Annotated in this window: 54 protein-coding genes and 1 rRNA gene (1 of these 55 only partly in view); 23 read left to right on the top strand and 32 right to left on the bottom strand. The window is 67.6% G+C overall.

The window, feature by feature from the left end:
* From J4O73_RS17940 to J4O73_RS17920, 5 genes are all read right to left on the bottom strand, one after another.
* Positions 1-1,459 carry the 5' portion of an efflux RND transporter permease subunit gene (locus tag J4O73_RS17940; RefSeq protein ID WP_426219520.1) on the bottom strand. 1,736 nt of this gene lie to the left of the window's left edge, so only the first 1,459 of its 3,195 coding nucleotides appear in the window; its start codon is at positions 1,457-1,459; the stop codon falls past the left edge of the window.
* Positions 1,456-2,922, bottom strand: coding sequence for an efflux RND transporter periplasmic adaptor subunit (locus J4O73_RS17935; RefSeq protein ID WP_426219518.1), 1,467 nt, complete (start codon positions 2,920-2,922; stop codon positions 1,456-1,458). The genes J4O73_RS17940 and J4O73_RS17935 overlap by 4 nt, the downstream gene beginning before the upstream one ends.
* Positions 2,919-3,329 carry a FixH family protein gene (locus tag J4O73_RS17930; protein WP_426219516.1) on the bottom strand — a complete coding sequence of 137 codons (411 nt, stop codon included), beginning with the start codon at positions 3,327-3,329 and terminating at the stop codon, positions 2,919-2,921. The genes J4O73_RS17935 and J4O73_RS17930 overlap by 4 nt, the downstream gene beginning before the upstream one ends.
* Before the next feature lie 81 nt (positions 3,330-3,410).
* Positions 3,411-3,905 carry a hypothetical protein gene (locus J4O73_RS17925; protein ID WP_426219514.1) on the bottom strand — a complete coding sequence of 165 codons (495 nt, stop codon included), beginning with the start codon at positions 3,903-3,905 and terminating at the stop codon, positions 3,411-3,413.
* Positions 3,906-3,964: 59 nt separating this feature from the next.
* Entirely contained in the window at positions 3,965-4,615 is a 651-nt protein-coding gene (locus tag J4O73_RS17920) for an NAD(P)-dependent oxidoreductase (protein ID WP_426219512.1), read from the bottom strand.
* A gap of 211 nt (positions 4,616-4,826) precedes the next feature.
* On the opposite strand from J4O73_RS17920, the gene J4O73_RS17915 reads away from it, so the two are divergent.
* A complete protein-coding gene (locus tag J4O73_RS17915) occupies positions 4,827-5,036 on the top strand; it encodes a hypothetical protein (RefSeq protein WP_426219511.1) in 210 nt (69 codons plus the stop codon).
* Between the two features lie 44 nt (positions 5,037-5,080).
* On the opposite strand, the gene J4O73_RS17910 is transcribed toward J4O73_RS17915, so the two are convergent.
* Complete coding sequence (locus J4O73_RS17910; RefSeq protein WP_426219509.1) at positions 5,081-5,344, bottom strand: hypothetical protein; 264 nt, start codon at positions 5,342-5,344, stop codon at positions 5,081-5,083.
* 1,194 nt (positions 5,345-6,538) lie between these two features.
* Here J4O73_RS17910 and oxlT point away from each other — a divergent pair.
* The 4 genes from oxlT to J4O73_RS17890 all read left to right on the top strand — a co-directional run bounded on the left by oxlT (position 6,539) and on the right by J4O73_RS17890 (position 9,661).
* Entirely contained in the window at positions 6,539-7,855 is a 1,317-nt protein-coding gene (oxlT, locus tag J4O73_RS17905) for an oxalate/formate MFS antiporter (RefSeq protein WP_426219507.1), read from the top strand.
* A 101-nt stretch (positions 7,856-7,956) separates the two neighbouring features.
* Positions 7,957-8,139, top strand: coding sequence for a hypothetical protein (locus J4O73_RS17900; RefSeq protein ID WP_426219506.1), 183 nt, complete (start codon positions 7,957-7,959; stop codon positions 8,137-8,139).
* A 197-nt stretch (positions 8,140-8,336) separates the two neighbouring features.
* Positions 8,337-9,128 (top strand): RibD family protein, encoded by a 792-nt coding sequence (locus tag J4O73_RS17895; RefSeq protein ID WP_426219504.1) that lies wholly within the window; start codon positions 8,337-8,339, stop codon positions 9,126-9,128.
* On the top strand, positions 9,125-9,661 hold the full coding sequence (locus tag J4O73_RS17890; protein WP_426219502.1) for a cytochrome b: 537 nt from the start codon (positions 9,125-9,127) through the stop codon (positions 9,659-9,661). The genes J4O73_RS17895 and J4O73_RS17890 overlap by 4 nt, the downstream gene beginning before the upstream one ends.
* Here J4O73_RS17890 and J4O73_RS17885 read toward each other — a convergent pair.
* Genes J4O73_RS17885 through J4O73_RS17870 form a run of 4 tightly spaced genes read right to left on the bottom strand, consistent with a single transcriptional unit; the run spans position 9,635 to position 13,005 of the window.
* On the bottom strand, positions 9,635-10,513 hold the full coding sequence (locus J4O73_RS17885; RefSeq protein WP_426219501.1) for a class I SAM-dependent methyltransferase: 879 nt from the start codon (positions 10,511-10,513) through the stop codon (positions 9,635-9,637). The genes J4O73_RS17890 and J4O73_RS17885 overlap by 27 nt on opposite strands.
* On the bottom strand, positions 10,510-11,562 hold the full coding sequence (locus J4O73_RS17880; protein WP_426219499.1) for a glycosyltransferase family 4 protein: 1,053 nt from the start codon (positions 11,560-11,562) through the stop codon (positions 10,510-10,512). The genes J4O73_RS17885 and J4O73_RS17880 overlap by 4 nt, the downstream gene beginning before the upstream one ends.
* Complete coding sequence (locus tag J4O73_RS17875; protein WP_426219497.1) at positions 11,559-11,963, bottom strand: 6-pyruvoyl trahydropterin synthase family protein; 405 nt, start codon at positions 11,961-11,963, stop codon at positions 11,559-11,561. The genes J4O73_RS17880 and J4O73_RS17875 overlap by 4 nt, the downstream gene beginning before the upstream one ends.
* 28 nt (positions 11,964-11,991) lie before the next feature.
* Complete coding sequence (locus tag J4O73_RS17870) at positions 11,992-13,005, bottom strand: zinc-dependent alcohol dehydrogenase (RefSeq protein ID WP_426219495.1); 1,014 nt, start codon at positions 13,003-13,005, stop codon at positions 11,992-11,994.
* Here J4O73_RS17870 and mdoH point away from each other — a divergent pair.
* Entirely contained in the window at positions 12,997-14,781 is a 1,785-nt protein-coding gene (gene mdoH / locus J4O73_RS17865) for a glucans biosynthesis glucosyltransferase MdoH (RefSeq protein WP_426219493.1), read from the top strand. The genes J4O73_RS17870 and mdoH overlap by 9 nt on opposite strands.
* Positions 14,782-14,787: 6 nt before the next feature.
* Here mdoH and J4O73_RS17860 read toward each other — a convergent pair whose 3' ends face one another.
* Positions 14,788-15,684 (bottom strand): LysR family transcriptional regulator, encoded by an 897-nt coding sequence (locus J4O73_RS17860; RefSeq protein WP_426219491.1) that lies wholly within the window; start codon positions 15,682-15,684, stop codon positions 14,788-14,790.
* Between the two features lie 105 nt (positions 15,685-15,789).
* Between J4O73_RS17860 and J4O73_RS17855 the strand changes: the two genes are divergently transcribed.
* Positions 15,790-16,575, top strand: a complete 786-nt coding sequence (locus J4O73_RS17855) for an SDR family NAD(P)-dependent oxidoreductase (RefSeq protein WP_426219489.1) — start codon at positions 15,790-15,792, stop codon at positions 16,573-16,575.
* A 38-nt stretch (positions 16,576-16,613) separates the two neighbouring features.
* On the opposite strand, the gene J4O73_RS17850 is transcribed toward J4O73_RS17855, so the two are convergent.
* Together J4O73_RS17850 and J4O73_RS17845 are read right to left on the bottom strand one after the other, a co-directional pair.
* Positions 16,614-16,919, bottom strand: a complete 306-nt coding sequence (locus J4O73_RS17850) for a hypothetical protein (protein ID WP_426219487.1) — start codon at positions 16,917-16,919, stop codon at positions 16,614-16,616.
* 10 nt (positions 16,920-16,929) lie between these two features.
* Positions 16,930-18,420 carry a methyl-accepting chemotaxis protein gene (locus J4O73_RS17845; RefSeq protein WP_426219485.1) on the bottom strand — a complete coding sequence of 497 codons (1,491 nt, stop codon included), beginning with the start codon at positions 18,418-18,420 and terminating at the stop codon, positions 16,930-16,932.
* Positions 18,421-18,632: 212 nt separating this feature from the next.
* Between J4O73_RS17845 and J4O73_RS17840 the strand changes: the two genes are divergently transcribed.
* From J4O73_RS17840 to J4O73_RS17830, 3 genes are all read left to right on the top strand, one after another.
* Positions 18,633-19,103 carry a PAS domain-containing protein gene (locus J4O73_RS17840; RefSeq protein WP_426219483.1) on the top strand — a complete coding sequence of 157 codons (471 nt, stop codon included), beginning with the start codon at positions 18,633-18,635 and terminating at the stop codon, positions 19,101-19,103.
* A 228-nt stretch (positions 19,104-19,331) separates the two neighbouring features.
* A complete protein-coding gene (locus J4O73_RS17835) occupies positions 19,332-20,750 on the top strand; it encodes a TadE/TadG family type IV pilus assembly protein (protein ID WP_426219481.1) in 1,419 nt (472 codons plus the stop codon).
* A 225-nt stretch (positions 20,751-20,975) separates the two neighbouring features.
* The gene (locus J4O73_RS17830; protein ID WP_426219479.1) at positions 20,976-21,314 is read left to right on the top strand and encodes a hypothetical protein; all 339 of its coding nucleotides are present in this window, start codon (positions 20,976-20,978) and stop codon (positions 21,312-21,314) included.
* Between the two features lie 30 nt (positions 21,315-21,344).
* Here J4O73_RS17830 and J4O73_RS17825 read toward each other — a convergent pair whose 3' ends face one another.
* The 5 genes from J4O73_RS17825 to J4O73_RS17805 form a co-directional block, all read right to left on the bottom strand.
* On the bottom strand, positions 21,345-21,563 hold the full coding sequence (locus tag J4O73_RS17825; RefSeq protein ID WP_426219477.1) for a hypothetical protein: 219 nt from the start codon (positions 21,561-21,563) through the stop codon (positions 21,345-21,347).
* 140 nt (positions 21,564-21,703) lie between these two features.
* The gene (locus tag J4O73_RS17820) at positions 21,704-22,291 is read right to left on the bottom strand and encodes a PilZ domain-containing protein (protein WP_426219475.1); all 588 of its coding nucleotides are present in this window, start codon (positions 22,289-22,291) and stop codon (positions 21,704-21,706) included.
* Positions 22,288-25,293: a sensor domain-containing protein gene (locus tag J4O73_RS17815; protein ID WP_426219473.1), complete on the bottom strand. Its 3,006-nt coding sequence runs from the start codon at positions 25,291-25,293 to the stop codon at positions 22,288-22,290. Before J4O73_RS17815 ends, J4O73_RS17820 begins: the two co-directional genes overlap by 4 nt.
* A gap of 585 nt (positions 25,294-25,878) precedes the next feature.
* Positions 25,879-26,322 (bottom strand): hypothetical protein, encoded by a 444-nt coding sequence (locus J4O73_RS17810; protein WP_426219471.1) that lies wholly within the window; start codon positions 26,320-26,322, stop codon positions 25,879-25,881.
* Positions 26,323-26,473: 151 nt separating this feature from the next.
* Complete coding sequence (locus J4O73_RS17805) at positions 26,474-27,373, bottom strand: LysR family transcriptional regulator (RefSeq protein WP_426219469.1); 900 nt, start codon at positions 27,371-27,373, stop codon at positions 26,474-26,476.
* Between the two features lie 89 nt (positions 27,374-27,462).
* Between J4O73_RS17805 and J4O73_RS17800 the strand changes: the two genes are divergently transcribed.
* Positions 27,463-27,906 (top strand): PACE efflux transporter, encoded by a 444-nt coding sequence (locus tag J4O73_RS17800; RefSeq protein WP_426219467.1) that lies wholly within the window; start codon positions 27,463-27,465, stop codon positions 27,904-27,906.
* 27 nt (positions 27,907-27,933) lie between these two features.
* Positions 27,934-28,842 carry a DNA-3-methyladenine glycosylase family protein gene (locus J4O73_RS17795; protein ID WP_426219465.1) on the top strand — a complete coding sequence of 303 codons (909 nt, stop codon included), beginning with the start codon at positions 27,934-27,936 and terminating at the stop codon, positions 28,840-28,842.
* 4 nt (positions 28,843-28,846) lie between these two features.
* Here J4O73_RS17795 and J4O73_RS17790 read toward each other — a convergent pair whose 3' ends face one another.
* Positions 28,847-29,098 carry a hypothetical protein gene (locus J4O73_RS17790; RefSeq protein ID WP_426219464.1) on the bottom strand — a complete coding sequence of 84 codons (252 nt, stop codon included), beginning with the start codon at positions 29,096-29,098 and terminating at the stop codon, positions 28,847-28,849.
* 212 nt (positions 29,099-29,310) lie between these two features.
* Between J4O73_RS17790 and J4O73_RS17785 the strand changes: the two genes are divergently transcribed.
* Both J4O73_RS17785 and J4O73_RS17780 read left to right on the top strand, forming a co-directional pair.
* Positions 29,311-29,889, top strand: coding sequence for a phospholipase A2 family protein (locus J4O73_RS17785; RefSeq protein ID WP_426219462.1), 579 nt, complete (start codon positions 29,311-29,313; stop codon positions 29,887-29,889).
* Positions 29,890-29,991: 102 nt separating this feature from the next.
* Positions 29,992-31,164, top strand: coding sequence for a GNAT family N-acetyltransferase (locus J4O73_RS17780; RefSeq protein ID WP_426219461.1), 1,173 nt, complete (start codon positions 29,992-29,994; stop codon positions 31,162-31,164).
* On the opposite strand, the gene uraH is transcribed toward J4O73_RS17780, so the two are convergent.
* Positions 31,149-31,502, bottom strand: coding sequence for a hydroxyisourate hydrolase (uraH, locus tag J4O73_RS17775; RefSeq protein ID WP_426219459.1), 354 nt, complete (start codon positions 31,500-31,502; stop codon positions 31,149-31,151). The two genes, J4O73_RS17780 and uraH, sit on opposite strands and share 16 nt — an antisense overlap.
* Positions 31,503-31,781: 279 nt before the next feature.
* Between uraH and J4O73_RS17770 the strand changes: the two genes are divergently transcribed.
* Genes J4O73_RS17770 through uraD form a run of 3 tightly spaced genes read left to right on the top strand, consistent with a single transcriptional unit; the run spans position 31,782 to position 34,517 of the window.
* Positions 31,782-33,029, top strand: a complete 1,248-nt coding sequence (locus J4O73_RS17770) for a urate hydroxylase PuuD (protein WP_426219457.1) — start codon at positions 31,782-31,784, stop codon at positions 33,027-33,029.
* Between the two features lie 43 nt (positions 33,030-33,072).
* Positions 33,073-33,993, top strand: a complete 921-nt coding sequence (puuE, locus tag J4O73_RS17765) for an allantoinase PuuE (protein ID WP_426219455.1) — start codon at positions 33,073-33,075, stop codon at positions 33,991-33,993.
* Positions 33,994-34,007: 14 nt separating this feature from the next.
* Complete coding sequence (gene uraD / locus J4O73_RS17760) at positions 34,008-34,517, top strand: 2-oxo-4-hydroxy-4-carboxy-5-ureidoimidazoline decarboxylase (protein ID WP_426219453.1); 510 nt, start codon at positions 34,008-34,010, stop codon at positions 34,515-34,517.
* Positions 34,518-34,525: 8 nt separating this feature from the next.
* Here uraD and J4O73_RS17755 read toward each other — a convergent pair whose 3' ends face one another.
* Positions 34,526-35,455 carry a LysR family transcriptional regulator gene (locus tag J4O73_RS17755; RefSeq protein ID WP_426219451.1) on the bottom strand — a complete coding sequence of 310 codons (930 nt, stop codon included), beginning with the start codon at positions 35,453-35,455 and terminating at the stop codon, positions 34,526-34,528.
* Between the two features lie 142 nt (positions 35,456-35,597).
* On the opposite strand from J4O73_RS17755, the gene J4O73_RS17750 reads away from it, so the two are divergent.
* Positions 35,598-36,437, top strand: a complete 840-nt coding sequence (locus J4O73_RS17750) for a bifunctional allantoicase/(S)-ureidoglycine aminohydrolase (protein ID WP_426219449.1) — start codon at positions 35,598-35,600, stop codon at positions 36,435-36,437.
* Complete coding sequence (locus J4O73_RS17745; RefSeq protein WP_426219447.1) at positions 36,434-36,934, top strand: ureidoglycolate lyase; 501 nt, start codon at positions 36,434-36,436, stop codon at positions 36,932-36,934. Before J4O73_RS17750 ends, J4O73_RS17745 begins: the two co-directional genes overlap by 4 nt.
* 149 nt (positions 36,935-37,083) lie before the next feature.
* On the opposite strand, the gene J4O73_RS17740 is transcribed toward J4O73_RS17745, so the two are convergent.
* The 5 genes from J4O73_RS17740 to J4O73_RS17720 form a co-directional block, all read right to left on the bottom strand.
* Positions 37,084-38,049, bottom strand: a complete 966-nt coding sequence (locus tag J4O73_RS17740) for a hypothetical protein (RefSeq protein WP_426219812.1) — start codon at positions 38,047-38,049, stop codon at positions 37,084-37,086.
* 71 nt (positions 38,050-38,120) lie between these two features.
* A complete protein-coding gene (locus tag J4O73_RS17735; protein WP_426219445.1) occupies positions 38,121-39,440 on the bottom strand; it encodes a c-type cytochrome in 1,320 nt (439 codons plus the stop codon).
* Between the two features lie 8 nt (positions 39,441-39,448).
* Positions 39,449-39,994, bottom strand: coding sequence for a (2Fe-2S)-binding protein (locus J4O73_RS17730; protein ID WP_426219443.1), 546 nt, complete (start codon positions 39,992-39,994; stop codon positions 39,449-39,451).
* Entirely contained in the window at positions 39,991-42,828 is a 2,838-nt protein-coding gene (locus tag J4O73_RS17725; protein ID WP_426219441.1) for a xanthine dehydrogenase family protein molybdopterin-binding subunit, read from the bottom strand. Before J4O73_RS17725 ends, J4O73_RS17730 begins: the two co-directional genes overlap by 4 nt.
* 11 nt (positions 42,829-42,839) lie before the next feature.
* Entirely contained in the window at positions 42,840-44,231 is a 1,392-nt protein-coding gene (locus J4O73_RS17720) for a nucleobase:cation symporter-2 family protein (protein ID WP_426219439.1), read from the bottom strand.
* A gap of 448 nt (positions 44,232-44,679) precedes the next feature.
* Here J4O73_RS17720 and J4O73_RS17715 point away from each other — a divergent pair, with 448 nt between their 5' ends.
* On the top strand, positions 44,680-46,041 hold the full coding sequence (locus tag J4O73_RS17715; protein WP_426219437.1) for an 8-oxoguanine deaminase: 1,362 nt from the start codon (positions 44,680-44,682) through the stop codon (positions 46,039-46,041).
* A gap of 70 nt (positions 46,042-46,111) precedes the next feature.
* On the opposite strand, the gene bhcD is transcribed toward J4O73_RS17715, so the two are convergent.
* Genes bhcD through bhcA form a run of 4 tightly spaced genes read right to left on the bottom strand, consistent with a single transcriptional unit; the run spans position 46,112 to position 50,412 of the window.
* Positions 46,112-47,077, bottom strand: coding sequence for an iminosuccinate reductase BhcD (bhcD, locus tag J4O73_RS17710; RefSeq protein WP_426219435.1), 966 nt, complete (start codon positions 47,075-47,077; stop codon positions 46,112-46,114).
* Positions 47,078-47,084: 7 nt separating this feature from the next.
* Positions 47,085-48,248: a 3-hydroxy-D-aspartate aldolase BhcC gene (gene bhcC, locus J4O73_RS17705; RefSeq protein WP_426219433.1), complete on the bottom strand. Its 1,164-nt coding sequence runs from the start codon at positions 48,246-48,248 to the stop codon at positions 47,085-47,087.
* Between the two features lie 13 nt (positions 48,249-48,261).
* Positions 48,262-49,209, bottom strand: coding sequence for a beta-hydroxyaspartate dehydratase BhcB (gene bhcB, locus J4O73_RS17700; RefSeq protein WP_426219431.1), 948 nt, complete (start codon positions 49,207-49,209; stop codon positions 48,262-48,264).
* A 12-nt stretch (positions 49,210-49,221) separates the two neighbouring features.
* Positions 49,222-50,412 (bottom strand): L-aspartate--glyoxylate aminotransferase BhcA, encoded by a 1,191-nt coding sequence (bhcA, locus tag J4O73_RS17695; protein WP_426219429.1) that lies wholly within the window; start codon positions 50,410-50,412, stop codon positions 49,222-49,224.
* Positions 50,413-50,605: 193 nt separating this feature from the next.
* Between bhcA and bhcR the strand changes: the two genes are divergently transcribed.
* Entirely contained in the window at positions 50,606-51,421 is an 816-nt protein-coding gene (bhcR, locus tag J4O73_RS17690; protein ID WP_426219427.1) for an HTH-type transcriptional regulator BhcR, read from the top strand.
* Between the two features lie 19 nt (positions 51,422-51,440).
* Complete coding sequence (locus J4O73_RS17685) at positions 51,441-52,106, top strand: TenA family protein (protein ID WP_426219426.1); 666 nt, start codon at positions 51,441-51,443, stop codon at positions 52,104-52,106.
* A gap of 4 nt (positions 52,107-52,110) precedes the next feature.
* Here J4O73_RS17685 and J4O73_RS17680 read toward each other — a convergent pair whose 3' ends face one another.
* Positions 52,111-54,822 (bottom strand): DUF2339 domain-containing protein, encoded by a 2,712-nt coding sequence (locus J4O73_RS17680; RefSeq protein ID WP_426219425.1) that lies wholly within the window; start codon positions 54,820-54,822, stop codon positions 52,111-52,113.
* 95 nt (positions 54,823-54,917) lie between these two features.
* Between J4O73_RS17680 and J4O73_RS17675 the strand changes: the two genes are divergently transcribed.
* Positions 54,918-55,550: a TetR/AcrR family transcriptional regulator gene (locus J4O73_RS17675; protein ID WP_426219423.1), complete on the top strand. Its 633-nt coding sequence runs from the start codon at positions 54,918-54,920 to the stop codon at positions 55,548-55,550.
* A gap of 92 nt (positions 55,551-55,642) precedes the next feature.
* Here J4O73_RS17675 and rrf read toward each other — a convergent pair.
* Positions 55,643-55,755 (bottom strand): 5S ribosomal RNA (gene rrf / locus J4O73_RS17670); the annotation flags it as partial.

The raw sequence follows: 55,755 nt of genomic DNA, 5'->3' as shown, positions 1-55,755 counted from the left end.
GAACCAGCGTCACCGACAGCAACGCCGCCGCCGCCATGGCGAAGGTCTTGGTGTAAGCGAGCGGCCCGAACAGCCGTCCCTCCTGGCTCTCCAGGGTAAAGATCGGCAGGAAGCTGACCGTGATGACGAGGAGCGAGAAGAACAGCGACGGCCCGACCTCGCTTGCGGCCTCGATCAGGATCTCGATGCGTGGCTTGCCCTCGGGCGCGCGCTCCAGATGCTTGTGGGCGTTCTCGATCATGACGATAGCGGCGTCGATCATCGCGCCGACCGCGATGGCGATGCCCCCCAGGCTCATGATGTTGGCGCCGATGCCGAGCGCCTTCATGCCGCCGAGCGCCATCAGGATGCCGACCGGCAGCATCAGGATGGCGACGAGCGCGCTCCGGACGTGAAGCAGGAAGACGACGCAGACGAGGGAGACGACGACGCATTCCTCGACCAGCGTGTTCCGTAGGGTGTCGATGGCGGCATCGATCAGTTGCGAGCGGTCGTAGACCGGCAGGATCTCGGTGCCGGCCGGCAGGCTTCTGGCGACCTCGGCGAGCTTCGCCTTGACCCCCTCGATGACGCTCAGGGCGTTCGCGCCGAAGCGCTGCAGGACGATGCCGCCGGCGACCTCGCCGTCACCGTTCATCTCTGTGAGGCCGCGCCGCTCGTCCGGCCCCAGTTCGACGCGGGCGACATCCCGGACCCGCAAGGGGGTGCCGCCGGCGGTCTTCAGCACGATGTTCTCGATGTCGGCGACGCTTCTGAGGTAGCCCCTCCCCCGCACCATGAACTCGAACTCGGAGAGTTCGACGGTGCGGCCGCCGACATCGGCGTTGCTCGCGCGGATCGCGTCCCGCAGCCTGTTGAGCGAGATGCCCTGGGCCCGCAGGCGGTTCGGATCGACCACCACGTTGTACTGCTTCACGAAGCCGCCGACGCTGGCGATCTCGGCCACACCCTCGGCCCGCGAGGCACCGAAGCGGATCACCCAATCCTGGATCGAGCGCAGCTCGGCGAGCGTCCGTTCCCTGCCCACGACGACGTATTGGTAGACCCAGCCGACACCGGTGGCATCGGGGCCGAGCGTCGGTGTCACCCCGGTCGGCAGGCGACTCGCCGCCGCGTTGAGATATTCGAGCACCCGCGACCGGCCCCAATACGGATCGGTGCCGTCTTCGAAGATCACATAGACGAACGAGACACCGAAGAACGAGAAGCCGCGGACCACCTTGGCCTTCGGCACCGTGAGCATGGCGGTGGTGAGGGGATAGGTGACTTGGTCCTCGACGACCTGGGGGGCCTGCCCCGGATACTCGGTGTAGACGATGGCCTGGACGTCCGAGAGGTCGGGGATCGCGTCGAGGGGAAGCGTCCTCAATGCGAGGACGCCTGCCGCGACGGCGAAGACGGTCCCGACCAGCACGAGGACGAGGTTGCGGGCCGACCAGCCGATGAGGCGCGCGATCACGGCATGCCTCCCGCCTTTGCAGCCTGCCGGTCGTCCCTGGCCGAGGCGAGGGACTGGAGCGCCGCCTTGAGATTGCTCTCCGCGTCGATCAGGAAGTTCGCTGCCGTCACCACTCTGTCGCCGACGGCAACGCCGTCGCGGATTTCCGTGTAGTCCGTGCCGCGAACGCCGATCGTCACCGCCCGTGGCTCGAAGCGGCCCTCCCCACGATCGATCAGCACGACCTGTCGCTCGCCCGTGTCGATCACCGCATCGCTCGGCACCGCCACGACCGGTCTTCCATCGCCGGTGGCGATGTCGACGTCGGCATACATGTCCGGCAGCAGAGTTCCATCGGGATTCGGCAACTCGATCCGCACCCGCGTGGTCCGGGTTTCGGGGCTCACCTGCGGGTAGATCACCGCGACCTTGCCCGAGAGGTTGCGGCCCGGCGCCGACCGCACACGCACCGTGGCGGTCTGGCCCACCTTGATTCCGGAAAGATCACGCTCGGGGACGTCCGCCAGCACCCAGAGGGTCGAGATGTCGCCGATCCGGAACAGGATATCACCGGCAGCTGCCTTCATGCCCTCGACGGCGTTCCGCTGCAGGACGAGGCCGTCCCGGGGCGAGGCCCAGGTGATGGCCATCGGCACCTTCCGGGCCCGCTCGATCTCGTCGATCACGGATTCCGAGACGTTCAGATTCTGCAGGCGCCGCCGGGCCCCGTCGAAGCCCGGGTTGGCGATGAGCTGAGCCGCTGCCGCGTTGATGTCGGGGGAGTAGACGTGGACCAGCGCCTGCCCCTTGCGGACGCGGTCACCTGTCGTGATGTTCTCGACGTGATCGACATAGGCGTCCGAGCGGGTCGCCACGACGGTCACGCGCCGCTCGTCGAGCGCCACGGTGCCGGGGACGTGCACCGGCTGCGCCACCACCCGCCGGTCCACGGTCTCGGTCCGGACGCCGGTGCGCTGGACCCGCCCGGGCGAGACGGTCACGATGTCGCCGCCTTCGTCGTCGCCCGCATAGACGGGGATGTAGTCCATCCCCATCGAATCCTTCTTCGGGCTCGGCGAGGTATCCGGCAGGCCCATCGGATTGCGGTAGTAGAGAATGCGACGGGAGGCCCCGGCGCCCTTGCCTGCCTCTCCCTGCGCCATGCCCTGGGCGGCCCTCTCCGTCGGCGAGGGCTCCGCCTCCTCCGCGTCCTCGAAGCTGACGTCTTCGCTGGCATGCACGGCGCGGAACAGGCGCCCATCCTCGGTCGCCATCTGCGACGCCGAATAGACCGGCCTCCCATCCGGATCCTGATAGTAGATCACCGGCCCGCTCGCCTTGGCGGGGGGAGGCGCGGCCACGCCCCGGGAATGGACCCATGCCGCGAAGGCCGGCACGGGGTTTCCCCCATGCCCGGCGACGTAGCCGAGGCCCCCCGCCGCGAACGCGGCGAGGATCCCGGCAAGCCATGCCGCTCGGCTCATTTGACGGCCTGGAAGACCAGCTTGTCCTCGACCGTGCCGGTCTCGCCCTGGACCTTGGCGCCGAGCGAGAGACGCCAGCCGCCCGCCATCGAGAGCTTGGCCTTGAAGCGATAGATCCCCGGTTCCGTCGAGGGCAGCTGCTCGAGACGGGTGACCATCTCCTCCATGCTGTCGGGGGCCATGTCGAGGCGCTTGGCGAAGATCACGGCGTCCGGCACCGGCTTGCCGGTCCGCTTGTCGATGAGGCGCACGGCGACGACGGTCTCGCCGACCTTCGCCTCCTGCTGCACGAGCTGGAACTGGTAGTCCTTGATGTCCGCGTGGGCGGGCAGGATCGTCGCCGACGCCGAGAAAGCGGCGCCGAGCAGCGCCGCCAACAGGGCGCGCGCGAAGGGGTTCTTGGGCACGGATCTTGTCTCCTGAACGCGATGGAGGGCGACGCGCGGGCGCGCGTCACCGAGCCGGCACGGGCGCCGGCGGCATCGGGTTCAGGCTCGGGGAGGCTCCGGGTACGGTGTCCCGTGCACGCTGGCGAAGCGCCCCGGCTCCGGCCAAGCTCGCTTGGCGCGGGTCGCGACGGGAACAGGCACCGGCACGGTCGTGGGCAGCAGGGACGCCGCTCCCGCCAGGCACAGGGCCATCAGCGGGCACCCTTTCGCGCAATTCGGCTTGGAGGAGCCAGGCTCTGAGGAGCCGGACTCAGAGGACCCCGACTTGGGGGCATCGGCTTTGGGACAGCATGGCATGTCGTCCATGCTCATGCCGTCCGCCATGTCCATTCCGGCTGACGCGGCCTCGTGGTGAGCCACGGCGGAAGGATCCATCTCCGCCATGCCATGGTCGCTAATGGTCACCGTGCGGTGTCCATGCGCGATCGAGGCATGCATGCCTGCGGTGGCCGCAGGAGCGGCCACCGGCGTCAGGGCGAGGCTGAGAACCGCCAGGAGCGGCAACAGTCGCCGAAGGGCGAGCCAGAGGGTCACGGCGCTAGGATGCCAAATTCCGGGCCGGTGCGGAAGTCCACCCGGCATAGCGGTCGATCTCACACAGGGAGTGCGTGGTGGATCAGCACGACGGCCTTACCGATCCGGCTCCTGTCTTCGATCTGTCTGACGATGAAATCCGCGACGTCGGCCCGCGCGATCAGCCCGTTGCGCCAGGATGAGGGGGTGTCGAGGACACGGTAGCGGCCTGTGGCCCGTCCGCCGGTCAGCACGCCCGGCCGCACGAGCGTCCACTCCAACCCGCTCCGGCGGATGCGCATCTCCTGGGCGTCCTTGTCGTCGTAGGCGCGTCCGAAGACCAGCCGGAACGGCAGGCGCTGCAAGAGGCTGATGGCTTGGCGGCTGTCACCGGAGCCGAATCCCGTCACGGCCACCAACCGGCGGACGCCGGCCTTCTCCATTGCGGGGACGAGGACCCCGGTCGCCTCCGAGAAAAGGCGAACCGGCCCGAGCAACTCCCGCGCGGGTACGCCGAGTGCCTGGACCACCACATCGACGTCCGTGAGTGCCGCCGCGATGTCGCTCCCCTTCAGGGCGTCCCCCTGACGAAGCTCGAGATTCGGGTCGGACAGGGCGATCCTCTCCGCCGAACGGGCAAAGGCCCGCACCTGATGTCCTGCGGCCAGGGCCGCTTTCACGGTTTCGAAGCCGATACCCTGGCTGGCACCGATGACGAGAACGTGGGCCATTGCGATGCCTGATGTGCTGGAAGGATGACAGGATTCGGGAAGATTGGGCTCCCGCGCAGTACCGCCATGTGGCCCCTTGCCCCTGCGCCCCGCCCGCGACCGGCGCGGGAGGCCGAAATGAGACGGCGCCCCCGTCATGGCATTCGGAACCGCCGCTGAGAACCGAGGCTTGCCTTAGGTACCGATCCAGGCCCGAGTGGAGCAGGAAGCCATGTCCACGGATACCGAGACGCATCGCGACCTGTTGGCGGCCTTGAGGAGCGCTCAGGGCAAGGGCGACGGGAGTTTCGAGGCGGCCGTCACGGCCGCCTTCGAACATGTCTTCGAGCACCTGGCACGCCTGAACGACCACGTCTCACCAAGCGGTCCCGATGGCGGAGATCGCCATCTCAAGCCGGGCGAATCACCGACCCTCCGCTGAGACGCCGCGCTGTCTCGGCATCGACCTGTCAGGTAGGCTCGTCCCTAACGGCACTGCCGGTCGAGCATCTTCGCGATGTCCAGGCCTCCGAATGACATTCCGGGCTTGAACGGCGGACCGGGTGTGATGCGGACACGACCGGTCTCGCTGAAGAGTTCGATCGGCTGATTGACGCTCCACGATCCATCCGGGTTGTGCGTGAACTGCGAGCAGTTCACCTCCATCTGACCCGTCGGCTGCTGCGCATGGACTGAACCGGCGCCGAGCACCAAGGCGGATAGGCCCAAGAGGGTGGATCGTGACAGCATGGGAAGTTCCTGAGGCCGAGCGCCTTGGACCTAGAGCGCGTTCTGACGAAGTGGATACCGGTTCGTCGCAAGAATGCGCGTCAAGACAGTGAGCTAGCGCCGTATCCGACCGAGTTGAGCCGCCCCCGTCGATGGATTCCCGGCCATCATTGCGAGCGCAGCGAAGCAATCCAGGGAGGCGAACCGTTCTGACGCGTCCCGCTACCCTTGATTGCTTCGCTGCGCTCGCAAAGACGGAGGCCTGTGAGCCAATTTGGTCGAAGGAGGCTTTAGAACGCTTTCCGACGAAGTGATCGCCGGTTTGTCGCAAGAATGCGCGTCAAGACAGAGCGCTAGAGCCGCATCCGACCGAGTTCAGCCCCCCCGTCGATGGCTTCCTGGCCGTCATTGCGAGCGCAGCGAAGCAATCCAGGGAGGCGAACCGTTCTGACGCGTCCCGCTGCCCTGGATGGCTTCGCTGACGCTCGCAAAGACGGAGGCATGTGAGCCGAGTTGGTCGAAGGCGCGCTCGGTATTCACTGTGCAAAAGCCAGGGATGCCGGTGTTCGCCGCCGTGCCGGAGCGTCTTGGCCGCATAGCCGTCCCCGCCGATCCTCCGTGATCGCACGCCTGCTCACCCAGTGCAGTTCCGGTACCGATGTCAATTTTGTCGATCACCCTCGTCACGGCGAAATCGAATCAGGCGCCTGGCAGCAAATAAACCCGTGGATGAAGAACTTGCGACCCAAGAGGTCGCGGAAGCCCACTACGAAAAGCCCTGACTGCCGGAGAGTCTTGGCCCTCTCCCCGGATTCGGCCAATGCCATCCGATGGCCTGCGCTCTTGGGACGAGCGCGCCTCAAATCAGCTTTTGCGAGATGTTGGTCTTGCCGCGGCAGTCTTTTGCAGCGCAAAAACGAATTGTTGCGGCATTCGCTTGACGCAGACCTGTCATGCGGTATCGTTGGTATACCACATACAAGGTTCGAGGGGTGGCTTCGTCGCCGTATGGGGATACTGGTCCGGCGCGCTCCGGACGGGGGAAAGTCTTGTGCAATCGTTCGATGCTGCCTCAGGTCGGCAGTATTGTTACGTGTTTATGCTCGAAATACGCACTCCTAGCATCGCGCACGCACGCAAGCGTCGGTAAGATTATCAAAATTCAAAATAGCCGCTGCGGACTGCTTTCCAGTCACTCAGCAGGGAGGATTTGCAATGCCAAAACCAACTGAGGCAGACCCGCAACGTGTCAGCGACGGTTATCGCTGGATGCAGCTGGTGCTCGGCGTCGTCTGCATGGTCATGATCGCCAACCTGCAATACGGCTGGACGTTCTTCGTCCCCGAGATCCAGAAGAAATTTGGTTTCGACCGCGCCGCGATCCAATGGGCCTTCACCCTGTTCGTGCTGTTCGAGACCTGGCTGGTGCCGGTCGAGGGCTGGTTCGTGGACAAGTACGGCCCCAAGGTCGTCGTCCTGTTCGGCGGAGTCCTGTGCGGCATCGGCTGGGTCATCAATGCCTACGCCGATACGCTCGGGATGTTCTACCTCGGCCAGATCATTGCCGGCATTGGCGCCGGTGGGGTCTACGGCACCTGCGTCGGTAACGCGCTGAAGTGGTTCCCGGATAAGCGCGGGCTGGCCTCGGGCATCACCGCCGCGGGCTTCGGCGCGGGCTCCGCCCTCACCGTCGCGCCGATCCAGTGGATGATCGCCGACCAGGGCTTCCAGTCCGCGTTCCTGTATTTCGGACTCGGCCAGGGCCTGATCGTCGCCGCGCTCGCCTTCTTCCTGGCGTCCCCGAAGAGCGGTCAGATCCCGGAGGTGACGAGCAACGCCAACGTCATCCAGACGCGCCGCAACTACACGCCGGCCCAAGTGGTGCGTCAGCCGATCTTCTGGCTCATGTATGTCATGTTCGTCATGGTCGGTGCCGGTGGCCTCATGATCACGGCCAACCTGAAGCCGATCGCGGCCGACATCCACGTCGACAAGGTTCCGGTGACGCTGTTCGGCGTGACGATGGTGGCGATCACCTTCGCCGCCACGATCGACCGGGTGCTCAACGGCCTGACGCGTCCGTTCTTCGGCTGGGTCTCGGACCGGATCGGGCGCGAGAACACCATGTTCATCGCCTTCGCCATGGAAGGTTTCGGCATCTACATGCTCTACCTGTGGGGCAGTGATCCGGTGTGGTTCGTGCTGCTGTCGGGCTTCGTGTTCTTTGCCTGGGGCGAGATCTACTCGCTGTTCCCGTCGACCTGCACGGATACGTTCGGCGCGAAGTTCGCGGCGACGAATGCGGGCCTGCTCTACACGGCCAAGGGAACGGCGGCGCTGCTCGTGCCCTTCGCCAACTACCTGCAGCAGAGCTCCGGCAACTGGGACGGCGTGTTCCTGGCCGCAGCAGGGGCCAACATCCTGGCCTCGATCCTGGCGATCGCGGTGCTGAAGCCCTGGCGCAAGCGCGTCGTGGCCGAAGCGCAGCTTCCCGCCACGGTCGCTCCGATCAGCCGGGTCGCGACGGCCTGAGCCGGGAGGCAGCCTCGCAATAAGCGTAGAGGGCCCGGATCATCGTCCGGGCCCTTTGCGTATGATGAAGGAGCTCATCGACACCAGCGGAGGACAGACCGATGCAGCCGTTCGTTCAGAGCACCGACCTGCTCGGGCTCAGCTTTCTTCTCATCGCGCTCGCCGGGGCTGGCATCGCGGGTGCGAGCAAGGGCAAGCGCCCGGTAGAGGATCCGCGAGATTACCTCGCGGGTGGCTCGCTTCTGGTCGCCATCCTGGGGCTCGTCTTCGTGCTCGCCGAATAGCGGTGGAGTGTGTTTAGACAGCGAGGGCGGACGTCCAGCCTCTCGCGTTGCGAGGGAGACCAGCACGCCATTCTGCAACCGCGCGTGCAATAGCCGCCTATTCCCGGTCCTTGCGCTGGTCTAGATATCTCCAAAGCGTAGCCATCGGCTTTCTCGGACGGCGCCTTGCGTGTTTCGCGTGCGATGGGGCTCAGCGAATGACCGTCGTGACGGGGTCGGGACGTCCCTGCCAAGCCGATCCGCCCGCTCCGGCCACGCTCGATCCATGGCGCGCTCCCGGTATCGACAGAGATGCGGCGGCGTGCGCGATCTTCTCACCGTTTGAAGTCGGCACGAAGCGGCGGCCCTTCGTCGTCGCGCAACTCGGCCAATCGCTGGACGGCCGGATCGCCACCCCGTCGGGGGATTCGAAATACATCAACCTGTGTCCGGCGCTGGATCACCTGCACCGAATCCGCGCCCGGGTCGATGCCGTCATCGTCGGCATCGGCACGGTGCTGGCGGACGATCCGCTGCTGACGGTGCGCCGGGTGGAGGGCGCGAACCCGGCCCGCATCGTCATCGATCCCTCGGGCCGGATCCCGCCCACGGCCCGCTGCCTCGCGGAGGACGGGATGCGCAGGATCGTCGTCTGCCGGACGGATGCCGTGGTGCCGGATTCCATGGAAGCCGTTCGGATGGGCGAGGACGAGATCTTCTGCCCGCGGGCGATCATCGTCCGGCTCGGTTCCCTGGGCTTCGCCCGCCTTCTGGTCGAGGGCGGCGCCCGCACCGTTTCGGCCTTCATCGATGCCGGGGCCATCGACCGGCTCCATCTGATGGTCGCGCCGCTTATCCTCGGCTCGGGGCGATCCGGTCTCGACCTTCGGCCGATCTCCGCCCTCAGCGAGGCCATGCGGCCCGTGACGACGACCTACCCGCTCGGCGCGGGCGAGGTTCTTTTCGATTGCGACCTGCGTCGCACCGTCGGGGAGGGACATCCGTCATGACGCAACCGGCTTCATACTCGGCTCCGCAGAAGTGGCTCCACTGGGCCGTCGCCCTGATCATCGTGGAGCAGGTGATCGTGGCCCTGGCGATGACGAATGTCGGCCAGGGACCGCTGCAGAACCAACTCTACGAATGGCATAAGTCCTTCGGCCTCGTCGTGCTGGCCCTGGTCCTGGCGCGGCTGCTGGTGCGGCTGTCGCGTGGGGCTCCGGCGCCGGAGGTCGGCCTCCCGGCTTGGCAGCGACGGGCCGCACGCGTTTCCCACGCGGCACTCTATCTGCTGATCCTGATCGTCCCCATCCTGGGCTGGGCGGGAACCTCCGCCTGCTGCGCGCCGGTCAACCTGTTCTGGGGGCCATCGCTCACCCTACCGATCTCCGGCGGCATGCCGGTTGGGGAGGCGATCCTGAAGGCCCATGGCGCCGGGGCCTTCGCCCTCGTCGCCCTCGTCGCCCTGCACGTGGCGGCGGCTTTGCACCACCACGTGGTCCGGCGCGACGGAACCCTACGGCGGATGCTCGCCAGGCACTGATCCCGGCACGGCCAGACAATCCCTGTGGCCGATGAGGGCCGTGGTGCCGGGCTCGCCCCGTGCGATGGCCCAGGCCGCCACGACATGATCCGACACGAGGCCCGTTTCGGCGACGGCCCCCGCCTTGCCGTCCTTGAGCTGTGCGATCAGATCGCTCTCGTCAGGCCCCAGCCGCCACGGGCTCGAGGCCGTTCGCACTCCGTAACCTCGCTGGCGGAAGGCCGCTTCCAGAGCCGCCGTGGCACCCGGGCCGAGGGCTGCACCGAACCCCTTGTCGCCTGCCTGATGCGCAAGGAACGCGTCCTGCATCGCCGCGTCGGCGGGGTGTGGGGGCTGCCACGTCTCCAACCCATCATAGCTCAGGGCCGTATAGAAGAGCGCGCCTAAGGCCGCCGTCGCTTCGGCGAAGCGATCGATCCACCCGGCCGAAACGAGGTCGAACAGGGCGGCTGCGGTCACGAGGTCCGGCGCGGGACCGAGGATTCCGGCGGGGTCGGCGTTGAGATCGGCCGTCGCGAAGGCCACGCGGATGTGCCGTCCGCCCACCTCCATGACGAGATTCGCGCCGTCCTCCTCCGACCGGTCGGCCCAGGCCGCCAGTACCGTGCGGGCCGCCGCAAGGAGGGCGGGATCGTTGTCGATCAGGGTCCATGACTGATGCGGCCCGAGGGACGGCGCGAGGGCGCGTAGGTTCGATCCGGTGCCGCTGCCGAGATCGAGGATGGTCTGCACTCGGTTCCCCGGTAAGCGCGCCGCCAGGGCTGAGGCCAGCGCATCGATCAGGCCGGCGTCGCGCGCCCGGTGGTCGGCGGGCTCCCGCAGGGCGAGCCATTCGCTGCTGAACCCGGTCATGGCTGCACCTGCCGCAGGGCTTTCGCCACGCAGCGCGCCGTGTCGGACCAGCGCGGGAGCCGTTGCCCGGCCTCCCAGGCCGCCTGTCCCGTCATGGCCCGGCGGGTGGAATCGGTGATCAGGACGCGCAGGGCCTCGGCGAGGGCAAGGCCATCGCCCGGCGGCACCTTCAACCCGGCGGCATCCGGGACCGTATCGGCCGCCGCGCCGCCCGTGGTCGAGACGACCGGTAGGCCCCGCGCCAGGGCCTCCGCCAGCGCCATCCCGTAACCCTCGAACAGGGAGGGCGAGACCACGACGTCGGCCCCGTCGTAGAGGGCGTCGAGCCGGATCGCCGAGACGGCGCCTGCCAGGGCGATCCGCGCCTCAAGCCCCGCCTCAACGATTCGCCCGCGCAAGGCTGCGACGTGGCCGGGCGCCCGGTCCTGCGCGCCCACGATGGTCAGCTTCCAGGGAAGGTCCGGGAGACGTTCCAAAGCGCCGACGAGGATCTCGAAACCCTTGCGCGGCGTCAGCGCCCCGACCGCCAGGAGATGGACGGGATCGCCGTTCCCGCCTTTCGCCCGCCGCGCCGGTTCGGTCCCCGGTTCCGCCACCGTGATTCGGTTCGCCGGGACGGCGAACTCGGCCATGAGGAGATCACGGGTGAAGCGGCTCGTCGTCACCACGTGGGCTGCCAGCGCCAGCGCCGCCCGCTCCGTGCCGAGCAGGTGGTTCGCTTCGTCCCGGCTCAGCCCCGCTTCGAGGCCGAGCGGATGATGGACCAGGGCCACGATCGGCCGCCTCCCGGCGGCGGCGATCACGGGCGTGGGCAGGGCTCCGTAGGCGAGCCCGTCGATGAGCAGCACCGCCCCCTCCGGAGACGAGGTGAGCTTCGCCGCGGTGTCCACGAGGTCGGCGGTGCCCGGATGCGGGAAGGCCGCCGACAGCGCCACCGGTAAGACCTTTACCCCCGCCTCCGGCAGGCGAGCGAGGAGGTGCCGGGCGTAGGCGTAGCCCCCGGTCGGTGTATCGAGGTCCCCCGGAACGCAGAGACAGGCCTCGATCACGCCTCGACCGGCCCTTCGAACCACGCCCGCGCAATGTGCGACTCGTGCAGCATCACCCGGATTCGCGCGATGCCCTCCCCGCCTGGTCCGAGGCCGCCCGCCCGGGCCACGGCGGCCATCTCCCGGTGGATGTAGCCGCACAGATACTCGGTGGTGGTGTTGATGCCTTGGAATTGCGGCAGGGCGTCGAGGTTCTGATAGGTGAGCGGCGCCAGGATACGCTTCAGCGCCTCTCCGGCCCGGCCGATATCGACCACGACCCCGTCCTCCGTGAGCGTCGGCCGGTAGAAGGCGACATCGACCACGAAGGTGGCGCCGTGCAGCGCCTGGGCCGGGCCGAACAGCTCGCCCCGGAAGCTATGGGCGATCATGACGTGATCGCGGACCTCAATGGCGTACATGGTGCGACTCCGGTGACGGGGCTGTCTGTCAGGATCGGTAGCGGACGGCGGTGCAGAGACCGGCGGCATCCGGTGCGAGCAGCCGGGGCAGAGCCTCAGGCAGATCGGTGAAGGCGACGTCTTCGGTGATCAGCGCGTCGAGGCGCGGATCGGTCAGGAGGTCGAGCGCCTTGCCCATCCGGCGCGCGTAGGTCCAGCGCGGGCGGCGGGAGGCCGAGACCTGCCCTACTTGGCTCGAGATGAGGCTCAGGCGGCGCACGTGGAAGTCTTCTCCCAGCGGCACCGTCACGGCGCGCGTCCCGTACCAACTCAGTTCCACCACGCGGCCTTCGTCACCCGTGAGCGACAGGGCTTCAGCCAGGCCCTCCTGGCTTGCGCTCGCATGGAACACGATGTCGGCCGCCCCCCTCGGGGCGGCGCCGGGTTCTGCGAAGGTGGCGCCGAGATGCCGGGCGAGCGCGGCCCGCTCGGCCAGCCGGTCGATCACCGTAACCTCGCAGCCGACGATCCCGCCCGCGAGATAGGCCACGAGCAGGCCGACGACGCCCGCGCCGACGACCGCGATGCGGTCCCCCGGCCCGGCGCCCGAATCCCAGATCGCGTTGAGCGCCGTCTCCATGTTCGCCGCCAACACGGCCCGCCGCGGTGGGACGTCGCTCGGGATCGGATGAAGGTCGTCGGAGGCGGCAACGAAACGCTCCTGATGCGGCCTCAGCGCGAACACGTAGCGCGAGCCCCCCTCCCCTCGAGCCTCGATCCGGCCGACCGCGCAGTAGCCGTACTTGACCGGAAAGGAGAAACGGCCTTCCTGCGCCGGAGCGCGCATGCGCTCGTGGAGTGTGTTCGGGACGAGCCCGTGGAAAACGAGCCGTTCCGTTCCCCGGCTGAGGGCGGTCCACAGCGTGTCGACGACGACCTCGCCCGGGCCTGCGGGCGGCAGGGCTTCGTGCCGCAACTCGGCGCAGCCGGCGGCCCTGTACCAGAGCGCCCTCGCCCGGCCCCTCTCCTCGACATCTGTGCCGGACCCTTCAGAATGATGCACGTCGCCCGCCCGCCGCACAGGGTTCCGGAATTCGAGGAAAGCCTCCTTTCCACGACACCGGCGGGCCTTCAATCGGCGACGGTCCTTCGTCGGCGCCGCAGGGTCTTCTTCCTCCTGAATTTTCTGAGTTTCGCGGGCTTCCTCGGCCTCGTGGGCGCCGTGCTGGGCTCAGGTGGCTGGAGCCCGGTCGATCTCACCCTGTTCGTCTGCTGTGCCCTCATCCTGCCCTGGACGATCATGGGGGTCTGGAACGGGCTGATCGGCCTGTGGCTGATCGCACGGGGCCCCGCCGGTCTCGCCGCCGCCGCGCCGTTCGCGGCGCCGACGGACGACCCGATCCGAATCGATACGGCCATCGTCATGCCCCTGCGCAACGAGGATCCTGGCCGGGCATTGGCCGGTCTCAAGCGGGTGAAGGCGAGCCTCGACGCGACCGGATGGGGCAGCCGCTTCGCCTTTCACGTGCTCAGCGACAGCGACGATCCGGCGATCATCGCCGCCGAGGAGCGGGTGATGGCGGATTGGACCGCACGGGATCCTGAGTCCGGGGATCGGATCGCCTACCGGCGGCGGGCGAACAATGCGGGCTTCAAGGCCGGGAACCTTCAGGAATTCTGCCGGGAGACCGGGGAACGGTACGAGTTGATGCTGCCGCTCGACGCGGACAGTGCCATGGACGGGACGCGCATCCTCGACCTCGTGCGGATCATGCAGGCCCATCCGAGGATCGGCATCCTTCAGAGCCTCGTCGTCGGCACCGCGTCGGCCAGCCCCTTCGCCCGGATCTTCCAGTTCGGCATGCGCCAGGGCATGCGCCCCTACACGATGGGAGCCGCGTGGTGGTCGGGCGATTGCGGGCCGTTCTGGGGGCACAACGCCCTCGTCCGCATTGCCCCCTTCGCCGCCTCCTGCCCGTTGCCGGTGCTCTCGCCTGGGCTGTTCGGCGGGCCGATCCTGTCCCACGACCAGATCGAGGCGGTGCTGATGCGTCGCGCGGGCTACGAGGTCCGGGTCCTGCCGACGGAGGGCGGAAGCTTCGAGGAGAACCCCCCGACGCTGCTCGACCATGTCGAGCGTGAGGCGCGCTGGTGCCTCGGAAACCTGCAATATGTCCGGCTGCTCGGCCTGCCCGGCATCGCGCCGACGAGCCGCTTCCAACTCGTGGCGGCGGTGATGATGTTCATGACTGCCCCCGCGCTCACGCTCGCGCTGCTCTTGTCTCCGCTGGCGGCGATGCAGGCGGACGCGTCGTTTCCGGCGGGGCTTGCGGGCGCCCTCTACCTCGCGTGGCTCGCGGGTTCGATGGCCCCGAAGCTCGCGGGCTATGCCGAGATCCTCGCCTCGGGATCGGCCGCGCGCCGTTACGGCGGTCGCGCGCGCTTCGCCCTCGGTGCCGTGGTGGAGCTTGTCTTCTCCTTCCTGCTCTTCCCCGTGCTCTGCGTCTGGCTGTCGATCGCCATGATTCGTGCCCTGACGGGCCGCCGGTCTGTCTGGAACCGGCAGGATCGCGACGGGGGGCGTGTCACTCTCGCCCTGGCGTGGCGCCGTCTCTGGCCCTGTTTCGGGATCGGGATGGTGTCCGCTCTCCTGACGCTCGGGCTCGGTCCGGCGGCGTTCCTGTGGAGTCTGCCGCTCCTGGCGGGCCTGCTCCTGTGCGTCCCTTTCGCGGTCGCGACCAGCCTGCCATCACTCGGCCATGCGATGAAGCGCAACGCCCTCTGCGCGACGCCGGAGGAACGCGTGTCCGAGACCCGCGACGCCCGCGCGGGCCGATAGCGGCGCTCAGCCTTCGACCGTCGCGTGGGTGGCGAGATAGTCGACGAAGGCGCGGATGCGCAGGGCGAGCCGGGCATGCCCGACATAGAGGGCGTGGATCTCCTCCGTATCGCCGGGATTGAACGGTTGCAGCACCGGCACGAGGCGCCCTGCGGCAAGGTCGGCGGATACGTGAAACCGGCCGAACCGCGCAAGACCGGCGCCGCCCAACGCCATCAGGCGCACCACCTCGCCGGAATTTCCGAAGAAATTGCCCTGGATCGGCCGCTGGCTCACCCCGGCGCCCACGCGGAATGGCCAGGTGTCGATGGAGCGCCGGAAACTGAAGTTCAGGCAATTGTGCTGTGTGAGGTCGTCGGGATGCGTCGGCACGCCGTGCGCAGCAAGGTAGGCGGGCGAGGCGACCACGACCATCCCGCTGGCTCCGAGGCGGCGTGCCCGCAATCGAGAATCGCGCAGCGGGCCGACGCGAATGGCGATATCGGCCGGGGTGACGGCGAGGTCGATCACCTCGTCGGTCAGTGCGAGGTCGACGCTCATCCGGGGATGCTGTGCGAGGAATTGCGGCAGAACCGGCAGGATCACATGGGTGCCGAACGGGACCGAAGCGTTGACCCGGATCCGGCCGCTCGGCTCGGACGCGTCGTCCGTGAGCCCGCGCTCGACCGCTTCGAGATCCTCCAAGAGTTGCGCGGCCCGGTCGCGATACGTCTCCCCCTCCGGCGTCAGGGTCAGCGCGCGGGTCGTCCGCCGGAGAAGAGCGACGCCCAATCGGGCTTCCAGACGGGCGACCGATCGGCTCAGCGCCGAGGGTGTCTGGCGCAGCGCCTTGGCCGCCGCTGCGAAGCTGCCGCACCGGACGACCTGAAGGAAGGCCTCCATCTCACCGAGCCGGTTGTCCATCGGCCATCCCATTCGTGAAACTGATGCACGAGTAACGTGATCTCCTGCGATCTATTCACGAAACGCGAGTGGATCCATCTCCTCACGAGCAACGTGGAGGTCATCATGGATCTGCAACTTACAGGACGGCGCGCTCTGGTGACGGGGTCGACCGCCGGAATCGGGCTGTCCATCGCCAAGCGTCTGGCCGCCGAGGGAGCCGAGGTGCTGATCACGGGGCGCCAGCAGGCCAAGATCGACGCGGCCGTCGCCGCGATCCGCGAAGCCGGGCCGGTGCGCGGGATCCTCGCTGACGCCGCGACGGCCGAAGGCGCAGCGACGCTCGCCAGCCACGTCCCCGAAGTCGACATCCTCGTCAACAATCTCGGGATCTACGAAGCGAAGGATTTCACGGAGATCACGGACGAGGATTGGCACCGGCTGTTCGAGGTGAACGTCGTGTCCGGAGCGCGCTTGGCGAAGACCTATTTCCCCGGAATGCGCGAACGGGGCTGGGGCCGGATCGTCTTCGTCTCCAGCGAATCGGGCCTCGTGCCACCGCCCGACATGATCCACTATGCGGTGACGAAATCGGCTCAGCTGACCATCGCGCGTGGCTTGGCGCAACTCACGAAGGGCAGCGCCGTGACCGTGAATACGGTGATGCCCGGCCCGACCCGTTCGGAGGGCATCGTCGATTTTCTGAAGAGCGTCGCCTCACGGCCGGATCTGACGGCCGAGGAACTGGAAGCCGAATTCTTCCGCGTGCATCGGCCTCTTTCGCTGATTCAGCGCATGATTGAGCCGGACGAGATCGCGGCCCTGGTCGCCTATCTCGCGAGTCCGCTGGCCGGTGCCACGAACGGCGCGGCGCTCCGGGTCGAGGGCGGCATCGTGCCGACCATCGCCTGACGGCGGACCAGGGCGGGTGTGTCCCCTATCGACGAGGGTCAGTGTTCGCTCTCGCGGCCGGGTTCGACCATTGCGACCAGCACCTCGACGTCGCTCATGAATCGGAGCACGGCGTCCTCGACCGTGCTCCGTGTCGGGTCGTCGGCGGGCAAATCCGACAGCATCGCGGCGAGCGCATCCGAGAGTGCCCGTAAGGCCTCGGTGATCGACCGTCGCAAGACCTCGATCTGATGTCGCCGCGATCCAGGGGCTCCCCCCGCGCCCAGGAGGGCGGCGAGTTCGCCGCCCAAACGTCGACCGGCCTCGCCCTGGAGCACAACCGGCAGTCGGTGAACGCAACCCATGGCGTCGCCCTCACCGTGCCAGGACGCGCGCCGCGCCCTTGGTCGTCTCGACGGCCTGGGACACGCTGCCGACCGCCTGGACGATAGCCCCGATATTCTGCGCGATCGCTCCGACAGCCCCGGCGGCGTCCTGCATGTTCGCGGACATGTCCCGAGTGACCACGCTCTGCTGCTCGACGGCGGCCGCCGTGCTCACCACGAGGTCCCGCATCGTCTCGACCGAGCCGAGGATCGTCTCCAGCGATCCGACGACCTGGGTCGAGACCGCCTGGATGTTGCCGATCTCGCCTGCGATCTGCTCGGTCGCGCGTGAGGCTTGGTTGGCGAGGTTCTTCACCTCCTGTGCCACGACGGCGAAGCCCCGGCCCGCCTCCCCGGCGCGCGCGGATTCGATCGTCGCGTTCAAGGCCAAAAGGTTGATCTGGCTGGCGATATTCTGGATCAGGCTGACGATGCCGCTCATGGCCGTCGCCGTCGCGCTCAGCCTCTGCGTCAGCTCGCCCGCCGCCTGGGTCTGCACCTGGGCTTCGTCACTGCTCGCCCGCGCCTTACTCATGCTGGCAGCGATCTCATCGACGGAGTGGGCAAGCTCCTCGGCGGCTGCTGCCACGGACTGGACGTTCTCGGACGTCTTTCCGGCCGCGAGCCGAGCCTCCTCTGATTCGTTGTTCGACAGGCCGACCGCCCGGTCGACCTCCGCGAAGTTTTTGTCGATGAGCACCTTCAACTCGGTCAACCGTTTCACGTCGTCGGTGACGTCGCTGGCGAACTTCACGATCTTGGCCACCTTGCCGTGGCGGTCGAGGATCGGATTGTACGAGCCCTCGATCCAGACCGGTCGCCCGTCACGGGCGATCCGCTTGAATTGGGCAGCCTGATACTCGCCGCTGCGCAGCCGATCCCAGAAAGCATTGTAGTCGTGGCTCGCGCGAGCCTCCGGTTCCACGAAGATGCTGTGGTGCCGACCCTTCACCTCGTTGAGCCCGTAGCCCATGAGATCGAGGAAATTCTTGTTGGCGGTGACGATCGTACCATCTGGCTGGAACTCGATGACCGCCTGGGAGCGGCTGATGGCGGCGATCTGCGACGAGTAGTCGAGGTTCAGGAGCCGCTCCTGCGCGTCCGCCCATTCCACGACGAAGCCGATGCTCCGGCCGCCTTCGGAAAGGGGCGTCACTAGCAGATCGAACACCCGTTTGCCGACCCGGATGGTGGCCTCGTGCGGCTTGTCGAGGGCGGCGAGCATGCGGCGCTGGTGCGAGGGGTCCTTGTGGAAGATGTCGATGTTGCTGCCGATGAGCGTGGCGGCGTCGAAGCGCGGCAATTCCGCTTTCAGGTCGGCCTCGGCCTCCTGCATGAAGTTCTTCAGCGCTGGATTCATGTACGTGATGTTCATGGCCGCGTCGGCGATCATGACGTTGGTGCGTAGCGCAGCGAGCGCGGCGATTTCACTCGAGTTCCCTGCCGACTTGTTCTTCCAGCTCCACGTCATTGCACGCATCTCTGCCTCGAACGCTGCACCAAAGAGGGGGCTGCCGATGGATCAAGAGATTTCATCGGAAGCTGTCCTTGCTCATGACTAGCGAGCAAACCTATAACGATTTCTGAATTTCGCGTATTTTCTAGGAAAAAAGGTGATCGGTTTCGTGTCTTGCCCCTTAAGCGACCCTTAACAAGTTCTGAATATAACTTGGGCTTCCACGGAGCGGAGCCATGCATCTCATCGATCTCGTTCGTCATCTCGCCGATCCGCTGGAGGTTGGCGTGTTGGTGACCGACGCCGAACTCGGTCGGCCAGGACCGACCATCCTGTACGCAAATGACGCCTTCGCGCGGATGAGCGGGTACGAGGTGCGCGATGTCCTGGGCCGGACGCCCCGTATGCTTCAGGGCGCGGGGACGAGTCGGGAGGGCGTGCGGCAGGTCCAGCGAGCACTGCGGACGGAAGGCCGCTTCGTCGGGCGCCTGCAAAACTATCGGATGACCGGCGAGCCCTACCTTTGCGAACTCGACATCCGGCCGATCCAGGGATTGGACGGGCATACGGAAGCGTACATCGCTTTCGAGCGAGAGGTGGTGCGCAGGCGGGGGCGGCCGACCGAGGGCGGAGCTGGACGCTATAAAGCCGTCGGCCTGCAGGAGGCTGGCCCCTTCCCGTTCCTCAAGACCCCCATGTTCGGATGACGGCAGCAGGATGAGTGGCTTTGGCGCCAGACCCTCATCCCAGAGGAAATAATCGTATTTCTCTCATTGGTTTGCCCTGAAGGGCTCGCAACATATGATTGTCTTATCGATCTTTGAACTATGGCTCATTTAAAGGCCGAGTGTGCATCAACCGCCAACCGAACTTAACCGGTGGCATACTTTCTTTCGTTAGGTGTGCATCAAATTCACCTTTCGAACTTGTACGAGATGGTAAGCAGGGGCAGCACTACGGTTCGTCGCGGGCAGCGTGCTCTCCGCTGGGGGACCGAACTCGCCTCGTCCTTCATCAGGCGCCGCCGGGGCGGCGTCGCTCTGACCTTTGCGCTCTCGTCGCCGGTTCTGTTCGGCTTGGTGGGGGGAGGCATCGATTATGCGCGCCTCGTCGCCCGGCGCTCGCAATTGCAGAACGCCGTCGATGTCGGAGTTCTGGCCGGAGGCAACGCCCTGAAGCTCGCCTCGTCCAACGCGGCCTCGGTCAAGGGCGTGGTCGAGCAGATGATCGTCACCAATGCTCCGACGCCGAGCGGCGGACAGGTCACGATCACCGTCGAGGTCGCGAGCGACAAGACCAGCGTGTTCGCCAAGGCCGTCGATACAGTCTCGCTCACCTTTGGCCGCTTTATCGGCATGAGCAGCCAGACCGTCTCTGCGCAGGCCAAGGTCAGCATCGTGGGCAAGATGCGCCTGTGCATGCTCACGCTCGATCCGGCGGCACCCGGCGCCTTCAATCTTCAGAAAAATGCGCAGGTCACCGCCTTAGGCTGTGCGCTCTATTCGGACTCGGCGAACGTGGCCGGAATGGTGGGCGGCGCCAATGCCATGGCCCGGGCGGAGACGATCTGCTCGGTGGGAGGCTATTCCGGGGTCCGCGCGAACTTCTCGCCATCGCCCCAGACGGGATGTCCTGTGATCAAGGATCCCCTGCAGGGTAGGCCCGCGCCGCCGGTCGGCGCGTGCCTCACTCTGCCCTACCCCTTCAACCTGTTGCCGCTCGGCCAAGCGCCCGTGATCGACAAGGACGTGACGCTCGAGCCCGGCACCTATTGTGCGGGTCTCACGATCAAGAAGAACGCCGTGGCGACGATGAAGCCCGGCATCTACGTCTTCAAGGATGGGCCCCTCGTCGTAAAGGACAATGCGACGCTGACGGGAGTCGATGTCGGGCTCTACTTCGCGGGCGACAAGGCCGGACTGCTCTTCGACAAGAAAACGACGATCAGCCTCTCGGCGCCGACGACCGGCGTGATGGCTGGGATGCTGATATCCGAGCAGACTTTCGTATGGGCTCCGCTGGATCCGGCGATCGGGGTCTCGGACGACTTGACCGGTGCGCCGGTGCCTCCGACGCCTGCCCCGCTGGGGCAGACCAGTCCGATGCGAGTTTATCGGATCATCAGCAACAATGCCCGGACGATGCTCGGCACGATCTACCTCCCGGCGGGTCGCCTCGTCATCGACGCCGACAAGCCGGTGGCGGATCAATCGGCCTACACGGTCGTGGTCGCGCGGCAGGTCAACCTCTACGAGGGGCCGAACCTCTACCTCAACGCCAATTACGAAGGCACGAGCGTGCCGGTGCCGAAGGGCGTCGGCCCCCTCGGCGGCAGAGTCGTCCTCTCGGAATGACGGCTATGAGGCCTTAGAGTTCGGGCTGGCGCCGGATGTCGCGCCGACGGACAATGCTGACTTTCTGTGCTTTAGGCTCTGCTTGCAACCGGTGAACCACAATTCCCACGAATAGCCTCGGTGATCTGAGATTATTCCGGTCACATCGATCGCGCGGGATGCTTCGGTGATAATCGTATCTTAGCGCGACCAGACCAGAGTGAGACCCCTATCCCGGATCACTCGATGATGACCAAGATCACCTCACGTCCCGCTCACGAGCCGACCACGCAGCAGCAGCCCACCTGGGGCGGGACGTCGCGATCCGACCGCGAGGGATTCCTCTCCAACCGCAATCTCGGTGTGAAGATCTCCGTCGATCGTCGCGCTCATCGGTGGGACCTCGTTGTAAACGTGCTGATCGGTCTGGTGCTCTTCTCGGCCGTCGTGATCGGCTGTGCGGTGGTCTGGCCATCCTACCTGCATTGCCATCGCATGCAGCAGACGACGGGCCTCATCGGCGGCCAGTCGATGACGACCTGCACCGTCCAGACATCACTCTCGTGGCGCACTCCTGCGTTTTAGGAACGCTTCCGCCGACGTGCCTGGCTCGGGTCAAGCTCTCGACAGGGACGCCCCGTCCTGCCGCATCAAAGCCTCCGCGTGGGCGCGCCACGCGTCGCGCTCGACCTGCACGGCTTCGATCAGCGCGTGCAGGTTTCCGGCATCGATGGCCGTTTCCACGAGCATGTCCTGAGCGGCGGCGAGCTGGTCGCGCAGCTCCGCGTTCTCGGTGGCCAAAGCCAGCAGCAGAGCAACCACGTCGTCGCCCATCTCTGCCCCGTTCGCCCAAGGAAGCGGCGCGTGTAGACGGGCCGGGGCCGCGTGGCAACACGGCGTCGCCGCGGGGCTTCGGAACCGGCAGCGAGCGCTTGGGTGCCCAAGGCCTAACGTGGCCTCTGCTCAGCGCCCTGCTACAGAATCACGCTGGGGTTGAAGGTCTCGTCGCTGAACGGCAGGTGGAAGCGAACCGCGATCCGGCCCGGCTCCGTCCGCACGATGACGGAGAAACGCTTGCCGACCGAGACCGGCAGGCCCTGCATCCAGAGGCGGTGGCTTGCGGGTGGGGACAGGAGGCGGATCCTGGCCCCGGACTTCGAAAGATCGTCGATCTCGCCTTCGGCGATCATGTCGTGAGCCGCGCGGATCACGACCGTTCGGTGCAACGGCACGATGCGCGGCGCGGCCCGTTGATCGATGCCGTTCCGCAGCCACATCAGCCGCGCCGCCACGCGATCCCGGCGGGCGTCGCACAGATCGGGAATCAGGGTGAAGCCCGTTCCTGTCGGGGATGCGATGTGGCCCGCGATCAGGCCGATCCCATCGAGTCGGCACAGGACGGCCTCGCCGGCGCGACCCAGCTCCGCCGCCGTGATCACCACGCGGTCCGGCGAGGTGATCACAGCCTTACAGGGGTGATCGACTTCGCCGCCGAGCGACAGCCGTCCGGCCACCCTCACCGGCTTCGGTGGTGCGGACTCCGCAGGATCGATCACGTTCATGCCGCATCCTGCTCGCAGCGCCGCGACCTCAGGAAAGCCCGCGCCTCTTCCGCCGGAAGCGGCTTGCTGAACAGGAAGCCCTGAACCTCGGTGCAGCCTTCGCGGCGGACGAGGGCGAGCTGCTCCTCGGTCTCGACCCCTTCCGCGACGATGACCATCCCCAGCCGCTCGCCGAGCCCGGCCACGGCCCGGACGATCGCCGCCGCGTCGGGATCCGCGATGTCGCGGATGAAGGTGCGGTCGATCTTGAGCTTGTCGAACGGGAAGCGGCGCAGGTAGCTGAGCGACGAATATCCCGTGCCGAAATCGTCGAGGGCGATCCGCACGCCAAGGGCGCGCAGCCGGTGGAGACAGGCCAGCGCGTCGTCCGCATCGCGCATCAGCACGCTCTCCGTGACTTCCAGCTTCAGCCGCTGAGCCGGCAGGGCCGCATTGATCAGCGCCGTCTTCACGTGCTCCTCCAGGCCGCCGCGAAACTGGACCGGGGAGACATTCACGCCGACCCGCACCTGCTCTGGCCAGGTCAACGCCTCGCGGCAGGCCTCCTGCAGCGCCCAGGCTCCGAGGGGGACGATCATCCCGGTTTCCTCGGCCACCGGGATGAAGTCCGCCGGCGAGATCAGTCCGTGGACCGGATGCCGCCAGCGCATCAGCGCCTCGAAACTGGTGACGGCGCCGCTCGCGACTTCGATGACCGGCTGATAGACGAGGAAGAAATCGCCCCGGCGGATCGCCTCCCTCATGTCCAGGGCCAGCAGATTGCGTGTGGCGGTGCGCGCATGCGCTGTCGCCTCGAACAAGCTGTAGGTGTTCCGGCCCAGGGCCTTGGCCTGATACAGCGCCGTATCCGCTCGCGTCAGGACATCCTTGGCCGAGACCTCCGCGCCGGAGACTAGCACGACGCCGATGCTGATCGTGAGGTCGATCGAGAGGTCATCGACCTGGATCGGTTCATCGATGGCCGCGATGATCCGCTGGCAGACGGCGCTGGCCATGGCCTCGCCGTCGATGTTGCCGAGAATGATCGAGAACTCGTCGCCCCCCTGGCGGGAGACCGTGTCGTTCGCCCGAACCATCGCGCAGAGACGGCTGGCGACGATCCGCAGGACCGCATCGCCCACGAGGTGGCCGAGCGTATCGTTGATGGTCTTGAACCCGTCGAGGTCGCAGGCGAGCACGGCGAAGTGGTCGCGTGTGTGTTCCACCTGCGCCAGCATCCGGTCGAGGTTCTGCCGGAAGAGGGTGCGATTGGGCAGGTCCGTCAGGGCATCGTGATGGGCCAGATGGGCGATGTGCATCTCGGCCTCCTTGCGGCGCGAGATATCGATCAAGGTGCCGACGAGGCGCAGGGCGCGGCCCGCCGCGTCCCTTGCCGCGACGCGCGCCCGGTTGAGCACCCAGACGAAACCGCCGTCCGCCCGCAGGTACCGGTATTCGGTCTCGACGGTGGGGATCAGACCCTTCAGATGCGCAACGAGCTGAGCTCTTACGGCCTGCCGATCGTCGGGGTGGACGGTCGACAGGAAGAAGCAGCCGGCTTCGGTGGATCCATCGCTGTCGTAGCCGAGCTTCGACAGCCAGCCCCCGGACGTCCAGAACGCATCGGTCGACAGGTTCCAGTCGAACAGGCCATCCCCGCCGCTGTTCAGAGCGAGCGCCAGACGCTCCTCACTGATGCGCAGATGCTCGCGACTCGCGCGCAACGCCTCCTCGGCGCGATGCCGGTCGGTCACGTCGAGATGCAGCCCGACGAAGCGAAGGGGCCTGTCGTCGCTGCCCTCGGCGATCGCGCGCCCATGGGATTCGATCCAGCGGTGCCCCCCGGGACCATCGCTGACCCGTGTCCGATACTCGATGATGTTCGTCGCCTGTCCCGCCTCGGCGCGCTTCATCGCCCGCCGGACCCGGGGAAGATCTGCGGCGAGAATGCTGGTCTTGAGTTGCGCCATCGAGACGATCACGGGCGCATCCTGTGCATCGTCGGGGACCGGCAGGCCGTGCAGCCGCGCGCTCACCGGCGACAGGCTGACGAGGCCGGTGCGCATGTCCCAGACGAACTCACCCGCGCCCGCAGCGACATGTGTTAGCTGTAGACGCTCCGTCGTTTGCTCGAGGTTACGCCGCGCCTTCACGCTTTCGTCGGTATCGACGGCGGTGCCCATCACCGAGACGATGCTGCCCTTGAGAAGGATCGGCACCGCCACGACCTTGTGCCAGCGGTAGGTTCCATCCCAGCGGCGCAGACGGACCTCGATCTCGGATCGAACCCCCTTAGCCCGGGCTTCACCCCAGACCTGGTTCAGGCCCATGCGGTCATCGGGATGGACGAGCGTAAACCGGGCCTCGCGGGAGGGGCCGATCGGGCCGTGATAGTCCTCGAAGTTCCGATTGACGTAGGTCGTCTCATCGGTTGCCGCGCAGCTGATCAGGATCATCTGCGGAAGTGCCTCGGCCAGGACGCGGTAGCGGGTTTCGCTGTCACGCAGGGCGTCTTCGACGGCATGGCGCACGCCCATGGCGCGCAGCACCTGAACCTTGTTGGCAAGCCGCTGGTGTAGATCGCTCAGGCTCAGATGGCCGCCGACCAGCGCGGCGATCTCGCTGAGTTGGCGGATCTGCTCGGCCTCGAAACGAGCCCGCGGCTTCACATCGGCGATCCAGAGGATGGCTCTGTGGCCCTGCCCGGTCAGCCCTGCCGGGACACCGGCGAGGAAGCGCGGATTTCCCCGCGTATCCAGAATGACGCGGGGGCCCTCAGCCGCGTCTTCCGCTCCGGTCCAGTCGTGGCCCACGTCCGGGGAGCCGTCTGGTGCCAGATCCGCGTGGCCGATGATGTGGTGTCGTCCCGCATCGTACCAGCCGACGGAGGCGAAGCGCGTGCCGAATTGCTTAGCGGCGATCCGGCAGATGGTATCGAGATGGCCGTCCCGTCTCGCCGTCAGCGCCGGTTCCGGTCGGTGTGCTGTGCCATCCGGCAGTGTTGGAGCGCGGAATTCGTCCATCGTCAGACCCGTGATCAGTCGTCGTCTGTGTCGCCGATGGCGACGTGAACCTGTCCGGTCAGTGCCTTAGGGCCGGACACGTTCGTCGAAGTTGTCGAGCCTGAACGGCCCGACGGATTGGGCGGAGACGCCGCCCGCGAGTGCCCTGACCATTGAGGCCATGCATGTGCCGACGCGGACCAGGAGCCTGAACAAGAGGCCTCGACCCGGCTTCGGCATGATGGCCTCTTCGGAGAGGGAATTGTTATAAAGGATACCGTTGAGAAACTGGCTCGAAGTGTCTGAGATGCGGCCTCGACATCTAAAACCCGAGGCTGATCTTGGTCGTCGGTAATTGAACGACCGTTAACGACGCGGAATAGGTTCTCCGGCTGGAGATGAATACAAAATTTCTAGTATGATGCTTTTCTACTAATGCGGTGCCGATGAACCAGCGCCGTCTGGCAGACAGGACGAAATTTGCCAAATAGCGGCCCAAGTCGGGGGTCGCCCAAGTATTATTTCAGACATAAGCCGTGCGCTGTCTGCGACGATCTGTCTGTGCAGGCGGCGCGGATGAATTCTGCGTGGCTCCGGGCGCAGTCCTCAGCGGCATTCGCTCGCGATTTTCCGATGGAGGCTGCGCAACCCGGCGAGGCTGACATCCTCCGTGATCGCTTCGTGCCACTTGTCCAGGATGCGAATTCTGAAACGCTGCCCGTCGAGGATCGCTTTGAAGGCTTCGCCATCCAGCGCGACAAGCCCGGCATCCTGCATGTCCGCCGTGGGGATCATGGCGTTGGACACGGCCTGATCATCGATCCTGTATTGATAGTTGAAGATTGATTTCTTCGGCAGTCCCGTCACTTCGAGCCGGTCTTGCTTGATCTGGATCCGGGATTGCGGCTTGGGGGTGACGATGCAGGTCGCGGCGTCCTCCGAGTGTCTGAGAGTCCAGTCTCCCTCGCCGGCGAGGATCTGGCCTGCCGCCTGAGCTGCCGCACCGAATGCCGCCAAGCACGCTAGAATCACGCAGGCCGTGACCTTCATCCGGGTTCCCTCTCGCGGGCGATGACGCAGGGCCGGGAAAGGCTCCGGCGCAGCATCAAGAGTGCGGAGACGAGGACGTTCCGAGTGGTCGAGGCCGCACCGGGACGAGACTCGGCGCGACGAGGCGCATCCCCCCCGGCCTGGGATCCGGTCACCCCTCCCCCGGCTGCGCGCCGATCCGCTGCGCCGCAAAGCGCTTGCGAAGCCACGCTGCGGCGGGGCCGCAGGGGCGTTGCTTGTGCCAGACCAGTTCGAGGGCGATGGGCCAGTCGCCCTCATCGAACCGAAGTTCCGGCGTGACGAGATACGGCGCCGTGAGGGAAGCGGCGATCACATGATCGGTGACGAAGGCCCAGCCGATGCCGTGCTTCACCATTTCCAGGATGACCCAGTGGCTTTCCACCCACCACACCTCGGCGGCCACCCGCAGGCGCCGCTTCTCCGGCCCGTCGCCACGTGCGGCCACGAGGATCTGCCGGTGGCGCTTCAACTCCTCCCACTCCACCCGCTCCTTCGCGAGGGGATGATCGCGGCCGCAGACGAACTTCAGAGGCACCCAGCCGATGGTCTGGAAGCCGAGCTCCGTCGGCAGCACCTCCTGTCGCCACATCACGCCGAGGTCGGCGGCGCCGGATTGCACCATCCGGCTGACATCCTCCATCAGCGGAAAGAGCAGCTCCAATTCCACGAAGGGGAAGACCCGGGCGAAGTCGGCGAAGAGGGCTCCCAGGGCATGCTCGGGATAGAGCTCGTCGATGGCGACGACCAGCCGGTTCTCGATCCCCTGCTCAAGGCTGCTCGCGACGCCGATCAGATGCTCGCGCCGGTCGAGCACCACGCGCGCTTCCAGCAGAAGCCGCTCCCCCGCCGGGGTGAGGACCGGGTTCCGGCTCGTCCGGTCGAACAGGAAAAGTCCGAGATCCATCTCAAGGTTTGAGACCTGCGTGCTGACCGCCGATTGCGCCTTCCGCAGAGCCCGGGCCGCGCCGGAGAAAGATCCAGCCTCGGCCGCTGCCACGAAAGCCTGCAGTTGATCCAGGGAGATCGCCATCTATCTGTTTCTCAGATGGTTCCTAACTTGCTGATCGGCTTATCGCAGATAGAAGGCGGCCAACCAATCCGGCTTTCCGAGGCGAGACCATGCGCAGCACGCGAGACCGAATCCGGCACGCCATCCTGTTCGAGGTGGTGGGCCTCCTTCTGATCATCCCCCTGGGCAGCGCTGTGTTCGGCCTGCACGCCTCCGACATGGGCGTCATCGGCGTCGGCAGCGCCCTCGTCGCGACGAGCTGGAACTACGTCTACAACCTCGGCTTCGATCGAACGATGCAGCGGTTGATCGGGCACACGCGCAAGAGCCTCGTCCTGAGGGTCGCCCATGCGGTGCTGTTCGAGGCGGGGTTACTGATGATCCTGATGCCGCCGATCGCGTGGTACCTCGGCATCGGCCTGGTCGAAGCGTTCTTCATGGATCTGGCGATCGCCGCCTTCTACGTGGCCTACGCCTTCGTGTTCAATCTCGCCTACGATTGGACCTTCCCGCTGCCCAACTGGAACGAGATCGAGGCGAAGCCGTCCCATTGAGGTGGGTTCTGCGCTAACGAAGGGGCCATGCAGCCCCCCGCGACCGAGAGCATCCGTCTCCCGTTCATGGCGCCCTACGACTGGGGCGGGGTGCAGGGCTATCTCGCTGCCCGCGCCATCCCGGGCGTGGAACTCGCGGGGCCCGGTTTCTACGCCCGCACCTTCGCCTCGGGCGGGACGCAGGGCGTCGTCAGGATCGCGCTGACGGATGGGAATGCCGTCCTTCTGACTGTGACGGGACCGGTTTGCGATGCTCCCGCGCGAGCCGCGCGCCTGCTCGATCTCGACGCCGATCCGGACACCATCGGGCAGGCGCTGTCGAGCGATCCCTTCATGGCCAGGCTGGTCGCGGCCCGTCCCGGCCTAAGGGTACCGGGGGCCTGGGACGGGTTCGAGCTCGCAGTCCGTGCCGTCCTCGGGCAGCAGGTCTCGGTCGCAGCCGCGACCCGCCTTGCGGGAAAGCTGGTCGCGGCCTTCGGTACCCCGCTGGATGGCGTCTCGGAGCCGGGCTTGACCCATCTCTTCCCGGCGCCTGCCTCGCTCGTCGAGGCCGATGTCGCGCTGGCACTCAACATGCCCCGGGCCCGGGGAGCCGCCATCCGTGCGCTGGCCGCCGCGATCCTTGCGGAACCGGACCTGTTCGATCCCGGCCAAGGTCTCGCCAAGGCCGTCACCCGCCTGAAGGCGCTGCGCGGCATCGGCGATTGGACGGCCCAGTACATCGCCATGCGTGCCCTGCGCGAAGCGGATGCCCTCCCCACAGGGGATATCGGCCTGCTCCGTGCGCTTGAGAACGAGGCTGGCCGCCCGACCGCCAAGGCCCTGGACGCGCGATCCGAGACCTGGCGGCCATGGCGCGCCTATGCCGTGCTTCACCTCTGGGCGTATGACGCAGCCCGGCTCCACGGCTCGGGTCCGAGGGAACCGGCGGTCTAAGCCGTCAGCCCTTCTTGCCCTGCTTGAAGCTCTGGATGGCGCCCTGGCAGCCGGGCGAGAGCTTGGCCATGTTCTTCTCGAAACAGGCCTGAGTCTCGGGGCCCTCCTCAGGCGGCATGTCCCCGCAGAAGGTGGTGAAATCGCCCATGCATTGCTGCTGAAGCGCGGCCTTGTCGTCGGCCGACATCGGAGCGGCGAGAGCAGACATGGTCGTCGCGGACAGAAACAGCGCGGTCGTGATCGAACGTACCAGCATGATGGCGCCCCTCCTCATATCTATGAACGGGGCAGAAAGCCCGAGTGGCGAGAAAGCGTTGCACGCCGAGCGGCTCTCGGAGCCATAAAAAGGGGACGCCCCTGGAAGGGCGCCCCTCCTACCTCGCCCGGTTCGAACCGGGATCCCACGCGGAACGGTTTCGGGGCGCACGCCGTAATGGCCCGAAGCGGAGCCGCTGCGAGGAATCGTCCATGGTGCGCGTGTTGAGTGTGGTCTTGCTGGCCACTGCCTTGCTGTCCGCGCACGGCGCGCTCGCGCAGAATTCGGTCGAGCCGCAGGCGGTCGAGGACAGCGAGCCTCGCCCCGGCCCGCCGCCTCCCCTGCCCGATCTCTCGGACCCGAACGGCCGCGCGGGCGAATCCCTGAGCGAGCCCGGCGAACGCTCCGGCATCCCCAAGGCCTTGCGCTCATCGGGGTCCCGGGCAGGCGGACCGGCCAACGAACTCAACCCCAGCGGACACGCCGAGGAACCGGCTCCGCCGAAGGGCGACCTCGGCCGGGTCGTCGCCGGCAAGGAATTGTTCCACGGGAACTATTGCGGAAAGGGTCAGCGCGGCGAGGGGCTGCCCCCGACCGACGATCTCGATGCCGCCTGCATGCGCCACGATGCCTGCTACGAGACGGCTGGATACAGCTCCTGTGCCTGTGACGCGACGCTCAAGCGGGAGGCCACCCTCGTCTCGGACAGCCCGAAGGCTTCGCTGGAGGTCCGGCGCCGGGCTCTGAGCGTGATCGAGGCAGCGGCGGCGATGGAGTGCCGCACGCCGTAAAGGCCGCCTGCCCCGCAAGCGCGCGGCAATGAATCCTCAACGCCCATCGTCTTTAGTCTGGCCAATATTTGGACTGCCAACCGCTCGTGTGGGTCATCGACGATGGAAGCGTCGCCTGTCGTCTGGGAAGCCGTCACGGACCCGGCCGAGCTGTGGCGCCTGAAGCCGGAGTGGGATGCCCTCTGGCGCGCCGCCGACGGCGATCACGTCCAGACGGAGCGCGCCTGCTTTCACGCCTGGAACAACGATGGGGACCCCTCCCCGCGTCGCCTCCACGCCATCGCCGGTTGGCGAGAGGGGCGCCTCGTCTTCCTCTGGCCGCTCGTCGTCCGGCGGCGGCATGGCCTCTGGTCCATGGTGACTCAACTCGGGCCTCAGGCCGGGGAACTGACCTCCGTGCTGACGGAGCCGGGGCCGGAAGCGGTGCCACGGATGGCTGCGGCCTGGGCGTTCGTGAAGCGGACCTCCCGCGCCGACATCGTCTGGCTCGACTACATCAAGCTCGGCTCGCCGCTTCATCAGGTCGTGACGGCTGATCCGACGCGGATCGGTGGGGTAGGCATCAATCCGGACATCGCCCCCTACGTGCGCTGGCCCGAGACGATGGGCTGGGACGAGTATTATGCGTCCCTCAGTGCCAACATGCGCAGGACTTTCGGCAAGAAGTACAGGGGCCTCGCCAAAATCGGCGAGGTGACGTTCGCGGCGGAAACGGACCCGCAGCGGAGGGCGAGCCTTGCCCGCTGGATTCTGGAACAGAAGCGTCACTGGGCGAACAAGACGGGCAAGCACGGCCCTTGGCTGACGGCTGCGGCCTATGACGGGTTCCTGCGCGACCTGGCAGAGGATCCCGCCGCGACGGACTGCATCGTGTTCGCCCTGTCGGTGAACGGCGAGGTGGTCGCCGCGATGCTGACCAGCATGAGCACCCGGCATATGGACTGGATCATCGCAGGCTATGATCCCGCCTGGAGCCATCATTCCCCGGGCCTCGTGCTGAACGAGCATGGCCTGCGCTGGGCTCACGAGCGTGGGCTGACGGTGGAGCTCGGACGCGGTGCGGAGATCAACAAGAGGTTCTGGAGCCGTGGCGCCTGCCACGACATCCTCTCCTTCCGCCTGACGATCACGCGGCGGGGGGCCCTGATCGATGCCCTGCGCACGACCCTGGCGCGAACGCGCCACCTCCTGCGCCCGAAGGCCGGTCTCGCGGCCCCGGAGGCAGAGCCGACCGGCCGCCGCGACGACGGGGCGTGGGTTCAGCTCCCGCGATAGGTCGAATAGCTCCACGGGGTGATGAGCAGCGGCACGTGATACTTCGCCTCCGGGTCCGAGACGCCGAACCGCACCGGCACACGGTCGAGGAACGGCTGCCCGGTGGTCAGCCCCGCCTGGGCGAAATACGGGCCGATCGCGAAGACGAGTTCGTAGGTTCCGGCCGTCAGCGCCTCGCCCGCGAGCAGGGGGGCGTCGGTGCGCCCGTCGGCATTGGTGAGGCCCGAGGCGATCGTCTCGCCCGTGCCGTCATCCGCGAGGCGCCGGAGTTCGATGGCGATGCCCGCCGCCGGCTTCCCGGAGGCGGTGTCGAGGACATGTGTCGAGAGATGGCCCATGGCGCCCTCTGGAGTGGAAACGCCCGTGCGTGCCCCCTTGGGGAAGTCTCCGCCGGGCTCGTGAAGCCGCGCGAGACGACCATGCGCCGGGGGCTCCGGCAACCCGAAAAGTGCCCCGCATTTTCCGAACCATTTTGAAGGTCCTTGGCGCGGGGGCGGCTCGCGGGCCGGGCCGGTTCGAGGCACATCTATTGCTGCGGCTCAGGCTCAACCATGAGCCGACGCCGCGGCCGAACCCGGCCCCGGCCCCGGCGACAGATAACGGAGGATATCCGTCCCATGTATCCGATCCTGCATGAATGGGGCGGGTTCCTCATTCGATGGACCCATGTCGTCGCCGCGATCGCCTGGATCGGCGCGTCGTTCTATTTCATGCACCTCGACGCCAGCCTGCGCGCCATCCCGGCCATTCCCGCGGGCAAGGGCGGCGAAGCCTGGGAAGTGCATGGCGGCGGCTTCTATCAGGTGCGCAAATACCTCGTGGCGCCCGACCGGATGCCCGAGCACCTGATCTGGCACAAATGGCAATCCTACTCGACCTGGCTGTCGGGCTTCTTCCTGCTCTGCTGGGTCTACTACGGACAGGCCGACCTCTACCTGATCGACCCGGCCGTGCGGGTCATCACCCCGGCCACGGGCGCGTTCATCGGCCTCGGCGCCCTCGCCCTCGGCTGGCTGATCTATGACGGGCTGAACCGTTCGGCGCTGGCGAACCGCCCTCTCGTCCTGGCGAGCGCCGTCTTCGCGACCGTCGTCGCCTTCGCCTACGGCTTCCAGCAGGTCTTCTCCGGCCGGGCCGCGATGCTGCACACCGGCGCGGTCATCGCCACCTGGATGACGGGCAACGTGTTCTTCGTAATCATGCCCAACCAGCGCAAGGCGATCGCCGAACTGGTGGCGGGCCGCGTGCCCAACCCCGCCTGGGGCAAGCAGGCCAAGAACCGCTCGTCCCACAACAACTACCTGACCCTGCCGGTTCTGTTCTTCATGCTCTCGGGCCATTACCCGCTGGCGTGGTCGTCCTCCCTCAGCTGGATGATCGTCGGCCTCGTGGTGATCGCGGGCGGCGTCGTGCGCCATTTCTTCAACGTGCGGAATGCGGGCGGCGGCGACCGCTGGTGGACCTGGGGCGTGGCGAGCGCCTGCGTCGCGGCGGCGGTAGCGATCAGCGTCCTGACCTCCCCCGGCGTTCGCGAGCGGGTCGGTCTCAATGGCGAGCGGGAGGCGACCACGGCCTCCCCGACCCAGACCGCCAGCGTCACACCCTCGAAGGTGGCCCTGGTCGACGACGCGGTGATGGGTGTGATCGGGTCGCGCTGCTCCATGTGCCACGCCCCCGAGCCGCTGTGGCCGGATCTCGCCGCACCGCCGAAGGGCGTGCTGCTCGATACGCCGGAGCATGTTGCGCGCTTTGCCTCCGCCATCCGCACCCAGGCCGTGCTCACCCACGCGATGCCGCCGAACAACATCACCGACATGCAACCCGAGGAGCGGCAGGAACTGGCCCGCTGGCTCGCCGCGCAATGATATCTCGCTCGGGGACCGTTCGAGCGTTACAGGATCCGACATCGTGACCGACAAGCCCTTCGATGACCCGCCGCGCGACTTCCTCGGCTACGGCGAAAATCCGCCGACCGTCCGCTGGCCCGGCGGCGCCCGCGTCGCGGTGCAGTTCGTCCTGAACTACGAAGAGGGCGGTGAGCGCTCCGTCCTCGATGGCGATCCCCATGCGGAGATCTTCCTCTCGGAGATCGCGGGCGCCCTGCCCTTCCCGAGCCGCCACATGAGCATGGAGAGCCTGTACGAATACGGCTCGCGCGCGGGCGTCTGGCGGATCCTGCGCCTGTTCCGGGACCGCGGCCTGCCCCTCACCGTCTTCGGCGTGGCCCAGGCGCTGGCACGCAATCCGGCGGTGATGGATGCCTTCCTGCGCGACGAGCACGAGATCGCCGGGCACGGCTGGCGCTGGTTGCCCTATCAGGACGTACCGGAAGAGCTTGAGCGAGAGCATCTCGCCCGTGCGGTCGAGACCATCCAGGGCCTCACCGGGCAGACGCTGCTCGGTTGGTATACCGGCCGCGACAGCCCGAACACTCGTCGTCTCGTGGTCGAGCAGGGCGGCTTCCTCTACGATTCCGACAGCTACGCCGACGACCTGCCCTATTGGGTCCGCGTCGGGGGCAAGGATCACCTCGTGGTGCCCTACACCCTCGATACGAACGACATGCGCTTCTCTATTCCGGGCGGCTTCCCCTCGGGCGAGCAGTTCTTCGCGCATCTCAGGGACGCGTTCGATTGTCTCTACGTGGAGGGCGCGTACGCCCCGAAGATGCTGTCGATCGGCCTGCATTGTCGGCTCGTCGGGCGGCCCGCGCGCCTGCCCGCCCTCGCCCGCTTCCTCGATCATGTGCTGAGCCATCCCGACGTCTGGGTCGCCCGCCGCATCGACATCGCCCGCCATTGGGCGACCCACCATCCCGCGACCGCCTAGGAACGCTTGCGTCCATGACCGCCCTGTCCGAACTGAATGCGCTGCCTCAGGACGCCTTCGTGGCCCGCCTCGCCGAAATCTACGAGCATTCGCCGTGGGTCGCCGAAGCGGTGTCCGCGCAACGGCCCTTCGCCTCGCGCGCGGCGCTGCACGGCGCGATGGAGGCGGTGGTGGCGAGGGCCGACGAGGCCAGGAAGCTCGCCCTGCTGCGCGCCCACCCGGAACTTGCCGGGCGCGCGGCCCAGCGCGGCGAACTGACCGCCCATTCCCGCGACGAGCAGGACGGCAGCGGACTGCTGACGGCGCCGGTCGATGCGATCGCGCGGATGCAGTCCCTGAATCGCGCCTATTCCGACCAGTTCGGCTTTCCCTTCATCATCGCCGTGAAGGGGCTCGACCGCGAAACGATCCTCGCGCGGCTCGAAGAGCGGCTCGAGAACGACGCCAAGGCCGAGCGGGCGGAAGCCCTCCGGCAGGTCGGGCGCATCGCGGCGTTGCGTCTGGAAGCCCTGATCGAGGGCTGAGCCGACGCTCAGGCCGGCCGCTTGCCCACGCGCGCGAGCTCGCCGGTGACATGGGCGCGCAAGGCCTCGTGCGTCATGTCCACGAAGGTCTTGGTCCGTGCGGACAGCATCTTGCGCGAGGGGTAGAGAAGGCCGAGCGTCGCGGAGGTCGGCGGCGTCCCCTCGAGCACCGGGACGAGGCGCCCCTCCGCGATGTGGGCCGCGACCTCGAAGAGCGGCTTCATCACGATGCCCTCCCCGGCAAGCGCCCATTCGGTGAGGGTGTCGCCGTCATCGGCGTCGATATGGCCCGAGACCGGCAGCGTCACGGTCTCCTCGCCATCGATGAGCGTCCAGCGAAATTGTTCGGAGCCGGGGAAGCGCAGCAACAGGCAATCGTGCTGCAGCAAATCCGACGGCTCGGCGGGCGCCGGATTGCGATCGAGGTAGGACGGCGCCGCGCAGAGGATGCGCTCGATCTCGGCCACCTTCCGGAGGGTGAAGGTGGAATCGCGCATCTGCGACAGGCGGATCGCCACGTCGACCGCCTCCTGCACGAGGTCGAGCAGATGCTCGGACAGGCGCAGGCGGACATCCGTCTCCCCATGTCGCTGGCGGAAGAGCGGGACGAGCGGCGCCACCACACGGCGGCCGAGGCCGATCGGCGCCGTGACCTTCAGGACGCCGCGCGGGGCCGCGCCCGCCGTCTCCACGCTCTTCTCGGCCTGCTCGACGGCCGCCGTGATGTCGAGGCAGCGGTCGTAGAAGATGCGGCCCGCCTCGGTCAGGCTCATGCGCCGGGTCGTGCGGGTGAGCAGGAGGCAGCCGAGATGCTCTTCCAGCGTCTGGATGCGGTAGCTGATCACCGAGGGCGAGAGCCTCAAGGATCGCCCGGCTGCCGAGAAGCTGCCGCTCTCCGCCGAGCGCATGAAGATGCGGATGCTCTCGAGCGAGATCATGGGCAGGATCTTCAGAAGGCGTTTGAAACTGTCAACGAAATTTCCCCGCACATCCTGCGGTTCACGCCGCTAAGCTGCGGTTCTGTCAGCACCCGTTCGACCTTGCCTGGAGCGGGCGGACCAACCTTCGACGGATCGGACCATGGCCCATTCCCCTTACAATCCGCCGAGCGGCGGCCTCCCCGGCCAGACCCAGTTGATGACCGGCCGCGCCGTGTTCACGGAAGCCTATGCCGTGATCCCGCATGGGGTGATGAGCGACATCGTCACCAGCGCCCTGCCCTTCTGGACCGGCACCAAGGCGTGGATCCTGTCGCGTCCGCTCTCGGGCTTCTCCGAGACCTTCGCGCAATACTTGATGGAGGTCGCGCCCGGCGGCGGCAGCGACCGGCCGGAGCCGGATCCTCAGGCCGAGGGCGTGGTGTTCGTGGTCGAGGGACAGGGCACCCTCACGGCCGATGGCGGGACGCATCCTCTGCGGCCGGGCAGCTATGCCTATCTCGCTCCCGGCACGGCCTGGGCGCTGCGCAACGAGGGCGGCGCGGCCCTGCGCTTCCACTGGGTGCGCAAGGCGTTCGAACCGATGCAGGGCCTCGAGGCGCCGACCACCTTCGTCACGCATGAATCGGCGGTCGAGCCCCTGGGCATGGTCGGCACCGATGGAGCCTGGGCGACCACGCGCTTCGTCTCGCCGGACGATCTGCGCCACGACATGCACGTGAACATCGTGACGTTGCGCCCCGGCGCCTCGATCCCCTTCGAGGAGACCCACGTGATGGAGCACGGGCTGTTCGTGCTGGAGGGCAAGGCCGTGTACCGGCTGAACCGCGACTGGGTCGAGGTCGAAGCGGGCGACTTCATGTGGCTGCGCGCCTTCTGCCCGCAGGCCTGTTACGCGGGCGGTCCCGGCCCGTTCCGGTATCTGCTCTACAAGGACGTGAACCGGCATCCTGCTTTGCGCGTCCAGGGAGGTGTTCGTTGAGTGATCGTCTGCTGACCGCGCGGCCCCTGACGGCCGAAAGCTTCGCGCCCTTCGGAACGGTCATCGATACGAAGACCGTTTCGCCGCGCCCGATGAACGCGGGCAAGGCGCGCCGCTTCCACGACCTCGCCGAGATCCTCGTCTCCGGCGAGGAGGCCCGCGCGGTGGTCGGCCTCGTTGAAGCCGAGCCCTATCCGGTTCCGCTGGTGTTCTCCCTGGTGGAGCGGCATCCCTTCGGCAGCCAAGCCTTCATCCCCATGAGCGCGGCGCCGTTCCTCGTGATCACGTGCCTCGACGAGGGCGGGCGGCCGGGCCGCCCGCAGGCGTTCCTCACGGCGCCGTGGCAGGGCGTCTGTTACGCTCCCAATACGTGGCACGGCGTGCTGACGCCGTTCGGACAGGCACAGAACTTCGTCGTCGTGGACCGCGCCGGAGGCGGCGTGAACCTGGAAGAGTTCACCTACGACGAGCCTTGGACGGTCTCGCTGCCGGCATAAAGGCTACCTGTCCCATCCTCGTCCTGCGACGCAGCCTCGAAGGAGGGCTCTGCGATCCCTGGAGCCCTCCTTCGAGGCTGCGTCGCAGCACCTCAGGATGAGGGAGAGAGGAGTAGGAGAACGAGAATATTCACGATCCGGTCGGGCCTTCAGAACACGTGGAAGGCGACGCCGGCGAGGAAGCTCTTTTCTTCCGTGCCCTTGAAGTTGGCGGTCTCGACGTTGCCGAACTTGTTCAGCCAGTACTGGAAGCCGATGAACACATCGACGCGGTTGGGCTGGTCGTAGACGAGCTTGCCGAGGTCGAGGACGAGGTTGGTCCGCGACAGGAATTCGAGGCCGCGCGGCGGGTTGAACGGGAAGGCGGCCACGTTCTGCACGCCGCGGCCCTTGGGCAGGACGATGTTGTTGAAGCCGGTGACGCTCAGCGGCAGACCGGTGAAGGTCAGCGGGAAGCTGTAGACCACCTCGAACTCCGGCACCGTGTCGAAGCTCTGGTCGCGATCGGGCTGAACGTTGAAGCCGTTGCGGTTCCATTCCTTGTAGGCGTGAACGGAGAGGTTGAGGAACCCGGCGGGCACGTCGAAGGCGAAGTTCAGGCCGCCGACCACGTCGCGCTTCTTCGAGCCGAAGGCGTCGTTCTGCGAGTTGGCGTCGAAGCCGAAGGCCAGGGAGACGTCCTTGACGAGGCCGGGGATGGTGAAGGCCTTGGTGCCGGACAGGGCGTTGAGGCTGAGGGTGCCGCGATACAGGCCGTAGGCTTCGGTGTTGCCGTAATCGGCGAAGAACGGGTTGGCGATCGATCCGGGGGGATTGGTCGTGCCTGCGGGGAACTGCGAGCCGGACTTGAGGATGTCGAGGGAGAAGAAGTTGGTGCCGTAGGCCCAGGCGTCGGCATGGGAGATGTTGAGGATCTGCTTGGGCGCCTCGCGCGAGACGAAGCTGCCGTCGGCCCGCTGGATCTGGACGCCCGGCGAGACGGTCGGGAACTGGTAGCGGTAGCTGATCTGCGTATCCGCGAAGAGGAAGAACGGCGCATCGACCGGCTTCTCCGCCGGGGCGACCGGCGCCGTCGAGGACGCTCCGATCTCGGTCGCGTGGACCGCGCAGGACATTCCGAGCGGCACCAGAGCCGCCACCCATCGACGAACCATCTTCATTGTCGCCCCCATTCAACCGGCCGCCTTCACTTCGAAGCGTCGGCCCTCGACCCCGCGCGCTGTCGCGCCACCTCTTCCGCAGAGACCGGCGTGCTCTGCCCGCCCCACTCCGCCCGCATCCACGTTCCGAGCTCGGCGAGCGCGGTATCATCGAGAAGGTTCGCGAAGGGCGGCATGGCCTCCATCCGCTCGTTGCCGGGGAAGCGCTGTGCGGGCAGCCCGTGCAGGGTGGCCCGCACCAGCCCGCTGCCGCTCGCCACGCGCATCAGCGCATTGGTCCGCAGAGGCACGGAAACGTGGGGAATGCCCTCCCCCGCCTGCCCATGGCATCCGGCGCACAGCCCGGCATAGGTCGCCTGGGCGCGGGTCGCCACGGCCTGCGGAACCGCGACGGGCGTCGGCGCGACCGGCTTCTCCGGCTCGCTCGGCAGGGCGTCGCGATCGAAGAGATAGGCCGAGAGGGCGGTCAGGTCCGCTTCGTCCATGTGTTGCGTCGAGAAATGCACCACGTCGAACATTTGGTGCGTCGCCCCGCCCTGGGCCGACAGGCCGAGCCGCATGAACTGCGCGAGTCCGTGCGGGTCGAAACCCATCCGGCGAAGGCCGTCCGGCGTGATATCCGGCGCCTCGACGCCCTCGATCGTCGCGCCGCGATAGGTGGCGTCGCCGCGCATCGCCTGGATCATGTTGCGGGGCGTATGGCACTCGCCGCAATGGCCGAGGGCCTCGGCGACATAGCGCCCGCGATTCCAAAGGTCCGACCGGGTCGGATCGGGCCCGGCGACTGTCGTGGGCAGGCTCAGGACGTTCCAGGCGGCCAGCGTCCAGCGCTGATCGAAGGGGAAGCCGAGCGTGTTCGCCTTGTTCGCCACCGCCACCGGGGCGCGGGTCATCAGGTAGGCGTAGAGCGCGTCCACATCCTCCGCCGAGAGGCCCCGGTAGGAGGCGTAGGGCATGGCCGGATAGAGGTGGCGCCCGCCCGGCGCGATCCCGTCGCGCAGCGCCCGGTGGAAGTCGGCGCGGCTATACCCGCCGATCCCCTCGGGGCTCGGGGTGATGTTGGTGGCGTGGATGATCCCGAACGGCGTCTCGAGCGGTAGACCACCCGCCCAGGGCGCACCGCCGCGCGCGGTGTGGCAGGCGAAGCAATCGGCCGCCGCCGCGACCTTGGCGCCGCGTGGCGCCAGGGCCTTCATCGCCTCCTGGCTCAGGGGCGTCTCGACATCCTGCGCCACGGCGCTGCGTTCGAGGACACCCGATGCGAGGAGGCCGCCCGCGACAAGGGCGCTCGCGGCGAGCGCGGCACCGATGCGCCGGGCGGGCGTGGAGAGGGACAGCTTGGCCATGGCGGCTCTCAGGCGATCGTCAGGCCGGGGGTCGCCAGCACGAGGTCGCGCACGGCCTGGTGGTAGCGGACGTAGCCCGTGCAGCGGCAGATATGCGGGTCGAGGGCATCGGTGACGACGCGCTCGACATCCTCCCGGCGGATGGGCTTCCGCTTCAGCTTCTCGATGAGAACGCTCGCCCCGGTCACGAAGCCCGGCGTGCAGTAGCCGCACTGGAAGGCGAAGTTCTCGACGAAGGCCCTCTGGACCGGCGACAGCACCACCGTGCCGTCCGCCTCGGTTGTGGCGTGGCCCTCGACCGTGCGGACGCTGCGCCCCTCGAACCAATGGGCGCCGGTGATGCAGGTCCGCATCTCGCGCGGGCCGCTCTCGTCGTCGACCATCACCGTGCAGGCGTGGCAGATCCCTTGCCCGCAGCCCATGCGGCTGCCGGTGAGCCCCAGCCATTCGTGCAGGACGTCGAGGAGGCTCGTTCCGACCGGGACGGGGATGGGGCCGACCGTCTCGCCGTTCACGCGCAGCGTCAGGTCGCGGATGTCGATCGCGTTGCTCATGCCAGTGCCTCGCGGATGCGCTCGGGCCGGATGGGAAGTTCGTGGAAGCGGTGACCGATGGCGTGGGCCACCGCGTTGGCGAGCGCCGGGACCACGGCGATCATCACGACCTCCGCGATGCCCTTGGGCGGGTCGGTTTCGGAGAGCGGCGGCAGGATCTCCACCGTCTGGTTCCAGGGGGCCACGTCGCGGGCGCGGGGCAGCTCGTAGCGGTTCCAGTTCCACGTGCCGTCGCCGGGGCCGTCCTCGTAGAGGGGCAGGACCTCCTTGAGGGCGTGGCCGATCCCCATGGCGAGCCCCCCCTGCACCTGCCCCGAGACCAGGGCGGGGACGATCTGGCGGCCGCATTCGAGGATCGAATGGTGCGAGAGGATCGTCACCTCGCCGCTGCCGGTATCGACCGCGACCTCGGCCAGGGTCGCCATCGGCGAATAGTAGGTCGTGCCGACATTGTTGCGCTGGGTCGGCGGGTAATAGGCTGCCATCCGGGGCAGGAAGTGCCAGCCCGCGAGGTCCATCAGGGCCCGGCGGTCGGGGCTCGCGCCCGCGCCGTAGCGCAGGGACAGGGCGTCGATCGGCAACCGTGTCCGCCCCGCGCCCGGCAGGTCGAAATCGGCCTCGGCCCATTGCCAGCGGTTGAAGGTGTGGAGGGTCACGCCGACCGGCAGACCGAGCCGGTGCGCCTCGGCCGCGACCTCGTCGAGGGACAGGGTCGCGAGCCCGCCCCCCATCACCTTGCCGTCCGCGAGCCGCAGCGTGTCACGGGTCAGTTCGTTGTACGAGGCCAGCGCGCCGCCCTTGCCGCCCCGCGCCCAGAGCGCGCGTGCGGCGGGCCAGATCGCGTGATCGACGAGGAACTTCGCCGCCGTCCGCGTGGCATGGCCGAGGTAATAGGCCGAGTTCGTCGCGCTCATGGGAGAGGTGAAGCGCGGCGTCCAGCGGGGATCCTGCGCCCGCCGATCCTCCTCGGCTTGAGGCGTCGTGTAGGGCTGATCCGTGGTGTGGAGCGGCATCTCGGGCCAGCGCACCACGCCGAACTCGGTCTCGGTCGGCGCGCGGCCGAGGATTTCGCCCACCATCGCGGCCTGCGAGGTCGTGACGCCCGGGCCCATCTCGTGGGCGACGTGACGCAGCCGCAGGCGACCCCGCGCGTCGAGTTCCAGGGAGGCGACGGCCGCCTCGGCCCCGGTGCCGTAATCCTTGTGAACCTGGGCGAAGCCGACGCCGTAGCGGTGGCCGGGATGGGCAGCCTCATAGGCCGCCTTCCGCGCCTCGCGCTCCCGCCACAGCGGATGGGCGGCGGCCTTGTTCAGGATTTCTTCGTTGCGCAGCGCCCCCGCCGGAACGGCGCCCTGGCTGTTGCGCTGGCCGGTGCGCATCACGTTGCGCAGGCGCAATGCGATGGCGTCGATCTTGAGGAGCGCAGCGGCTTCATCGACCAGCATCTCGGTGGCCGACATGGTCTGCAGCGTGCCGAAGCCACGGGTCGAGCCCGCCTCGACGGCCCGCGAGGCGAGCGCGATGGCCTGGAAGTCGCTCTTCGGCAGATAGTAGATCGACTGAGCGGCGGTGGCGCCGACGAAGGAGACCGCGACCGAATAGTTCGGGCGACCACCGCCATCGCAGACGTAGCGTCCGGTCATCGCACGAAAGCGGCCGCTCGCCCTGTCCACGAGCAGGGCGGTGTCCATGCGGAAGGCGTGGCGCTTCAGGCCGTTCTGAAACTGCTCGAACCGGTCGTTGGCGAGCCGTACCGGGCGCCCGCCGCCATAGAGGGCAGCGACCACGCAGAGGAACGGAAAGATGTGGTGGTCCTTCGTCCCGTAGCCGACCGTGTAGCCGACCTTGAGATCGACCTCCTTCAGGGGGAAACGGGATTTCGAGACGAGTTCGGCGGCGGCCTCGGCGACGTCGTAGGGCGATTGCGTCGCCATCATCAGGTGCAGCGTGCCGGTCGCCGGATCGTACCAAACGTTGCCGTTATCGGCTTCCATGGCCGAGGCGTCGGTCGATTGCGACTGGTAGGTCCGCCGCATCACCAGGGCGTCGTCGCCCGCGCCGTCGATCTCGGCGGCGATTGCCGCGGCGGCTTCCATGCCCTTCGGGAACAGGCCGTCCTGGCCGGGGGCGGGCCAGGCGGGCTCGTCGCCGGAGAAGCCCGCGAAGATCGGCGAATGCTCGTAGGGCGAAAAGCGATCCGGTGCGTCGGGCGTGTCGCCCTCAATCCGCACCCAGCGCGAGGCACCGTAATGAGCCGGAGGCTTGGGGCCGGTCTTCTCGCCGTATTGCACTATGTCGTCGGCGAAGCGCAGCGCGCGCTTGGCCGCGTTGAAGCGGGGGAAGTCGTTGTAGATCAGGATTGCGACCGGCTGGCCAAGCAGTCGCGGCGTCTGGCCTTGGGGCACGAGAAACCAGTCACCGAAGAAGTCGGCATGGGGCACCGAGACCTTGTCGGCGACCAGATCCTCGTGCCGGACGATACGGTCCGGCTTAAGCGAGGCCGGGAGGCGCGACAGATCGAGGCCGGTGAAGCGGCGGTCGGCGCTGGTCGCCGCGATCAGGAAGGCGTGCGCCTGCTGCTCGGGCCATCCGGCGAGATCGCGAGAGCGATAATCCCGGGAGAAGGTCTTGGCTCCCGTGACCTTGGCGACCGCGTCGAGGCGGATGCGGGGCTTGCCGGGTGCGGTCCAGCAGGAGCCCGCCGACAGACCGGTCTCCGCGAGCTGAGCCTTGGCCGGGGGCGCCAGGAAGGAGACCTTCACGGCGACGCCCGCCGCCGCACCGGCTTTCAGGAAATTGCGCCGCGAGAGCGCTTTGATGTGATCGGCGGGCATGGTGTGTCCCCTCAGGCCCGGTCCAGGGCCGCCTCGGGCGGGAAGGCGTGGCCGTGATCGGCCGCGTGATGCTCGGCTCCGGCGCCGAGGCGGTCGGAGTTCAGGAGCAGGTTCAGGACGATGGCGCCGATGGCACCCAGCGTGATGCCGCTGTGCAGGATCGGCCCGGCCCATTCGGGGGCGGTGGCGGCGAAGAGCTTGGGCGCCGCCATCGGAATGAGGCTGAGGCCGATGCTCACCGCCACGACGATCTGATTGCGCCTGTCCCCCAGATCGGAGCCGCCGACGATCTTGAGGCCCGCCGCCGCGACCATTCCGAAGATGACGATGCCGGCGCCGCCGAGCACGGCGGGCGGGATTGAGGCGACCACGAAGGCGACCTTCGGGAACAGGCTGATGGCGAGGATGATGAAGCCCGCCGCGACCGTGACGTAACGGCTGCGCACCCGCGTCATGTTCACGAGGCCCACGTTCTGGGAGAACGAGGTGTGCGGGAAGGTGTTGAGGCAGCCCGCAATCAGGGTGGAGAGCGAATCCGCCATCAGGCCGCGCGTCAGGGTACGCTTGTCGACCGGACGTCCGACGATGTCGCCGACCGCGAGGAACATGCCGGTCGACTCGACCAGCGTGACCATCATCACGATGCACATGGCCGCCACCGCCGTGAGGTGGAAGGTCGGCCAGCCGAAATGGAACGGGGTGACGAGGGCGAGGAGCGGACGGTCGGCGAGCCCGTCGAGACGGAACAGGCCGAGCGGCCAGGCGATGCACAGGCCTGCGACGAGGCCGATCAGCACCGCGACGTTGGCGAGGAACCCGGTGGCGAAGCGGCTGACCACGAGGATCACCGCCAGCACGAAGGCCGCGACGCCGAGATGGACCGGCGCGCCGAAATCCGGGGCGCCGAAGCCGCCGCCCGCCCAGTTGATCCCGACCGGCAGCAGCGTGACGCCGATGATCAGGATCACCGTGCCGGTGACGAGGGGCGGGAAGAAGTTCGCGAGCTTCGAGAAGAACGGACGCAGCAGCAGACCGAAGAGGCCCGCGCCGATGGTCGCGCCGAAGATGCCGGGCAGGCCGATCGTCGGGTCCTGCGCCATCGCCACCATCGGGCCGACCGCCGCGAAGCTGACGCCCATGATGACCGGCAGCCGGACGCCGAACATTCCGAAGCCGAGGGACTGGATGAGGATCGCGATGCCCGTCACGAGCAGATCGCAATTGATCAGGTAGGCGACGGTCTCGGCGGGCAGGTTCATCGCCGCGCCGAGGATCAGCGGGGGCGCCACCGCGCCGGCGCTCATCACGAGCACATGCTGCATGCCGTAGGCGAGCAGCTTCGGAAGGGGTGGGATCGCGTCGACCGCGTCCACCTCGCGGGGCGTTCTGTCCTGCGCTGTCATGAGCGTGTCCTCCGCCAGCCGGGACCTGTCGAGGCGTCGTCCCGTGATGGTGTCGTCAGGGATCCGCCGTCTTCGGCCGGGCCTCTTCCGGGTCCGTGCCGCCTTGGGGCGGGGGGTTGGGGTTGGTCGCTTGGGGAGCCGTGCAGCCCGTTCCTCGCCTTGAGCGGAAAGGAGTGGCCCTCGGCTCTCGCCCCAGGGTCATGCGCCGCCTACTTGGCTGGCTCTCAAACCTTGCATGGCTGGCCAGGAATGCCATGTGCGAATTTCGGAAGCACTTTGCGAAAATTCGCCAAGGTCGCCGGATGAAGCTGCCGTATGATGCGTGGAGCTGACGGCCCCGGAATGGCGCGCCCGTCACGGCGTTCCTGCTGCCGAGGGGTAGCATCTGGCCGTGGGGGAGCGGCGCGGCCCGTGCGGCACCGCTCCGTGGCGCGCCCGGAGTGATGCGATGACCTCCCTGCTTCTGAAGAACGCCGACATCCTGGTGACGATGGATGCGACACGCCGGGAGATCCCCGGCGGCTCGGTCTATGTCGAGGACAACCGCATCGTCGCCGTCGGCCCCGCGGACGAGGTGCCGGCCCAGGCCGACACCGTGCTCGACATGCGCGGCCACGCGGTGATGCCGGGCCTCGTGAACACCCACCACCACATGTACCAGACGCTCACCCGCGCGGTGCCCGCCGCGCAGGATGCCGAGCTGTTCGGCTGGCTGAAGGCGCTCTACCCGATCTGGGCACGCCTCACGCCCGAGATGGTCCGCGTCTCGACGCAGACCGCGATGGCGGAGCTGATCCTCTCAGGCTGCACCACATCGAGCGATCACCTCTACATCTACCCGAACGGGTGCCGCCTCGATGATTCGATCGAGGGCGCCGAGGAGATCGGGATGCGTTTCCACGCCGCCCGCGGCGCGATGAGCGTGGGTGAGAGCGATGGCGGCCTGCCGCCGGACTCGGTGGTCGAGAACGAGGGAGCGATCCTCAAGGAGACGCAGAGGCTGATCGAGCGGTGGCACGACCCCTCCCGCTTCGCCATGCGCCGCATCGTGGTGGCGCCTTGCTCGCCCTTCTCGGTGAGCCGGGGCCTGATGCGCGATGCGGCTTTGCTGGCGCGCCAGCACGGCGTTTCGCTCCACACACATCTCGCGGAGAACGACAACGACGTCAGCTACAGCCTCGAAAAGTTCGGGATGACCCCGGCGGAATACGCCGCCGATCTCGGCTGGACCGGGCCGGATGTCTGGCACGCCCACTGCGTGAAGCTCGATACGGCCGGCATCGCCCTGTTCGGCCGAACGGGCACGGGCGTCGCCCATTGCCCCTGCTCGAACATGCGGCTCGCCTCCGGGATCGCACCCATCCGGCAGATGCGCTGCGAGGGCGTGTCCGTCGGGCTCGGTGTGGATGGCTCGGCCTCAAACGACGGCTCGCACATGCTCGGCGAAGCGCGTCAGGCCATGCTGCTCGCCCGCGTCGGCTTCGGCCCTGCCGCCATGACGGCGCGGGAGGCGCTGGAGATCGCCACGCTCGGCGGCGCGAAGGTGCTGAACCGCGACGATATCGGCGCGCTGGCGCCGGGCATGGCGGCCGACATCGTCGCCTTCGATCTGCGGGGACTGGAGATGGCGGGGGCGCTGCACGATCCCGTTGCCGCCCTCACCTTCTGCGCGCCGCAGAAGGTGTCGTGGAGCATCATCGACGGCAAGGTCGTGGTGCGCGAGGGGCGGTTGACCACCCTCGATACCGGAGCTCTCGCGGCCCGGCACAATGCCCTGGCAGCGGCCTTGGTGCGGGGCGAAGCGTCCTGACGGCGCCTGAAAACGCGGCATCCCCTCTTCCCGCCTGCGGGAAGAGGGGATGCGCGCTTCTCGTACGACCCTAGAACTCCACCTCGACCGCCAACCCCTTGGCCACTGCCAGATCGACGGCGGCCGAGGCCACGGCGAGGTCTTGAAGGCCGACGCCGGTGCCGTCGAACAGGGTGATCTCCTCGTCCGACGTCCGGCCGGGATGGTCGCCGTTGATCACTGCGCCGATCTCCACGATGGCGCCCTCGGTGAGGAGCCCCCGGCCGATGGCATGTTGCGCCTCGCCGATGCTCACCGATTGCGCGACCTCGTCGGTGAAGACCGTTGCGGCGGCGAGCAGTTCGGCCTCGACCTCCTGCTTGCCCTTCGTGTCGGTGCCCATGCACGCGATATGCGTACCCGGCTTGACGTGGGACGCCTTCAGGATCGGCGCGAAGGACGAGGTGATCGTCACGATCACGTCCGCCTCGGCTCCGAGACGGTCGAGCTCCGCCGCTTCGAACGGCACGCCATGCTCGCGCGCCACCGCCTCCATGCGCCCGAACATGCCGGGGTGGAGATTCCAGGCCAGCACCCGCTCGAACGGGCGCTGCGCCAGCGCGGCGCGGAGCTGGAACGCCGATTGGTGGCCCGCGCCGATCATGCCGAGCACCCGCGCGTCCTTGCGGGCGAGATGCTTGATCGAGATGGCCGAGGCCGCCGCCGTGCGGAGCGCGGTGAGGAGGTTGCCTCCCACCACGGCCCGGCAGCGGCCGGTATCGGCATCAAACAGGAACACCGTCGATTGGTGGTTGGTCAGGCCCTTGGCAGCATTGCCGGGCCAGAAGCCACCGGCCTTGAGGCCGAGGGCGAGGCTTTCCCGGTCGAATCCGGACTTGAAGCCGTAGAGCGCATCGGCATGGCCGATGGCCTCGCGCACCACGGGGAAGTTCCCCGCCGTGCGCCGCGCCATGGAGGCGAAGACCTTCTCCACTGCCGTGAAGCAATCCGCTTCCGTGAGGAGGCCGTCGATCCGGTTTTCAGGGACGATGATCATGGTGACCTCAATACGCCTTGCCGCGCGCCGAGACCGGCCACAGCGTCTCGACCACGCCGTTGCGCACGCCGACATACCAATCGTGGACGTTGCAGGTCGGGTCGCAATGGCCGGGCACGAGGCGCAACTTGTCGTTGACCTTCAGCTTGCCCTCCGGATCGTCGATCACCCCGTGCTCGTCGGAGCACTTGATGTACTTCACGTCGTTGCGGCCGAAGATGAAGGGCAGGCCGGAATCGACCGACTGGGCCTTGAGACCCGCGTCGCAGATCGCCTTATCGGCCTTGGCGTGGCTCATGACGCTCGTGAGGATGAACAGGGCGTTCTTCCACTCGCCCGCATCGATGCGGTGGCCTTCGCGATCGAGGATGCGGCCGTAATCGGCATCCATGAAGGCGTAGCTGCCGCATTGCAGCTCGTTGTAGAGCCCCGACTCGCTTTCGAAGTAGTAGCTGCCGGTGCCGCCGCCGCTGACGAGTTCCGGCTCCAGCCCCTCGCGCTTCAGTGCCTCGACCGCATCGCGGACCTGGGCGATCGCCGCATCGAGCTTGGCGCGCCGCTCCTCGAACCCATCGATATGCTGCATGGCGCCCTGATAGGCCTGGATGCCGGCAAAGCGCAGGTTCGGCGCGGCATCGACCGCCTTGGCGATGGCCACCACGTCGGGCGCGGTCTTCACGCCGCAGCGCCCGGCGCCGCAATCGATCTCCACGAAGCAATCGAGCTGCGTGCCGTGCTTGACCGCCGCCGCCGAGAGGTCGGCAACGTTCGCCACGTCGTCGAGGCAGACGATGATGCGGGCGCCGAGGCGCGGCAGCTTGGCCAGACGGTCGATCTTGGCCGGGTCGCGCACTTGGTTCGAGACGAGGATGTCCTTGATCCCGGCGCGGGCGAAGACCTCCGCCTCCGAGACCTTCTGGCAGCAGACGCCGCAGGCGCCACCGAGCTCCTGCTGGAGCTTCAGGACATCGACCGACTTGTGCATCTTGCCGTGGGCGCGGTGGCGCATCCCGTGCGCCTTGGCGTAATCGCCCATCTTGCGGATGTTGGCTTCCAAAGCGTCGAGATCGAGGATCAGGCAGGGCGTCTGGATCTCGTCCTCGCGCATGCCCGGCAGGGCGGGGACGTCGAAGCCGACTTCCAGATCGGTGATCGGAGTATGTGCGTTCATCGGTCTCTCTCCCCTATTGCCAAGGCAGCTTGTCGAGATCGACATTGCCGCCCGTGATGATCACGCCCACCCGCTTGCCTTCGAAGATGGGGCGGTTCCTGAGGACGGCCGCCAGCGCCACGGCGCTCGATGGCTCCATGACGATCTTCAGCCGCTTCCAGATCAACTGCATCGCCGTGACGATCTCGGCCTCCGAGACCGTCAGGATATCCTCGACATGGTGGCGAACGAAGTGCCACGTCAGGTCCTTCAGCGGCACCTTCAAGCCGTCCGCCACGGTCACCGGCGCGTCGTCGGCGATGATGTGCCCGGCCTTCAGGCTACGGTGGGCGTCGTCCGCCTGTTCGGGCTCCGCAGCATAGACCGCGATGTGCGGGGCAAGCCCGGCGAGCGTGAGGCAGGTGCCCGACACCATGCCGCCGCCGCCGATCGGGGCGATCACCGCGTCGAGATCCTCGACCTGTTCGATCAGCTCGCGAGCGCAGGTCGCCTGACCTGCGATGACACGGGGATCGTTGTAGGGGTGCACGAACTCGGCACCGGTCTCGGCGACCACCTCCGCGAACACCGCCTCGCGGGAGGAGGTGGACGGCTCGCATTCCACCACCTGTCCGCCATAGCCACGCACGGCATCCTTCTTGGCCTGGGGGGCCGTGCGCGGCATCACCACCGTGCACGGAATACCCCGACGGCTCGCCGCGTAGGACAGGCAGGTGCCGTGGTTGCCGGAGGAGTGGGTCGCCACACCCCGCGCCGCCTGCGCCTCGGTGAGGCTGAACACCGCGTTCGAGGCGCCCCGCGCCTTGAAGGCCCCGGCCTTCTGCAGGTTCTCACACTTGAAGAACAGCTGCGCGCCCGCCGCCTCGTCGATGATCCGGGAGGTCAGCACCGGGGTCTGATGAATGTGCGGCCGGATGCGCTCATGCGCGGCGAGCACGTCTTCCAGGGTGGGTGTGATCATGGCTCCCCTCCCTCAGGCGGCCGCGCGCAGGCTGGTCGCCGCCGCGCCGCGATAGACGGCCTGAGCCGCCGCGACGCCGGATCCCAATTCGATGCGCAGGCCGCAATCGGCCATGGCCATCTCCGCCGCCGCGATCCCCGACAGGGCCATCACATCCGTGAGGCTGCCCAGATGGCCGATGCGGAACACCTTGCCCGCGACCTCGCCGAGCCCGACGCCGAAGGCGACATCGTATTGCCGCGCGGCATGGGTGACGATCTGCGTGGCATCGAAGCCTTCCGGCGTACGGATCGCGCTCACCGTGTCCGAGTACAGCTCGGGCCGCGCGGCGCAGAGTTCAAGGCCCCAGGCCGAGATCGCGGCGCGGATGCCGTCCGCGATGCGGCGATGCCGGGCGAAGACGGCCTCGAGCCCTTCGGCCAGAAGCAGCTCCGTCGAGAGCTTGAGGCCGTTCAGCAAGCCGACCGACGGCGTGTAGGGATAGGCGCCGTTCGGATAGCCCTTCGCCATGTCGCGGATGTCGAAATAGGTGCGTGGCAGTGTGGCGGTCGCCGTGGCGTCCAGGGCCTTCGGCGAGAAGGCGGTGATGGCGAGGCCCGCCGGCAGCATGAAGCCCTTCTGCGAGCCGGTGACGGCGACATCGACGCCCCATTCGTCCATGCGGAAATCCATGGAAGCGATCGAGCTGACGCCATCCACGAGCAACAGCGCGGGATGGCCCGTCGCGTCCAGCGCACGGCGCACCGCGGCGACGTCGGACTTCACGCCGGTCGCGGTCTCGTTGTGGGTGACCAGCACCGCCTTGATGCGGTGCGCCTTGTCCGCCGCCAGAGCCTCGGCGAAGCGATCCGCCGGAAGGCCCTCGCCCCAGGGAGCCTCGATCACGCGGACATCGAGCCCGTGGCGGCGGGCCATGTCGATCCAGCGATGGCTGAACATGCCATAGCGCGAGGCCAGGACGGCATCACCCACGCTGAGCGTGTTGGACAGAGCCGTCTCCCAACCACCCGTCGCAGTCGAAGGAAAGATAAAGACCTCGGCAGTCTCGCTCTTCAGCACCTTCTTCACACCGGCGAGTGCCGGATGAAGGATCTGAGCGAAGTACGGCGACCGGTGATCGAGGGTCGGCATGTCTGCCGCCCGCCGAAGCACTTCCGGCATATTGGTCGGTCCGGGAATGAAAACGGGATTCTGTGCGAACATCGGCGGGCGTCCTCCTCCAATACCCGGAAGGATAGCACCGCTTTCTCCGTATTGATATTTTTTTGAAAAAGTTTTTCATTATAGGCGCAAAAGAAGAAAAGCGCTGCCGGTCAGTCGGTTAGCTTTTTCCGTTGAACGAAAAATTTTTTCACTCTAACCCCGCTGATGGGGCGGCGGCGAAGGCGAGGGCGCGATGGATTCGGGGAACCGGCGGCGCGGCCGCCCGAAGGGGTTCGGTGGTGCCAAGCCCACGGGGACGATCCAAGCCCTCGACCGCGCACTCGATGTGCTCGACGTGCTGGCGGAAGGCGACGGCCTCACTTTGTCGGAACTCGCGGGCAAACTCGGGCAATCGGTCGCGACGATGCACCGGGTGCTCGCGACCCTGGAACGGCGGGCCTTCGTCGAGATCAGCGCCGACAAGCAGGAATGGCATGTGGGCGCGGAAGCCTACCGGCTCGGTTCGGCCTTCCTGCGCCGGCACAACGTGGTCGAGCGCAGCCGCCCGATGATGTGGACGCTGATGCAGGAGACGGGCGAAACCTCCAATCTCGGCGTCGAGAAGGAGGGAAGCGTTCTCTTCGTCAGCCAGGTCGAGACGCACGAGACGATCCGCGCATTCTTCCCGCCGGGCTCACTTTCGCCGCTCCATGCTTCCGGCATCGGCAAGGCGCTGCTCGCCACCTACGAGCCGGCCCGGACCGAACGCCTGTTCCGGAGTCAGACCTTCGCGCGATTCACGGACAAGACCATCGGCTCGCTGGAGCTTTTGCGCGATGATATCGAGGCCACCCGCCGCCGAGGCTATGCCATCGACGACGAGGAACGGACGATCGGGATGCGCTGCGTCGCTGCCCCGATCCTCAACTTCCACGGTGAAGCCATCGCCGGGATCTCGGTCTCGGGCCCGACGCACCGGCTCTCGGACGAGAAGCTGAAGGACATCGGCGAGCGCGTCCGCAAGGGCGCGGCAACCGTATCGCGCCTCCTCGGCGCGACGACCGCCTGAGGACAGGGAAGCGACGACAATGGATGTCTTCGAACGCTTGCAGTCATCCGCCGCCGAGGATTGGACGCGCTACGTCGACCATCCCTTCGTGCGCCAACTCGGCGACGGGACGCTGCCCGAGGCGGCCTTCCGCGCTTACCTCGTGCAGGACTATCTGTTTCTGATCCAGTTCGCGCGAGCCTATGCGCTCGCCGCCTACAAGAGCCGGACGCCGGGAGACATCCGCGCCGCGCAGGCGGGCCTCGCGGCCATCCTGGACGAGACGGAACTCCATGTCCGCCTCTGCGCCCGCTGGGGGATCGGGGTCGAGGCCCTCGCCGCCACGCGCGAGCATCCCGCGACGGTGGCCTATACCCGCTTCGTGCTGGACCAGGGCGCGGCGGGCGACCTGCTCGACCTGCACGTCGCGCTCGCCCCCTGCGTCGTGGGCTATGCCGTGATCGGCAAGGCTCTCGCGCCGCAGGGCCCCGAGGCGCTCGGCGATCACCCCTACCGCGAGTGGATCGCCGACTATGCGGGCGACGGTTACCAGGGGGTGGCGGGCCGCGCCCGGGCGCATCTGGACGACCTCGCCGCGCGGACGCTCACCGAAGCCCGGTTCCCGGACCTCGTCGCGACCTTCGCCGCCGCCTCCCGCCTCGAAGCGGATTTCTGGCAGATGGGTCTCGACGTGGCGAAGTCCTGACCCGTCAAGCCCGTGCGTCCCGGGCCGCGAGCCGCTGGTAGACCATGCCGATCCCGAGCAGGACGAGCCCGAGCGCGATGACCGACAGGGCGCGGGCCGCGCCGGTCAGATGCGCGAGATCGAGCAGGGTCACCTTCGCTGCGACCGCCGCGACGATGCCGAGCGCCGTCAGCCGCGCCACCCGCGCGCCCGTCCGTAGGCCGTAGCCGAGGATCGCCGTGCCGAGCACCAGCCAGACGAGGGTGTGCGTCCACAGCTCGGTCTCCGTGATCCCGTCGAGCGAGAGCACCGGACCCTGGAAGGCCTGCGAGACCGCGCAAGTCGCGTAGGCGAGGAGTCCCGCCACAGCCATACCGCCCGCCCTGCCGCGCAGGCGCGAATCCACGGTTTCGGGCGGCATGGAGGCCGCCTCACGGGCGAGGCGCCATGCGGCGAGGGCCGGGAGGAGATAGGCCAGCACGAGCAGGTTCAGCCCCGGTATCAGGCCGACCGGATCCTCTGTCACGAAGGGATTGGCGAGGATCGCCCCGGCGCAGGCCGCCACCGCAAAGCGCGAGAGGCTGGCAGTGAGAACCGAGAAGCCCGCCATCCCGGAGGCACGGTGCAGGCGCAGCGAGGCTGCGGCTCCGGACAAAAGGAAGAGGGAGAGGAGGCCGATATCCCCCGGCGCCGAGAGGGGCGCATAGGCATCGCCGAAGGTCACGAAGCGCACCGTCGCCACGGCGGCGCCAAGCAACAGCCCGCCCGCCGCGAGGGCCGTCAGGATGAGGCTCACCGGCAGGCCCGTTCCGGCGGCGGCGACATCCGCTTTCAGGACCAAGAGCCATCGCCGGTCGGCCCTGCGTATCGCCGCCGGTCCGGGCCACCGGTTCAGCAGCGCTACCGTGCAGAGAAGCACGAGCCCCGGCAGCAGCGTGTCCTGCAGGATCGGCCACAGAGCCGTGCCGCCCTGATGATGGGCCATCCCGAGCGTCCGTACGGCGTTCAGCCCCGCGTGGACGATCACCGGCACCGCGGCGAGCCCCGCCACCGAGGCGAAGAGCGGCATGCGCCAGATGATCGCCAGGGCGCCCGCCCCCGCCGCGACGAGGGCCAACACCAGCGTGACCAGGGAACCGCCGCCCAGGCCGGACACGACCAGCGCGAAGCCGAGAAGGCCGAGCCCGAGAGAGGCGACGATCGACGAGGCGAAGGCGCGATACCCGGGGATCGTGCCCAGCCGGGGCCGGGCGATCGCAAGGAGCCCGATTCCCTGCGCGCAGGCGAGCCCGGCGAGAAAGGCTCCGTCGAGCCCGCCGGCCTGATGAAGCAGGAGATCGGCTGCGGGAAGGAGGATCGCGGCAGAGACAGCGCCGACGAAGGCGGTGGTCGCGACGCGTCTCGAACGCCACATCGCCAGAGCCACGATGGCGAGAATGGCCACCGAAAGGATCGCAACGATCCAGCCGACCCGATCCGGCGAAAGGCCGATCACGACAGGCGTGAGCGTATCTAGCCGAACAGACAGGCCGCACAGAACCGCCACCAGCCCGGCGATGAGGGTGGCGACGAGCGGCGCCACAAGGCGCGTTCGCGTCATCGTCGCCGCGATAGCGAGGCAGGCGAGCAGGATCGTGATGCCGAGGGCGGTCGCCACCGGCTGAAACACGTAGACGCTCGGGGTTCGCACGACATGAGTCGCCAGCAGCAGCCCCTGCCCTCCTGCGATCGCCAGGGCGAGGCACGCCTGCCCACTCACCCGCTCGCTCGCCCAGGCCTCGCGGGGGCGAAGGCGTATCGCCGTGATGGCGATCGCCAGGGCCGCGCCGGGCAGCGCCACGAGCGCGAGGGGAAGGAGCGTTGCGGGCCAGAGCAGGCCCGCCCACCCCAGTAGGATCAGACCAGCAAGGTTCTCGAGCCGCTTCCAGCCGCCGCGCCACGCCGCGGCATAGCCAGCGACGCCGACGAGGGCGACATAGGCGGCGCCCGTGAAAAGACCGTCTCCCACGATCAGGAACGGTACGGCCAAGGCCGCGAGATAGCCGATCACTGCCAGGGCGGGACCGTAGATCAGCGACACGCCGATTCCTGCCAGAGCCGTGAGGGCCATGACGGCGAAGGCCGTGGGCGAGGAGAGAAAGCCGTAGACGGCATGGGCGGCGTAGGCCACGGCGAACAGGCCGCTCAGTCCCGTCCCTAAAAGTACCGAGGGGATATCCGCGATCCGGCGGAAGGCGCCCGCATCGGCAGGCAATTCGAAGGTCCTACGCCGCCGGAAGAACTCCGCGCCCGCGCAGAAAATGAGGGCGAGCAGCGCCGCACCGGCCAAGCGAACCGAAGGCGGGAAGTAGCCTTGCTGGATCGAGTGGCGCACCAAGAGCGCGAGGCCGAAGGCAACGATCCCGCCGCCCAGCAAGGCGGCCCAGCGGCGGCCGAACCGCAATTCGAAATCGATGCGGGCATGACCGGTCGGCGGGAGAGCGGGGACGGACAGCGGTTCGGCGGGAGCCGCCTCGGGCTCGGGCACCGAAGGTTCGCGGATCGGCGGAAGAGGAGCTGTTACGACCTGCGGCTGTGGAGTCGGAAAGCTTTCCGGAGTGACAGCCTCTGTCGTCGGCGCAGCCTCGCTGGCGACACCTCGGCCAAGGGCATTCACTTGGCGCTCGATCCTGCCGAGACGCTTCAACGCGACCAGCAGGAGGATAAGCATCAGAAACTGGGTGAGGCTGTCGAACATGGGCCGACTCCTGAGCGAGGACACATGGGTCCGTCGCCTTGAACGATGTTCATTTAATTCGTAGAAGTCTCTGCCTGTGAGTCGCAAGTGCGAAAATGAACGTCGCTCAAAAAAATGGTAAGGGTCGTCCGCGCAAGGCGCAGGCCGACAGGAATGCAGATCGCCAGGCGCTGATCGACGCCGCCTTCGCCATCCTTCGAGACGGCGGATCGGCGGCACTGACCGCTCGCGGCGTCGCGGAGCGGGCGGGGACGGCGGTCGGCTCCGTCTACACCGCCTTCGACAGTTTGGAGGCTCTCAGGCTCGAAGCGAACGCGATCACAGTGGAGATGCTGCGTACGCATCTCGTTCAGGCGCTTGAGACACATCCGGCCGACGGCCTGGAGCCGCGCCTGCTCCGGCTCGCGGATGCCTATATCGCCTTCGCCGATGCTCACCGGACCATCTGGGCGGCATTGTTCGAGCCACGCACCCTTCCCGCGCCGACCGCGATCACGGACAGCATCGCGAGCCTGTTCGCGGTCCTCGAAAAGATCCTCCGTGAGACGGCCTCGATCGAGGCACAGGAGGCATCCTTGCTCGCACGATCACTGTGGTCGAGCGTGCACGGCACATTGTTTCTCGCCGAGATCGGTAATCTCGGGCCGATCGGCCGTGATCAGGCCCCTGCCCTCGTTCACGCGCTGGTCCGCACCGTCGCGAAGGGGCTCGATCGAAAGGAGAACTGACGCCAGAGCCAAACGCAAAAAGGCCGCCCGAATGGGCGGCCTTTTTGGATCGGTGTCGTGAGAGGGAATGGCTTTGAACTTGCGTTGTGCGGGTCTGGCGGCGACCGACTCTCCCGTGCCTTGAGGCACAGTACCATGGGCGCTGGCGTGTTTAACGGCCGAGTTCGAGATGGGATCGGGTTTTGGGCACGCCGCTCGAGCCACC

It is taken from the genome of Methylobacterium sp. NFXW15, from assembly GCF_049887755.1.
GTDB lineage: Bacteria > Pseudomonadota > Alphaproteobacteria > Rhizobiales > Beijerinckiaceae > Methylobacterium.
This window is presented reverse-complemented; position numbering and strand designations above follow the sequence as displayed.

Coding starts and splice junctions, on each gene's coding strand:
- J4O73_RS17820 (WP_426219475.1), bottom strand. CDS start 22,291: ATGAACGTGATCGATCCTGCGGAGTCCGCACCACCGAAGCCGGTGAGG.
- J4O73_RS17770 (WP_426219457.1), top strand. CDS start 31,782: ATGTATCCGATCCTGCATGAATGGGGCGGGTTCCTCATTCGATGGACC.
- uraD (WP_426219453.1), top strand. CDS start 34,008: ATGACCGCCCTGTCCGAACTGAATGCGCTGCCTCAGGACGCCTTCGTG.
- J4O73_RS17875 (WP_426219497.1), bottom strand. CDS start 11,963: ATGTACGCCATTGAGGTCCGCGATCACGTCATGATCGCCCATAGCTTC.
- J4O73_RS17825 (WP_426219477.1), bottom strand. CDS start 21,563: ATGGGCGACGACGTGGTTGCTCTGCTGCTGGCTTTGGCCACCGAGAAC.
- J4O73_RS17800 (WP_426219467.1), top strand. CDS start 27,463: ATGCGCAGCACGCGAGACCGAATCCGGCACGCCATCCTGTTCGAGGTG.
- J4O73_RS17910 (WP_426219509.1), bottom strand. CDS start 5,344: ATGCTGTCACGATCCACCCTCTTGGGCCTATCCGCCTTGGTGCTCGGC.
- J4O73_RS17885 (WP_426219501.1), bottom strand. CDS start 10,513: ATGACCGGGTTCAGCAGCGAATGGCTCGCCCTGCGGGAGCCCGCCGAC.
- oxlT (WP_426219507.1), top strand. CDS start 6,539: ATGCCAAAACCAACTGAGGCAGACCCGCAACGTGTCAGCGACGGTTAT.
- J4O73_RS17900 (WP_426219506.1), top strand. CDS start 7,957: ATGCAGCCGTTCGTTCAGAGCACCGACCTGCTCGGGCTCAGCTTTCTT.
- J4O73_RS17805 (WP_426219469.1), bottom strand. CDS start 27,373: ATGGCGATCTCCCTGGATCAACTGCAGGCTTTCGTGGCAGCGGCCGAG.
- J4O73_RS17920 (WP_426219512.1), bottom strand. CDS start 4,615: ATGGCCCACGTTCTCGTCATCGGTGCCAGCCAGGGTATCGGCTTCGAA.
- J4O73_RS17685 (WP_426219426.1), top strand. CDS start 51,441: ATGGATGTCTTCGAACGCTTGCAGTCATCCGCCGCCGAGGATTGGACG.
- bhcA (WP_426219429.1), bottom strand. CDS start 50,412: ATGTTCGCACAGAATCCCGTTTTCATTCCCGGACCGACCAATATGCCG.
- J4O73_RS17735 (WP_426219445.1), bottom strand. CDS start 39,440: ATGGCCAAGCTGTCCCTCTCCACGCCCGCCCGGCGCATCGGTGCCGCG.
- J4O73_RS17725 (WP_426219441.1), bottom strand. CDS start 42,828: ATGCCCGCCGATCACATCAAAGCGCTCTCGCGGCGCAATTTCCTGAAA.
- J4O73_RS17845 (WP_426219485.1), bottom strand. CDS start 18,420: ATGCGTGCAATGACGTGGAGCTGGAAGAACAAGTCGGCAGGGAACTCG.
- J4O73_RS17780 (WP_426219461.1), top strand. CDS start 29,992: ATGGAAGCGTCGCCTGTCGTCTGGGAAGCCGTCACGGACCCGGCCGAG.
- J4O73_RS17790 (WP_426219464.1), bottom strand. CDS start 29,098: ATGCTGGTACGTTCGATCACGACCGCGCTGTTTCTGTCCGCGACGACC.
- bhcR (WP_426219427.1), top strand. CDS start 50,606: ATGGATTCGGGGAACCGGCGGCGCGGCCGCCCGAAGGGGTTCGGTGGT.
- J4O73_RS17915 (WP_426219511.1), top strand. CDS start 4,827: ATGTCCACGGATACCGAGACGCATCGCGACCTGTTGGCGGCCTTGAGG.
- J4O73_RS17715 (WP_426219437.1), top strand. CDS start 44,680: ATGACCTCCCTGCTTCTGAAGAACGCCGACATCCTGGTGACGATGGAT.
- J4O73_RS17730 (WP_426219443.1), bottom strand. CDS start 39,994: ATGAGCAACGCGATCGACATCCGCGACCTGACGCTGCGCGTGAACGGC.
- bhcB (WP_426219431.1), bottom strand. CDS start 49,209: ATGATCACACCCACCCTGGAAGACGTGCTCGCCGCGCATGAGCGCATC.
- bhcD (WP_426219435.1), bottom strand. CDS start 47,077: ATGATCATCGTCCCTGAAAACCGGATCGACGGCCTCCTCACGGAAGCG.
- J4O73_RS17720 (WP_426219439.1), bottom strand. CDS start 44,231: ATGACAGCGCAGGACAGAACGCCCCGCGAGGTGGACGCGGTCGACGCG.
- J4O73_RS17750 (WP_426219449.1), top strand. CDS start 35,598: ATGGCCCATTCCCCTTACAATCCGCCGAGCGGCGGCCTCCCCGGCCAG.
- J4O73_RS17935 (WP_426219518.1), bottom strand. CDS start 2,922: ATGAGCCGAGCGGCATGGCTTGCCGGGATCCTCGCCGCGTTCGCGGCG.
- J4O73_RS17740 (WP_426219812.1), bottom strand. CDS start 38,049: ATGTCCTGCGCGGTCCACGCGACCGAGATCGGAGCGTCCTCGACGGCG.
- J4O73_RS17675 (WP_426219423.1), top strand. CDS start 54,918: ATGAACGTCGCTCAAAAAAATGGTAAGGGTCGTCCGCGCAAGGCGCAG.
- J4O73_RS17680 (WP_426219425.1), bottom strand. CDS start 54,822: ATGTTCGACAGCCTCACCCAGTTTCTGATGCTTATCCTCCTGCTGGTC.
- J4O73_RS17755 (WP_426219451.1), bottom strand. CDS start 35,455: ATGATCTCGCTCGAGAGCATCCGCATCTTCATGCGCTCGGCGGAGAGC.
- J4O73_RS17830 (WP_426219479.1), top strand. CDS start 20,976: ATGATGACCAAGATCACCTCACGTCCCGCTCACGAGCCGACCACGCAG.
- J4O73_RS17850 (WP_426219487.1), bottom strand. CDS start 16,919: ATGGGTTGCGTTCACCGACTGCCGGTTGTGCTCCAGGGCGAGGCCGGT.
- J4O73_RS17840 (WP_426219483.1), top strand. CDS start 18,633: ATGCATCTCATCGATCTCGTTCGTCATCTCGCCGATCCGCTGGAGGTT.
- J4O73_RS17860 (WP_426219491.1), bottom strand. CDS start 15,684: ATGGACAACCGGCTCGGTGAGATGGAGGCCTTCCTTCAGGTCGTCCGG.
- J4O73_RS17815 (WP_426219473.1), bottom strand. CDS start 25,293: ATGGACGAATTCCGCGCTCCAACACTGCCGGATGGCACAGCACACCGA.
- J4O73_RS17855 (WP_426219489.1), top strand. CDS start 15,790: ATGGATCTGCAACTTACAGGACGGCGCGCTCTGGTGACGGGGTCGACC.
- J4O73_RS17890 (WP_426219502.1), top strand. CDS start 9,125: ATGACGCAACCGGCTTCATACTCGGCTCCGCAGAAGTGGCTCCACTGG.
- bhcC (WP_426219433.1), bottom strand. CDS start 48,248: ATGAACGCACATACTCCGATCACCGATCTGGAAGTCGGCTTCGACGTC.
- J4O73_RS17810 (WP_426219471.1), bottom strand. CDS start 26,322: ATGAAGGTCACGGCCTGCGTGATTCTAGCGTGCTTGGCGGCATTCGGT.
- J4O73_RS17795 (WP_426219465.1), top strand. CDS start 27,934: ATGCAGCCCCCCGCGACCGAGAGCATCCGTCTCCCGTTCATGGCGCCC.
- mdoH (WP_426219493.1), top strand. CDS start 12,997: ATGATGCACGTCGCCCGCCCGCCGCACAGGGTTCCGGAATTCGAGGAA.
- J4O73_RS17785 (WP_426219462.1), top strand. CDS start 29,311: ATGGTGCGCGTGTTGAGTGTGGTCTTGCTGGCCACTGCCTTGCTGTCC.
- uraH (WP_426219459.1), bottom strand. CDS start 31,502: ATGGGCCATCTCTCGACACATGTCCTCGACACCGCCTCCGGGAAGCCG.
- J4O73_RS17895 (WP_426219504.1), top strand. CDS start 8,337: ATGACCGTCGTGACGGGGTCGGGACGTCCCTGCCAAGCCGATCCGCCC.
- J4O73_RS17835 (WP_426219481.1), top strand. CDS start 19,332: ATGGTAAGCAGGGGCAGCACTACGGTTCGTCGCGGGCAGCGTGCTCTC.